The organism is Pseudonocardia ammonioxydans (assembly GCF_900115005.1).
Lineage (GTDB): Bacteria > Actinomycetota > Actinomycetes > Mycobacteriales > Pseudonocardiaceae > Pseudonocardia > Pseudonocardia ammonioxydans.
On the sequence record NZ_FOUY01000048.1, the window covers coordinates 1 to 42,242 of the forward strand.

The 42,242-nt window shown below is 71.5% G+C and carries 40 protein-coding genes, 2 pseudogenes and 1 riboswitch; of the genes and pseudogenes, 13 read left to right on the forward strand and 29 right to left on the reverse strand.

Annotated elements, in window-relative coordinates; genetic code table 11:
- Nucleotides 1–437 precede the first annotated feature (437 nt).
- From BM093_RS29125 to BM093_RS29200, 17 genes are all read right to left on the reverse strand, one after another.
- The gene (locus tag BM093_RS29125; protein ID WP_093353822.1) at nt 438–1,250 is read right to left on the reverse strand and encodes a mycofactocin-coupled SDR family oxidoreductase; all 813 of its coding nucleotides are present in this window, start codon (nt 1,248–1,250) and stop codon (nt 438–440) included.
- Nucleotide 1,251: 1 nt separating this feature from the next.
- Complete coding sequence (locus tag BM093_RS29130; RefSeq protein WP_093353827.1) at nt 1,252–2,343, reverse strand: agarase; 1,092 nt, start codon at nt 2,341–2,343, stop codon at nt 1,252–1,254.
- On the reverse strand, nt 2,340–3,227 hold the full coding sequence (locus BM093_RS29135; RefSeq protein WP_093353961.1) for an alpha/beta fold hydrolase: 888 nt from the start codon (nt 3,225–3,227) through the stop codon (nt 2,340–2,342). Before BM093_RS29135 ends, BM093_RS29130 begins: the two co-directional genes overlap by 4 nt.
- A 17-nt stretch (nt 3,228–3,244) precedes the next feature.
- Nucleotides 3,245–4,057: a mycofactocin-coupled SDR family oxidoreductase gene (locus tag BM093_RS29140; RefSeq protein WP_093353832.1), complete on the reverse strand. Its 813-nt coding sequence runs from the start codon at nt 4,055–4,057 to the stop codon at nt 3,245–3,247.
- Between the two features lie 52 nt (nt 4,058–4,109).
- The gene (locus tag BM093_RS29145; protein ID WP_093353836.1) at nt 4,110–4,967 is read right to left on the reverse strand and encodes a sugar phosphate isomerase/epimerase family protein; all 858 of its coding nucleotides are present in this window, start codon (nt 4,965–4,967) and stop codon (nt 4,110–4,112) included.
- A gap of 25 nt (nt 4,968–4,992) precedes the next feature.
- Entirely contained in the window at nt 4,993–5,883 is an 891-nt protein-coding gene (locus BM093_RS29150) for an alpha/beta fold hydrolase (RefSeq protein ID WP_093353839.1), read from the reverse strand.
- Complete coding sequence (locus BM093_RS36275) at nt 5,883–6,020, reverse strand: hypothetical protein (protein WP_177238771.1); 138 nt, start codon at nt 6,018–6,020, stop codon at nt 5,883–5,885. The genes BM093_RS29150 and BM093_RS36275 overlap by 1 nt, the downstream gene beginning before the upstream one ends.
- Nucleotides 6,017–6,886 carry a sugar phosphate isomerase/epimerase family protein gene (locus tag BM093_RS29155; RefSeq protein WP_093353844.1) on the reverse strand — a complete coding sequence of 290 codons (870 nt, stop codon included), beginning with the start codon at nt 6,884–6,886 and terminating at the stop codon, nt 6,017–6,019. The genes BM093_RS36275 and BM093_RS29155 overlap by 4 nt, the downstream gene beginning before the upstream one ends.
- On the reverse strand, nt 6,883–7,725 hold the full coding sequence (locus BM093_RS29160) for a sugar phosphate isomerase/epimerase family protein (RefSeq protein WP_093353849.1): 843 nt from the start codon (nt 7,723–7,725) through the stop codon (nt 6,883–6,885). Before BM093_RS29160 ends, BM093_RS29155 begins: the two co-directional genes overlap by 4 nt.
- 10 nt (nt 7,726–7,735) lie before the next feature.
- The gene (locus tag BM093_RS29165) at nt 7,736–8,761 is read right to left on the reverse strand and encodes a rhamnose ABC transporter substrate-binding protein (protein ID WP_093353853.1); all 1,026 of its coding nucleotides are present in this window, start codon (nt 8,759–8,761) and stop codon (nt 7,736–7,738) included.
- A gap of 11 nt (nt 8,762–8,772) precedes the next feature.
- Nucleotides 8,773–9,813 carry an ABC transporter permease gene (locus BM093_RS29170; RefSeq protein WP_093353858.1) on the reverse strand — a complete coding sequence of 347 codons (1,041 nt, stop codon included), beginning with the start codon at nt 9,811–9,813 and terminating at the stop codon, nt 8,773–8,775.
- Nucleotides 9,810–10,820 (reverse strand): ABC transporter permease, encoded by a 1,011-nt coding sequence (locus BM093_RS29175; protein WP_093353863.1) that lies wholly within the window; start codon nt 10,818–10,820, stop codon nt 9,810–9,812. The genes BM093_RS29170 and BM093_RS29175 overlap by 4 nt, the downstream gene beginning before the upstream one ends.
- On the reverse strand, nt 10,807–12,315 hold the full coding sequence (locus BM093_RS29180) for a sugar ABC transporter ATP-binding protein (RefSeq protein ID WP_093353868.1): 1,509 nt from the start codon (nt 12,313–12,315) through the stop codon (nt 10,807–10,809). The genes BM093_RS29175 and BM093_RS29180 overlap by 14 nt, the downstream gene beginning before the upstream one ends.
- Nucleotides 12,312–13,889: a GMC family oxidoreductase gene (locus BM093_RS29185; RefSeq protein WP_245773867.1), complete on the reverse strand. Its 1,578-nt coding sequence runs from the start codon at nt 13,887–13,889 to the stop codon at nt 12,312–12,314. The genes BM093_RS29180 and BM093_RS29185 overlap by 4 nt, the downstream gene beginning before the upstream one ends.
- A gap of 142 nt (nt 13,890–14,031) precedes the next feature.
- Nucleotides 14,032–14,952: a sugar phosphate isomerase/epimerase family protein gene (locus tag BM093_RS29190; RefSeq protein ID WP_093353873.1), complete on the reverse strand. Its 921-nt coding sequence runs from the start codon at nt 14,950–14,952 to the stop codon at nt 14,032–14,034.
- A complete protein-coding gene (locus BM093_RS29195) occupies nt 14,949–15,992 on the reverse strand; it encodes a Gfo/Idh/MocA family protein (protein WP_093353876.1) in 1,044 nt (347 codons plus the stop codon). Before BM093_RS29195 ends, BM093_RS29190 begins: the two co-directional genes overlap by 4 nt.
- A 33-nt stretch (nt 15,993–16,025) precedes the next feature.
- The gene (locus BM093_RS29200) at nt 16,026–16,883 is read right to left on the reverse strand and encodes a sugar phosphate isomerase/epimerase family protein (RefSeq protein WP_093353879.1); all 858 of its coding nucleotides are present in this window, start codon (nt 16,881–16,883) and stop codon (nt 16,026–16,028) included.
- Nucleotides 16,884–17,015: 132 nt separating this feature from the next.
- On the opposite strand from BM093_RS29200, the gene BM093_RS29205 reads away from it, so the two are divergent.
- Nucleotides 17,016–18,305, forward strand: coding sequence for an ROK family transcriptional regulator (locus tag BM093_RS29205; protein ID WP_093353882.1), 1,290 nt, complete (start codon nt 17,016–17,018; stop codon nt 18,303–18,305).
- A 189-nt stretch (nt 18,306–18,494) separates the two neighbouring features.
- Here the strand turns inward: BM093_RS29205 and BM093_RS29210 are convergent, their stop codons facing one another.
- The 4 genes and pseudogenes from BM093_RS29210 to BM093_RS29220 all read right to left on the reverse strand — a co-directional run bounded on the left by BM093_RS29210 (nt 18,495) and on the right by BM093_RS29220 (nt 21,828).
- On the reverse strand, nt 18,495–19,085 hold the full coding sequence (locus BM093_RS29210; RefSeq protein ID WP_093353886.1) for an MFS transporter: 591 nt from the start codon (nt 19,083–19,085) through the stop codon (nt 18,495–18,497).
- A 9-nt stretch (nt 19,086–19,094) separates the two neighbouring features.
- Nucleotides 19,095–19,250, reverse strand: coding sequence for a hypothetical protein (locus BM093_RS36280; protein ID WP_177238772.1), 156 nt, complete (start codon nt 19,248–19,250; stop codon nt 19,095–19,097).
- Between the two features lie 131 nt (nt 19,251–19,381).
- A pseudogene (locus BM093_RS29215) lies at nt 19,382–20,637 on the reverse strand (IS256 family transposase).
- Between the two features lie 291 nt (nt 20,638–20,928).
- Nucleotides 20,929–21,828 carry a LysR family transcriptional regulator gene (locus tag BM093_RS29220; protein ID WP_093353889.1) on the reverse strand — a complete coding sequence of 300 codons (900 nt, stop codon included), beginning with the start codon at nt 21,826–21,828 and terminating at the stop codon, nt 20,929–20,931.
- Between the two features lie 126 nt (nt 21,829–21,954).
- Here BM093_RS29220 and BM093_RS29225 point away from each other — a divergent pair, with 126 nt between their 5' ends.
- From BM093_RS29225 to BM093_RS29245, 5 genes are read left to right on the forward strand one after another with little or no spacing between them, the layout of a single operon-like run.
- Nucleotides 21,955–22,881 carry a dihydrodipicolinate synthase family protein gene (locus tag BM093_RS29225; RefSeq protein WP_093353893.1) on the forward strand — a complete coding sequence of 309 codons (927 nt, stop codon included), beginning with the start codon at nt 21,955–21,957 and terminating at the stop codon, nt 22,879–22,881.
- Nucleotides 22,874–24,610 (forward strand): oxidoreductase, encoded by a 1,737-nt coding sequence (locus BM093_RS29230; RefSeq protein WP_093353898.1) that lies wholly within the window; start codon nt 22,874–22,876, stop codon nt 24,608–24,610. Before BM093_RS29225 ends, BM093_RS29230 begins: the two co-directional genes overlap by 8 nt.
- A 37-nt stretch (nt 24,611–24,647) precedes the next feature.
- Entirely contained in the window at nt 24,648–25,958 is a 1,311-nt protein-coding gene (locus BM093_RS29235) for an MFS transporter (protein ID WP_245773868.1), read from the forward strand.
- On the forward strand, nt 25,955–26,728 hold the full coding sequence (locus BM093_RS29240) for an SDR family NAD(P)-dependent oxidoreductase (RefSeq protein ID WP_093353908.1): 774 nt from the start codon (nt 25,955–25,957) through the stop codon (nt 26,726–26,728). Before BM093_RS29235 ends, BM093_RS29240 begins: the two co-directional genes overlap by 4 nt.
- Entirely contained in the window at nt 26,725–27,498 is a 774-nt protein-coding gene (locus BM093_RS29245; protein ID WP_093353912.1) for an SDR family NAD(P)-dependent oxidoreductase, read from the forward strand. The genes BM093_RS29240 and BM093_RS29245 overlap by 4 nt, the downstream gene beginning before the upstream one ends.
- Before the next feature lie 258 nt (nt 27,499–27,756).
- Here the strand turns inward: BM093_RS29245 and BM093_RS29250 are convergent, their stop codons facing one another.
- Nucleotides 27,757–28,071 (reverse strand): hypothetical protein, encoded by a 315-nt coding sequence (locus BM093_RS29250; protein ID WP_245773869.1) that lies wholly within the window; start codon nt 28,069–28,071, stop codon nt 27,757–27,759.
- Between the two features lie 320 nt (nt 28,072–28,391).
- On the opposite strand from BM093_RS29250, the gene BM093_RS29255 reads away from it, so the two are divergent.
- On the forward strand, nt 28,392–29,627 hold the full coding sequence (locus tag BM093_RS29255) for an IS110 family RNA-guided transposase (RefSeq protein ID WP_143105576.1): 1,236 nt from the start codon (nt 28,392–28,394) through the stop codon (nt 29,625–29,627).
- 129 nt (nt 29,628–29,756) lie between these two features.
- Here BM093_RS29255 and BM093_RS29260 read toward each other — a convergent pair whose 3' ends face one another.
- Genes BM093_RS29260 through BM093_RS29285 form a run of 6 tightly spaced genes read right to left on the reverse strand, consistent with a single transcriptional unit; the run spans nt 29,757 to nt 37,912 of the window.
- Entirely contained in the window at nt 29,757–31,067 is a 1,311-nt protein-coding gene (locus tag BM093_RS29260) for a benzoate/H(+) symporter BenE family transporter (protein ID WP_093353917.1), read from the reverse strand.
- A 44-nt stretch (nt 31,068–31,111) separates the two neighbouring features.
- Nucleotides 31,112–32,353 carry a xanthine dehydrogenase family Fe-S subunit gene (locus BM093_RS29265; protein ID WP_093353922.1) on the reverse strand — a complete coding sequence of 414 codons (1,242 nt, stop codon included), beginning with the start codon at nt 32,351–32,353 and terminating at the stop codon, nt 31,112–31,114.
- A complete protein-coding gene (locus tag BM093_RS29270) occupies nt 32,350–33,216 on the reverse strand; it encodes an FAD binding domain-containing protein (RefSeq protein ID WP_093353927.1) in 867 nt (288 codons plus the stop codon). Before BM093_RS29270 ends, BM093_RS29265 begins: the two co-directional genes overlap by 4 nt.
- A complete protein-coding gene (locus tag BM093_RS29275) occupies nt 33,216–33,995 on the reverse strand; it encodes an enoyl-CoA hydratase/isomerase family protein (RefSeq protein ID WP_093353931.1) in 780 nt (259 codons plus the stop codon). The genes BM093_RS29270 and BM093_RS29275 overlap by 1 nt, the downstream gene beginning before the upstream one ends.
- Nucleotide 33,996: 1 nt before the next feature.
- The gene (locus tag BM093_RS29280) at nt 33,997–36,408 is read right to left on the reverse strand and encodes a xanthine dehydrogenase family protein molybdopterin-binding subunit (RefSeq protein WP_093353936.1); all 2,412 of its coding nucleotides are present in this window, start codon (nt 36,406–36,408) and stop codon (nt 33,997–33,999) included.
- Nucleotides 36,401–37,912 (reverse strand): class I adenylate-forming enzyme family protein, encoded by a 1,512-nt coding sequence (locus tag BM093_RS29285; protein ID WP_093353941.1) that lies wholly within the window; start codon nt 37,910–37,912, stop codon nt 36,401–36,403. Before BM093_RS29285 ends, BM093_RS29280 begins: the two co-directional genes overlap by 8 nt.
- Before the next feature lie 415 nt (nt 37,913–38,327).
- Between BM093_RS29285 and BM093_RS29290 the strand changes: the two genes are divergently transcribed.
- Nucleotides 38,328–38,894 carry a PadR family transcriptional regulator gene (locus BM093_RS29290; RefSeq protein WP_093353946.1) on the forward strand — a complete coding sequence of 189 codons (567 nt, stop codon included), beginning with the start codon at nt 38,328–38,330 and terminating at the stop codon, nt 38,892–38,894.
- A gap of 138 nt (nt 38,895–39,032) precedes the next feature.
- Here the strand turns inward: BM093_RS29290 and BM093_RS37625 are convergent, their stop codons facing one another.
- Nucleotides 39,033–39,191 (reverse strand): hypothetical protein, encoded by a 159-nt coding sequence (locus BM093_RS37625; protein WP_245773870.1) that lies wholly within the window; start codon nt 39,189–39,191, stop codon nt 39,033–39,035.
- On the opposite strand from BM093_RS37625, the pseudogene BM093_RS38435 reads away from it, so the two are divergent.
- The 5 genes and pseudogenes from BM093_RS38435 to BM093_RS29315 form a co-directional block, all read left to right on the forward strand.
- Nucleotides 39,157–39,432: pseudogene (locus tag BM093_RS38435) on the forward strand (hypothetical protein); the annotation flags it as partial. The gene BM093_RS37625 and the pseudogene BM093_RS38435 overlap by 35 nt on opposite strands.
- 202 nt (nt 39,433–39,634) lie before the next feature.
- On the forward strand, nt 39,635–40,063 hold the full coding sequence (locus BM093_RS37635; protein ID WP_245773872.1) for a hypothetical protein: 429 nt from the start codon (nt 39,635–39,637) through the stop codon (nt 40,061–40,063).
- 106 nt (nt 40,064–40,169) lie between these two features.
- Nucleotides 40,170–40,271, forward strand: a riboswitch (TPP riboswitch).
- A 59-nt stretch (nt 40,272–40,330) separates the two neighbouring features.
- Nucleotides 40,331–41,146, forward strand: a complete 816-nt coding sequence (locus BM093_RS29305) for a 3-oxoacyl-ACP reductase (RefSeq protein ID WP_093353955.1) — start codon at nt 40,331–40,333, stop codon at nt 41,144–41,146.
- A 15-nt stretch (nt 41,147–41,161) separates the two neighbouring features.
- Nucleotides 41,162–41,473, forward strand: a complete 312-nt coding sequence (locus tag BM093_RS36815) for a hypothetical protein (RefSeq protein ID WP_218162980.1) — start codon at nt 41,162–41,164, stop codon at nt 41,471–41,473.
- Nucleotides 41,470–42,242, forward strand: a 773-nt coding sequence (locus BM093_RS29315) for an IS481 family transposase (protein ID WP_143105577.1), incomplete at its 3' end; no start/stop codon positions are given. The genes BM093_RS36815 and BM093_RS29315, both read left to right, overlap by 4 nt.

The following is a 42,242-nucleotide window of genomic DNA, read 5'->3' on the forward strand; positions in this document are numbered from 1 at the left end:
CGACCGCGCACACCGCGGCCGTGAGCACCACGACCAGCCCATGTCGAACCCCCCGACGCCGGCGCGGGTCAACCACCCCGGCCAGGGCATCGGCCAGTCTCGGAGCCAGCGCGACCGGATCGGGTAGCTCCACCCCGCCCACCTGATCGGCGACGGCAGCGATCGACAATGATGCAGGCGCGGGCACGGCTCTCTTCCGATGATCAAGGCTGGCGTGAGAACCGCCATGATCACCACCAGGGTCGTGCCCGCACCCCTACCTCGACCGCGTGTCGTCGCAGCTCAGCACCCACTCACCGCGACTTTGCCGACCCCCTGGGGTCGCACGAGAGCCACTTGTTGCGAGCTGAGCTGCACACCCGTTGACCTCGAAGCCGCCGGAACGGTGCGCGCATCGTTGTGTCGGTCATTCATCAGATCCCAAGCAGCAAGTCCCCTCACTTGAGCATGAAACCCGCGTCCACCGGGACGGTCGTCCCAGTGATCCACTTTCCGGCGTCGGAGCAGAGGAACGCGATCACCTCGGACACGTCGGCCTCGGCCAGTGCGTCCACCGGCATCGGGTTGAACCGCATGGCGTTGCCCAGCTCCTCGTGCTCGGTCAGCCACTGCGGGAAGAAGTCGTTGTTCGACATCGGCGACGCGACGCCGGTGGGGTGGATGGTGTTCACCCGGATCGACTCCGGCGCGAGCTCCTTGGCCAGCGTGCGCATCAGTCCGACGATGCCGTGCTTGGCCGCCGTGTAGTGCGTACACCCGGCCACCCCGCGCAGGCCCGCGATCGACGACGTGATCACGATCGAGCCGCCGTCGCCGCCCGCCCTGATGTGCGGAACCACCGCCCGGCAGGTTTTGAAGACGCCGGTCAGGTTGATGTCGATCATGTCGTCCCAGGCCTCGTCGGTGAGCTCCCAGGTGTTCTCCGACAGACTCAGGATCCCGGCATTGGCCAGCAGGATGTCGATCCGGCCGAACTCGCTCATCGCCGTGTCGGCCAGTCGGGCCATGTCCGCGGTGCGTCGCACGTCGCCCTCGAGGGCGACGCACCGGCGGCCCAGCTTCTCCACCTGTGCGACGGTCTCGTCCAGGTCGCCGGGGCGCCCCGTGTCGAACGGGACCGAGCCCACCTGCTCGGTGATGTCACAGGTCACGATGTCGACGCCCTCACGGGCGAGGCGGAGCGCGTGCGCGCGTCCCTGCCCGCGGCCGCCGCCGGTGATCACCGCGACCTTGCCGTCCAGCTGGCCCATCTCAGTTCTCCTTTCGGTACGCCGCCGCGCGGCGATTGTGTTCGGTGATCGCGTCGGTGAGAGGCCGGTAGGGCTCGTCCCACGGGTCCTTGAGGCCCCAGCCGCGACCGCCGGTGTTCTCCACGTAACCGCACCAGTGCCAGCCGGCGAACCAGGGCTCGTCGAGCAGCGCCTCCATCGCGGCGCCGTAGTCTGCGCCGCGGGCGGCGTGGTCGGGCAGGCCCTCGCGGTGCGGGTTGAGCTCGGTCGGGGTCCAGTTCCCGACGTCGGCGACGATCACCGGTTTGTCCCCGCACTGAGCGCGCCAGCGGGCCAGGTCGTCGTGCATCCTCCGACGGGACTCGTCGGTGGGTTCGGTGAAGTACTGCACCGACAGCGTGTCGACGTGCGGGGCCATCGCGCGCAGCACCGGTTCCGGGATCCCCTTGTTGCCGTTGAACCGGTCGCCGAGGATCAGATGGTGCGGGTCGTAGCGACGGATCGCCGTCGCGATCGTCTCGTAGTAGCGGCTGGCGACGTCGTAGAGCTTGCGCTCCCGCGCGGCCGTGTCCAGGCCGACGAGCTCGGCGAAGTCCCGCCCGGACGCGTGCGGCAACCAGGCCGGGATGTCGACCAGGAAGTAGCCGAGCAGGTCCGGCGAGTCGGCGTGTTCGGCGGCGATCGCGCGGCCCAGGTGATCGCACCAGTCGGCGAAGTCGTCGTCGAGCGGGCGGAACGCCGGGTGGCCGTTCCAGTCCTCGATCTCGGCCACCCGCACCTGGGCGACGTAGGGCATCCCGGCGCCGCGCAGCTCCGCGGCCGACCACTGCTCGGAGTGCTTGAGGTCGATCGGGTCGCCGAACCAGTCCAGCGCCTCGCCCCAGCCGCCCGCGACGTACTCGCTCGTCCAACCCAGCGTGTTGAAGCCCCACCCGCGCAGGTCCGCGACGACGCCGTCCCGGATCCAGCTCTGCCGCGACCCGTAGCGCTCGCGCCACACGTCGACGCTGCGCGGGAACTTCAGTGCCGTCTCGTCGGTGTGGTTGAGGCCCAGGGACAGGAACGGGTTCCCGTCCGGGTCGACGAGCCGACCGTCGCGGATCGCGTAGGTCACGCCATCTCCCCGGCGAAGAAGCGCAGGTAGTGCCCGGCCAGCTCCTCCGGCGACTCCTCGGCGAGCTGGTGGCCCCACGGCAGGATCACCGCGCGCACGTCGTCGGCGACCTCGCGCATCTGCCGCTCGTTGTCGGCACCGATGAAGTGCTCGCTGCCCACGGCCAGCACCGGCATCGGGAGCCGGGTCTTCGCGGACTCCCTGTTCTGGTCGCCGTCGGTGAGCGTGGCCCGGTAGATCTCGCACATGCACTTGACGCCGCCGGGCGAGGAGTAGCAACGCACGTACTCGTCGAGCGCATCGGGTGTGATCGCCGACGGGTCGTGCGTCTCGTGCTTCATGAAGTAGGAGAAGTACTCCCGCTCGTGACCGTTGATCAGCATCTCGGGGAACTCGGGGACCGAGTAGAAGTTGATGTGCCAGAGCCAGACGTAGCTGCGCACGTTGTCCGGGGTCAGGAACGAGTAGTCCTCCAGCCCGAATCCGGGCAGGATCATCTCCTGGTAGACCAGTTGCTGCACGCGGTCGGGGTGGCGGGCGGCGAGCTGGTAGGCGGCCGCGGCGCCCCAGTCCTCCCCGACCACCCGGAAGCGCTCGTGGCCGAGCTCGGTCATCAGCGCGGCGAAGTCCTCGGCGACGTTCGCCATGTCGTAGCCGCCGTCGGCGTGCTCGGAGTCCCCGAGCCCGCGCATGTCCGGCACCACGACCCGGTAGTGCGGGGTGAGCAGCGGGATCACGTGCCGCCAGTGATAAGAGGTCTTGGGCACCCCGTGCAGCAGCAGGACGGGCTCGCCCTCGCCTGCGGCCAGGTAGTGCAACCGGACGCCGTTGACGCCTGCCCGGCCGTGCCGGACCCGGTCACCATGATGGTCGACGATCTGCATGCGGTTCCGCTCCTCACTCACTTGATCATGAATCCGGCGTCGACCCGGTGCTCGACGCCGGTGACGTAGCGGGCGTCGTCGGAGACCAGGAAGGCGACCATCTTCGAGACGTCCTCGGGCTGGACCACCTCGGCTGGCATCCGGTTGCCGCGCATCGGCTCGGCCAGGTCCTCGTGCTCGCCCAGCCAGCGCACGAACCAGTCGTTGTTGCTCATGTCGGTGTTCACCCCGGTCGGGTGCACGACGTTGACCCGGATGTTGTCCGGCGCCAGCTCCCAGGCCAGGGTCTTCATCAGCGCGATGCAGCCGTACTTGGCCGCGTTGTAGTGGGTGCACCCGGCCACCGCGCGCAGACCGCCGGTGGAGCCGGTGATCGTGATCGCGCCGCCGTTCCCGGCCGCGATCATGTGCGGCACGACGGCCCGGGTGGTCTTCCAGACCGACGTCAGGTTCACGTCGAGCATGTCGGCCCACTGGTCATCGGTCAGCGACCAGGTGTTCTCCGCGGCGCTCATGAACCCGGCGTTGCAGACCAGCGCGTCGATCCGGCCGAACTCGGTCATCGCCGCCTGCGCCATCGCCTCCACGGCGGCGGTGTCACGCAGGTCGGCGCGCACCGCCAACGCCCGCCGGCCGTGCGCCTGCACCAGGCGGACGGTCTCGGCCAGGTCGTCCGCGGAACCCATCGGGTACTGCGCGGTGCCGATCTCGCCCGGCACGTCGACGGCGACGACATCGGCTCCCTCGGCGGCGAGTGTGACCGCGTGCGCGCGGCCCTGCCCACGGGCGGCACCGGTCACCAGGGCGACCTTGCCGGTCATCCGATCCATCGGTGGTATCTCCTCGATCTCGGTCGTGCACGGATACCTCGGCCGCGCGGCGCTATCCGCACACGCGCCGGAGGCATTCGCGGACGTAGGCGTCGGAGCCGCGCAGCTCGCGGGTGATCCGCTCGAGCGGCCAGCCCGCTGTGCCGTGGCACTTCAGGCTGGCGACGCCGGTGTACCCGGCCCGTGCCAGCGCGGCGAAGGGCACGGCGTGGTCGAGCACGCCGTCGGGGCGGGGCAGCTGGCGTTCGCCGGGGCCGAAATTGAGCCCGTCCACCCCGCGCCGGTAGGCGTGGTCGATGTCCCAGACGTAGTAGTAGAAGAGCTTGCCCCGCTCGCTGAGGTAGCCGATCGCCTCGGTGATGGACTCGTTCATCACCCACAGGTGCGGCGGAGCCAGGCAGATGCCCAGGTTCGGGTGGTGCAGGTCGGCGAGGAGTCGCTTGATCTGGGCGAGGCTGTCCACTCCCTCGTCCCAGCGCTGATCCTCGCCCACGCCGGACTCGAAATCGGCGCTGAAGGGCACGGTGAGGTGGTTCTCCACCGCGATCCGCACCCCGAGCCGCTGTGCCTCGTCGAGCAGCGGCGGCAGGAACTGCGACACGAACACCGGGTAGTGCGCCTCGCAGTCGAACACCACGGTGTCGATCTCCAGGTCGTGCGCCAGCCGTAGCCGGTCGCGGATCTCGTCCTGGTTCTTGCCGTAGCAGGTCAGCCCGCACGCGGTGAGCCCGTGCCGGCGCAGCGCCGCGCTGATCGCGGACAGATCGTCGCCCGGATCGATGTGCGCGGCCAGCGGTGGGGCCGAGGACCACAGGTTGACCTCGGTGAAGCCCAGGCCGGACAGCTCGCCGAGCGCGGTGTCCAACGGGACGTCGTGATAGGGCAGGACTTCGGCGGTGTAGCGGAACACGGGGCCTCCTTCCTCGGTGGGGCCGTCACGGCTGGTCGGCGAAGAACTCGCGGAGTATCCGGGCCAGCTCGGCGGGACGTTCCAGGGCGAGGCTGTGCCCGCACTCGGCGATCTCGACGTAGCGCACGTCGGTGGCCGTGCGCTCCATCTGCCGGCGGGACTCCTCGCCGATGAAGTGGCTGCTGCCGATCGTGAGCACCGGCATCGGCAGCGGTGTGCGGGCCCACCCGGTGTCGAGCTCGATGTTGGTGAACGTCGCGCGGTAGACCTCGAAGATGGCGCGAAGGCCACCCGGCGCGGCCGAGCAGCGGGCCCACTCGCGCACGCAGTCCTCGGTGATCGCGGCCGGGTTGTAGGTCTCGTTCTTCATCCAGGTGGACCAGAACTGCTCCTCCCGCCCGGAGATCAGCATCTCGGGGAAGTCCCGGACGTGGAAGAAGCCGACGTGCCAGAGGAAGTGATCGGAGAACACGTTGTCGGCGGTCAGCGCCGACCAGTCCTCGAGGCCGAACCCGGGCAGAAGCATCTCGGCGAACGAGAGCTTCGTGACCCGCTCCGGGTAGGTGGCGGCCACGGCGTAGGCGAACGCGGCGCCCCAGTCCTCACCGGCGATCGCGAACCTCTCGTGACCGAGCTCGGTCATCAGCGCGCCGATGTCGCGGGCGATCGTGCCCATGTCGTAGCCCGTGTCGGGGCGGGCGGAGTCGCCGAAACCGCGCACGTCCGGGGCGACGACGGTGAACCGCTCGGACAGCAGCGGGATGACCCGGTGCCAGTAGTACCAGCTCTTCGGGACGCCGTGCAGCAGCACCAGCGGGGCGCCCGAGCCTGCCGTGACGTAGTGCAGGCGCACACCGTTGACGGTCGCGCGGCCGTGCGTGACCGGGTGGCCTGCGTGGTCGGTGACCTCGCGCATCACTCGTTCCTCTCGTCGTGGGCCGGCGCCGTGCCTGGTCGACGCCGGAAGAACCGGGCCGGCGCCGGGGTCACCACACCGACGACGGTCACCACCGCACCCCGCAGCAGCTCCGTGGTGGACGCCGCGCCCGTCACGACCGGTCCCGGGAATCGTCTACCGAGCGGAGGAACGCGATCGCGTCGCGGGCCAGTGCCTGCGGCGAGTCGGCGACCGGGCGCCACAGCGACACCGCGCGGGCGATCTCGGCCACGGTGGGCAGGAACGACTCGACGACGACCTGGCCGTGGTAGCCGATGTCGTCGAGCGCGCCGAAGAACTCCGCCCACGGCACGTGCCCGCTGCCCGGCGTTCCGCGGTCGTTCTCGGCGACCTGGACGTGGAACACCCGGTCACCGGCCAGTCGCACGGCGTCGGCCAGGTGCTTCTCCTCGATGTTCATGTGGAACGTGTCCAGCAGCAGGCCGACGTTGTCCCGGCCGGTCGCGGCGCACAGTTCCAGGCCTCGCTCGACGGTGTTCACCAGGTCGGTCTCGAACCGGTTCAGCGGCTCGATCGCCAGCGTGACCCCGCACTCCCCCGCATGGTCGGCGGCCTCCCGAATGCTTTCGGCGGCCCACCGGAACTGTTGCGCGCGCTCGTCCGGCCCGAGCATCCGGGCCTTGCCGGTCGTGGCGTACATCGGCCCCGCGACGTGCGGCGACCCGACCGCGGCGGCGAGGTCGATGCAGCCGCGCAGGTAGTCCACCCCCTGCCGGCGCCGCCCTGGATCGTCGTGCGAGAGATCGCGTTCGGGGCCGAACGCGCCGCACACACCCACGGCCAGACCGGTCGCCCGGGCGGCCTCGGTCAGCGCCGGCGCCGAGAGCCGCCCCGGGTCCTCCACACACACCTCGACCAGGTCGTAGCCGAGTGCCGCGACCTGCTCGAACGCCGGGCGCGCGGCGTCGTCGGAGAACGGGGAGGCCAGCAGGAACGTGCTCAGGCCCAACGGGCGGGTCACCGGACCGTCCTCAGGTCGGAGACGATCTTCTTGGTATGGGTGATCGCGGCCTCGGTGTAGGCGTCGCCGAACTCCGGGGCGCCGGCGCCGGAGAGCACTCCCCACACGTCCCCGGCCGCGGGCAGCAGCTCGTAGGAGATCCAGCCGTCGTAACCGACGTCGGTGATCGCGGCGAGGATCGGACGGAAGTCGATGTGCCCGTACCCGGGCGCGGCGCGGTTGGAGTCGGCCAGGTGCACGTGGGTCAGGCGTGCCCCGGCACGGCGGATCGCGGCCGCGATGTCGGGTTCCTCGATGGCCATGTGGAACGTGTCGGCCATGACGCCGACGCTCGGGCGGGCCACCTCGTCGACGAACGCGACAGCCTGGTCCATCCGGTTGATCAGATAGGTCTCGTAGCGGTTCCACGGCTCGACCGCGATGCGTACCCCGCACTCACCTGCGTGGTCGCCGACCTCACGTGCGGCCTCGACCGCCCATTGCCACTCCCGGACCCGCTCGGCACCGGGGACGATCTTCATGCAGGCCGTCGGGGTGAACGTGACGACCTCGGCGCCGAGCGCGGCGGCGTGGTCGACGTTGCCGCGTACGTAGTCGACGGCACGGCGACGCACGGCGGGGTCGGTGCTCACGATGTCGCGTTCCGGCGTGAAGATGCTGATGATCGAGGACGCGACCAGGCCGTGCCGGTGCAGCGCGGCGCGGATCTGCCCGACGTCCTGCTCGGCGGGCTCCCCGACGAGCTCGACGCCGTCGTAGCCGTACCGGGCCAGCCGGGCGATCCCCTCGGCCAGCGGCTCCCGGCCGTACGCCAGGGTGTTGTACGTGTAGCGGAACATGTCTCCTCGTTCAGCCGGTGGTCTCGAAGTCGTGCAGATAGCGATCGACGTTGTCCTGGGTGAACGTGATCGGGTGGCCCATCACGACCTCGCCGCCGGGCCCGATGGTCTTGCGCCCGAGACGCCCGGCGGCGAACGTCTCGCCGGCCCGGCCGGTGATCTCGCCCGCGGTGTAGGCGGCGGCCGCGTAGTAGGTCAGGTAGCCCAGGTCGCGCGGGCTCCACAGCACGTAGGCCGGGACCTGGCCGGTCTTGAGCAGCTCGGCCTGGTTACCCGGGTTGCCCAACCCGGTGACCACCACGCGGTCGGCCACCCCCAGGTCGGTGGCGGCCTTGACGCTGGCCTCCATCGCGATCGGGGTCGGCGCCATGATCCCCCGCAGGTTCGGGTGGGCCCGCAGTAGTGCGACGGCGGCGTCGTAGCTCTTCTTCGCGTCGTCGTCCCCGTAGGACGTCCTGACCAGACGCATCCCGCTGTACTCCGCCTCGTCGAGCTGGGCGATCATCACGTCGATCCAGCCGTTGGTCACCTCGGCCGTGCTCTGCGAGGACACGATGCCGAACTCGCCGGTGTTGCCCATCGCCCGGGCGAGGATCTCGAACTGGGCGCGGCCCAGCTCGTCGGCCGTGGCCATGTTGACGAACAAGCCCCGCGAGCCGTCGGAGACGTCGGCGTCGTAGCTGATGACCCGCGACCCGTCGGCGCGGGCAGCGTCCAATGCCGGCGCGACCGCAGAGGAGTCCACCGCGGAGATGCCGATCACACAGGAACCGCGCTGACGTCCACTCTGGATGCGCTGGATCTGTCCGGTGACGTCGCCGGCCGCGGGGCCGACGAACGACAGGTCACCGCCGAGCTCACGCTGGGCGTCGACCATCCCGGTACGCACCGCGGCGAAGTACGGGTTGTCGGTGTTCTTCGGGATCATCGTCAGGTTGCAGTCCCGGACCGGTCGCGGCGGCGGCGGTCCGGACGGCTCCGCGGCGGCGCAGGCGGTCAGCGCCAGCAGCGCCGCCGTCGCGATGGCGGCTCCCACACCCGGGCGCCTCACCGGACGCTCCCGGCCGAGCGGCGGCGTTCACGCGACATGTGCAGGCGCCGGGAGAGGGCGGGCACGACGACTGCGCCGACCATCAACAGACCGGTCACCATGTACTGCACGGCGGTCTCGGCGTCGCCCAGGGTCATCCAGCTCGTCAAAACCGTGACCAGCAGCAGCGCCAGCAGCACCCCGACGAACGAGCCCTTTCCGCCGTACATGCTGATCCCGCCGATCAACACGATGCCCACCACGATCAGCTCCAGCCCGGTGCCGTTGCTGGCCCGGACGGTACTGATGTATCCGGCGTAGGCGATGCCGGCTATCGCGGCCACGACGCCGGAGAACACGAACAACCCGCGCTTGATCGCGCCCACCCGCAGCCCGGAGAAGCGGGCCACCTGGGCATTGCTGCCGATCGCGAACACGGCCCGGCCCAACGCTCCGCGGTGCAGCAGCACCGCTGCCGCGACGGCCACCACCACGAAGGCGACGAAGCCGTAGGGCACCAGGGTGCCGGGCAGATTCTCCTGGGCGAACGTGGTCAGCCCGGGCGGCAGGTCGCTGATCCCCCGGTTCTCCAACAGCACGTAGGACAGCCCGCGGTAGAGGCCCAGCGTCCCGATCGTGACGATCAGCGACGGCAGCCCGACATCCACCACCAGCAGGCCGTTGACCAGCCCGGCCACCGCCCCGGTCAGCACGCCCAATCCGATCGCCGGCCAGGTGCCCAGCCCGCCGGATACGGCCAGGCCGAACACCGTCGCGGACAGCGCGAACGTCGACGCCACCGAGAGGTCGATCTCCCCGGCGACCATCAGCCAGGCCATCGGGACGACCATCAGGCTCAGCCCGAGCGCGCCGGTCGCCGAGATGGAGAAGTTCTGTCCGGTCGCGAAGTACGGGCTGGTGGCCGAGGCGAGGGCTACCGCCAGAACCACCAGCGCGAGCAGCGTGATCTCCCAGGTGCCGAACCAGCTCGGGAGCCGCCGTCGCACGGCGGCGGGGACGGGTGTGGGCGATTGCCGACCGGTCGTCTGCGCGGTCATGTGGACACTCCTCGGGATTCCAGGCGGCGCCGCAGGACCAGGTCGAAGGTGATCGCCAGAATGATCACCAGTCCCTGGATGGCCTGCAGCCAGAACGGGGAGACGTCGGCGAGGGCCAGGCCGGTGCTGATCACGGACAGGATCGCCGCGCCCAGCACGACCCCGCCGACGGTGCCGACCCCGCCGGTGATGCGGACCCCGCCGACGACGACGGCGGCCAGAACGACGAGTTCGAAGCCGGTCGCGACCGAGGAGTCGACCGTTCCGTAGCGGGCACCCCAGAGCACCCCGGCGAGCCCGCAGAGCAGCCCGGTGACGGTATAGGCCCCGAACACCAGTCGCTTCGAGGCGATGCCGGTCCGTTCGGCCGAGGCCGGGTCGCTGCCCACGGCAAGCATCGCGCGCCCGGTGAAGGTGTGCCGGATGACCAGGTGCGCCAGCCCGGCCACCGCCAGTGCGTAGAGGAACATCAGCGGGATCCCCAGCACCGTCCCGGTGGCGATCGCCGAGTAGGAGTCCGGCAGGTTCTGCGCGGTGATCTGCGAGCTGCCCGCCAACGCGGAGTTGATCCCGCGGAAGATGTAGAGCGTGCCCAGTGTGACCATGATCGAGGGCACCTTGAGCGTCGCGACCAGAGCGCCGTTCACCGCACCCAGGGCGGCTCCGAGTAGGCAGGCGACCAGCACCGTCAGCACCAACGGCAGCCCGGGGACGGCCGCGGTGAGGCTGGCCGCGAGATAGGCGGTGAGCCCGACCGTGGACCCGACCGAGACGTCGATGTTGCGGGTGAACAGCACCAGGGCCTGGCCGACCGCGACGATCAGCACGATGGACAGATCGGTGCCGATCTGGGCGAACGTGTCCCCGGTGGCGAACCGGGGCGTGAGCGTCGCGAACAACGCCACGAGTACGACCAGGACGACGCCGAGGCCTGCCTCCCGGTGGATCCGGCGCCGGGATTCCGGCAGCGCCGGGGCGGGCGCGGTGCGGGTATCAGACGTGGACATCGGACACCTGCCCGGTCATCGCCGCCAGCACCTGTTCCGCGTCGAACGGGCGTCGGTCGAACTCCGGCCCTTGCGCGCCGCGGTAGAACGTGATCACGCGATCGGACACGGCGAGCAGCTCCTCGAGCTCGTTGCTGATCAGGATGATGGTCAGGCCGCGTTCGGCCATCCCGGAGATGAGCTGGTGCACCTCGGCCTTCGCACCGACGTCGATACCCTTGGTCGGGTCGTCCAGGATCAGCACCGACGGGTCGGTGGCCAGCCACTTCGCGATGACGACCTTCTGCTGGTTGCCCCCGGACAGGGCACCGAGCAACTGGTCCGGCCCGCTGGTGCGGATCCGGAGCCGGTCGATGTAGTCGCCTGCCAGCGCCCGGTCGGCCTGCGGGGAGAGCAGACCGAGCCGGGGGCGGCGCTCCAGCAGCGCCAGCGGCAGGTTGAAGCCGATCGAGTGCTCCAGGACCACACCCTCGGAATGCCGGTCCTCGGGCACGTAGGCGACCCCGTGGCGCATCGCCTGCTGCGGCGATCCGATGCTCACCGCAGCGCCGTCCAACACGATCTCGCCGGAGTCGGCCGGCTCCAGCCCGAACAACCCGCGGGCGATCTCCGTGCGGCCCGCGCCGACCAGGCCGGCCAGACCGAGGATCTCGCCGCGGCGCACGGTGAACGACACGTCGGTGTAGGCGCCGCGCCGGCTCAGACCGCGCACCTCGAGGCGTGCCGGCCCGAGCTCGACCTCGGCCTTGGGGAACGCGGTCTCCACCGAGCGGCCGACCATGTGCCCCACCGCCGACTCCGGGGTGAACTCGTGCGCCGGACCGGTCACCACGGTGGCCCCGTCCCGGGAGACGCTCACCCGGTCGGCGAGCGCGAACACCTCGTTGAGCCGGTGGCCGACGAACAGGATCGAGACCCCATCGGCCTTGAGCCGAGCGATGATCTCCATCAGTCGATCCACCTCGCGGGTGGACAGTGCCGCGGTGGGCTCGTCGAGCACCAGCAGCCGGGTGCCCGTGTCGAGCGCCTTGGCGATCTCGAGCAGTTGTTGGTCGGCTGCGGACAGGTGCTTGACCTCGGCCGAGATGTCGAGGTGGACGTCCAGGCGGGCCAGTGCCTCACGGGCGTGCCGGCGGGCCGTGCCCCAGTCCAGCAGCCGGGTGCGCCGGCGTGGCGCCGGACCGGCCAGCATGATGTTCTCGGTGACCGTCAGGTCGGGAAACGTCACCGGATGCTGATGCACCACCGAGATCCCCAGCGCCCGCGAGGTACGCGGGTTCGGGATCGTCACCTCGGCGCCGTCCACGATGATCGCGCCGGCGTCCGGCCGGTGGATGCCCGCCAGCATGTTGACCAGCGTGCTCTTGCCGGCGCCGTTCTCCCCGAGCAGCGCGTGCACCTCACCGGGAAACAGCGCCAGGTCGACGTGGCGGACCGCGACCACGCCGCCGAAGCGCTTCGCGACTCCGGACAGCTCGATCACCGGGGTGCTCACGACGCCTCCGGGAAGGAGCGCCCGCGAGCCGCGGCGGCCAGCCGCTCTGCGGTCATCACGGTGGGCAGCATCGTGTTGGCCGCCGGCTCCACCGGGATCACCGACGCGTCGGCGACCCGCAGCCCGGTCAGTCCGTGCACCCTGCCGTCCTGGTCCACCACACCACCGCGCTCGGCCGGCGCCATGGCACAGGTTCCGGTGAAGTGGTAGCCCGACGCGGTCATGGTCTCGATCGCAGCGTCCAGGGCGGTGTCGTCGGCGACGGTGGCGGCGTCGAGCCCGATCGGCTCGTGCAGCATCCCGGCCAGCGGTTCGCCCGTGATGACGGCCCAGCCGAGCCGCACGATCTCGCGGATCGCGTCCCGATCGACCTGTTCGGTCAGATAGCCCGGTGCGACGCGGGGCAGCACGGTCGCGTCGGTGGAGGTGATCCGGACGGAGCCGACCGAGCGCGGCTTGTTCAGCACGCAGCCCATCCCGGCGAGTTGGCCGAGGCCCGTCCCGCCGGTGCCGGCCAGCCCCCGTGCGCCGGCCTCGGTGGTCGACACGTCGAGGTAGGTGAACATCGTGAGCTGCGCATCCATTGCACCCGGCTGTGCCTCGGTCGACGTGCGCAGCACCGTCTGCAGGCTGAAGTCCTCCGGTGACCATGTGCCCTCGCGCGGCGCGGCCAGCAGGGGCACCGAGAAGTGGTCGCCCAGGTTCTCCCCGACCGGCAGATCGGACAGGACCGGGATGTCCAGCCCGGACAGCAGCGTCGCCGGCCCCACGCCCGAGCGCTGCAACAGTGCCGGGGTCTGGATCGCGCCGGCGGTGAGCACCACCTCGCCGGCGCCGATCACCGTGCCGTCGGTCAGCTCGACGCCGGTCGCGGTGGTGCCGTCGAAGATGACGCGCCGGACGTGCAGGTCACCGCGCACGGTCAGGTCGGGCCGCCCGCGTGCCGGCGCCAGGTGGGTCGTCGCGGTGGACATCCGGGTGGTGCCGACCCGGTTCATCGGGGCAGGCCCGACGCCCTCGGCGTCGGGGGCGTTGAGGTCCGGCTGGTCCTTGGCCCCGAGTGCCCGGCAGGTCTGCACGAACGCGGCCTGGAGCGGGGCGTAGTCGTGTTCGTCGGCGCGCGCGATCGGGAACGCGCCGCCGCGGCCGTGGATGTCCGGGCCGGGTGCCGGGTCGTTCTCCAGCGCGCGGTAGGCGGCCAGCACGTGCGCCCAGTCCCAGTGTGGGTTGCCTCGCTCGGCCCACTCCCGGAAGTCGGCCGTCGCGCCGCGCAGCGCGATCATGCCGTTGATCGCGGACCCGCCGCCGATCAGCCGGCCCTGCGGTACCGAGATCGATGCGCCGCCGGCCCCCTCGGCAGCCAGCCCCCAGTCGTGGCGGGGGTCGACGTCCGCCGCGTGCCCGCGCATCGGCACCACCCGGCCCTCGAGCACGGCGGCCGGTACCGTGGTGGGGTAGTCGGGTCCGGCCTCGATCAGCAGCACCCTGCGGCCGGGGTCCTCGCTGAGCCGGGCCGCCACGATGCACCCGGCCGTCCCGCCGCCGACCACGACGACATCGAAGTTCTCGCTCATCTCCCAAGCTCCTTTGCTGCGGGCAGTGCATGGGTGCGGGGCCGAACCCGGTAGCAGGTCGACCGTCGGCCCGTTGTTGTCGCCAAGGTGCGGGGCGCCCGGCGCAGACCCCCCGGCTGCCAGCCGGTCTCCGCCGACCCGCTCAGGCCACGATCAGCGGCCGCAGGGTGCGGTGAGCGACCTGCAGGCCGGTGCGGACCCGGTCCTCGGTGCCGCCCCAGACCGGGTCCTCGTGCTCGACCGAGAGCACGCCGTCGAAGCCGCCCTCATAGAGGGTGTCGACGACCCGGCGCCAGTCCACGTCGCCGAGGCCGGGCACCCGGTAACGCCACCAGCCGACGTCGAACGGGTCCTCGCGCTCGACGGCCTTGCCTGGCCAGCCGTAGCGGTGGCGCCGCTCCGGGAAGAGCTGGATGTCCTTGGCCTGCGCGTGCGGGATGCGGTCGACGTAGGGCCGTAGCGCCTCGACCGGGTCGATGCCCATCCATATCAGGTGGCTCGGGTCGTAGTTGAGGTAGAGCCCGAGCGAGAACATCCACTCCCACAACTCCGGGGAGTAGGCGAGGTTGCCCGGGTAGCCGTCCGGGTGCCAGCCCTCCATCACGCAGTTCTCGACGATCAGCTTGATCCCGTGTTCGCCGGCCCGCTCCACCAGGGGCGGGAAGATCTCCTCGGCGTCGCGCAGGTTCTCCGCGACCGTTCTTCCCGGGTGTCGCCCGACGAACGTGCCGACGGTCGGACAGCCGAGCAGCGCGGCGGCATCGATGCAGCCGGCGACGTGGTCGTTGACGGCCTTCCGCTCGTCCGGGTCGGGGTGCAGATTGTTGTCGTAGAACGCCAGTGAGCTCAGCGTCAGGCCGTGGCGGTCGAACAGCGCACGTGTGCTGTCGGCCTCCCGCTCGCCGAACGAGCTGACATCGAGGTGGCTGGCGGTGAAGGGGCGGTCGCCGACGGCCGGCCAGGCCGCCACCTCCAATGCCTCGTAGCCCTGTCCGGCAGCCCAAGCCGCGATCTGCTCCAACGGCTGGTCGGGAAGGCAGGCAGTGAGCATTCCGAGCTTCACGAGGGCACCTCCACCCAGGTCGAGGACTCCGACGAGCGGATCACCGCGTCGGTCAGTGCCGCGGCGCGCAGGCCGTCGGCGAACGTGGGCAACCCGTCCGGTGCGCCGCCGTGGACCGCGGAGTAGGTGTCGGCCACGAACGCGTTGAAGCAGTCCTGGTAGCCCTGCGGGTGCCCGGGCGGGAGCATCGAGTAGCGCGCCGCGGCCTCGGAGGACGACGGCGAGCCACGGTGCAGCGTCCGGTCGCCGTCGATGCCACCGATCCGCACCGCCTCCGGGGCCTCCTGGTCGAAGCGGTACGCCGCCCGCTCGCCGTCGAGGGAGATCCGCAGGGCGTTGCGCCGGCCGAGCGCGGTCTGGCTGACCACGACCGATCCGGTGGCACCGGTGTCGGTCTCGAACTGCACGGTGCTGGCGGTACCCCCGCCCGCGGTCGCGGCCTGCAGGCGGGTGATCCGGTGCCCGCTGCTGAACTCGACCAGGTCGCACCAGTGCACTCCGACGTCGGCGAACGCACGGTGTGCGCCGCCCTCGGCGGCGTCGCCACGCCAGCCGGCCGGTGCTCCGGCGGCCTGCCAGTCCTGCAGGTAGGCGCCGTGCAGCAAGTGCAGAGGCCCGGACTCGCCCGCGTGGACCCGGGCCCGGATCTCCCGGGCCGCGGGATAGAAGCGGTAGACGAACGGCACCGTCGCGACCAGCCCGTGGGCCGCGGAGGCCAGTTCCCGCGCGCCGTCCAGCGTCGTCGCGAGGGGTTTCTCGCAGATCACGGACTTGCCCGCGGCCAGCGCCCGGCGGGCCAGAGCGACGTGCGTCGAGTTCGGAGTGCACACGTGCACCACGTCGACGTCGTCGGCATCGATCAGAGCCTCGCCGCTCACGGCCCCGGTGCGGGCACCGAGCCGGACGGCGGCCTCGTGCGACCGGTCGGGGCTCGATGCCGCGACGCGGGTCACCTCGCCGCCGGCCGCCCGGACGGCGTGCGCGTGCACGCCGCCGATGAAGCCGGCGCCGATGATCCCGGCGCGGAGCCTGTCCACCATCGGTTGCTCCTGTCCTCAACTCGTCGTCACGTCTCAACTCGTCGTCACGGTCAGCCCGGCCCGGTCCAGCGCGCCGTCGAGCCAGGCGCGACTGATCCGGGCTGCCTCGGCCGGGTCGCCGTCGTAGGAGTCCAGCTCGACGATCAGCCAGTCGTCGTAGCCGGACTCGGCGACGGCGGCGAGCACGCCGTCCAGGTCGAGCTCGCCGCGGCCCAGCGGGAGGAACGTGGCACCGTCGGCTCCGAGGTCCTTGAGGTGCACGTGCCGGATCCGGTCCGGGTATCGGCGGATCATCGCGGCCGGGTCCCCGCCGCCGGCGGCCAGGTGCGCGGTGTCCGGGCAGAAGCCGATCGAGGACCGGGAGAACACGGCCTCGACCTGCTCCGGCGACTGGCCGATCGTGCCCAGATGGGGGTGGTAGCAGGCGGACAGGCCGTGCTCCGCCGCGATCCCGGCCACCGTGTCGAGGGCCTGGGCGAGCCGGTCGTGGTCGCCGTCTGCGATCCCGTGTGCACGCGGAGCGCCGCCACCGACCACCAGCTGGCCGGCACCGAACCGGGCGGCGTCCTCTGCGGCCCGGCGCACCCGGTGCAGCTCGTCGGGCAGGGTGTCCGGGTAGATGAAGTTCGCTCCGGTGTAGACCCCGACCAGCGACAGCCCGGTCTCGTCGAGCAGCCGGGGAAGCGAGCCGGGGTGACCGTCGGCGAGCTCGGCGAACTCGCGCACGTTCCCGTCGAACATCTCGACACCTCGGTAGCCGGCGGCGGAGATCTCGCGCAGCGCCAGCCGCATGTCGCCGGGCACCCGGTAGACGAGATCCTTGACGCTGGTCACCCCGGCGGCGGCGCCGGTGACTCCGCCCCAGGTGATCGAGTGATAGCCCAGACGCACGGCCCACCTCCTCCGGTGCGGCCGCAGCGCCGCACTTCCGATCGATGCAATGACACTAAAGTTTGATCTGCACAGAAGTCAATGAACTAATCTCGGAAGTCCGGGGCCGAGGCGGAACGAGGAGGGCCACGAGTGGGACTGTCCGTGCAGGGTGTCGCGCCGGACCAGCTGGACACGCTGGTCACCGTGCTCGACCTGGTTCGTTCCGGCGGTGCGCGCACGCGCCCGGAACTGGTCCGTCGCACCGGGCTCGGGCGCACGGTCATATCGCAGCGGCTCGGTCAGCTGGAGGCAGCCGGCCTGGTGACCGAGGGCGACCTCGGCATGTCCACCGGCGGCCGGGCGCCGCGCGAGCTGCGTTTCCAGGTCGATGCGGGGGTGCTGCTGGTGGCCTCGCTCGGGGCGACCGGGTTCGACGCCGGCGTGGCCGACCTGAGCGGGCGCCTGATCGTCCACCGGGGCCACGACTGGGACATCGGTACCGGACCGGAGGCCAGTCTGAGCCGGGTCGAGGGCCTGTTCGACGAGCTTCTGGCCGAACGGGACGCTCCCCCGGTCTGGGGCATCGGTCTCGGGGTGCCCGGGCCGGTCGAGTTCGCCTCGGGCCGTCCGGTGGCGCCACCGATCATGCCGGGCTGGGACGGCTACCCGGTCCGCGATCGGCTGGCCGCCCGTTACGACGCGCCCGCGTTCGTGGACAACGAGGTCAACCTCATGACGCTGGGCGAGTTCCGGGCGGGCCGTGGAGCCGGCTCCCCGGACCTGGTGTTGGTCAAGATCGGTACCGGGATCGGGGCCGGGCTGATCTCCGGTGGACGACTGCACCGCGGTGCGCAGGGTTCGGCGGGCGACATCGGACACGTCGGACTGACCGGATCGGTGCCCGACGCCGAGCAGGTGGTGTGCCGCTGTGGCAACGTCGGCTGCCTGGAGGCGATGGTCGGAGGGACGGCCCTGGCACGGGACGCGACGGCTGCCGCACGCGCGGGTCGGGGCGAGCAGTTGATCGCGCGGCTGGCCCAGGCGGGCGAGATCACCCCGGACGACGTCGTGCGCGCCGCGGAGTTCGGCGACCCGGTCGCGGTGGAACTGCTGTCCCGGGCGGGTCGGCTGGTCGGCGACACGGTGGCCGCGGTAGTCAACTTCTTCAACCCGTCGACGATCCTTCTGGGCGGGCGAGTCGGAGCCTCCGGTGACCTGCTGCTGGCCAGCGTCCGGCAGTCGGTCTATCGGCGGTCGCTGCCGCTGGCCACGCGTGACCTGCAGATCGTGCGGACGTCGCTGGGTGAGCGGGCGGGCCCGACCGGTGCGGGCTTCATGATCGTCGACGAGCTGTTCGGCCGGGACCTGCTCGCCCAGTGGATCCCGCACGGCAGCCCCGCCGGGATGCCGGGCCTGCGCCCGCAGGGCGCCGAGGTCTGACCCGACACCTGAAGCCGGCCTTGCGGCAGGGGCGGGGTGGCCAGAGGAGCCAGCCCTCCGGTCACCGGCGCAGGTCCACAGTTCACGAACCCACAGCGGCATCTCGTGATCGGCCTGCGGCGTTCCCGAGCCGTGCCCTTGCTCGTCCGATGGCTCGTCATGGTCGTTGTGGCGCCCGGCGGCGGATCATCAGGTCTCGGGAACCTGGTACGAGGTCGGTCGCGCCGGCTGTTCGGCGGGCTCGAGCACCGGACGCTCGCGGCGAGTCGTCAGCGCGAGCCCGGCCGCCACAAACAGGAACAGGGCCAGGATCACGATCCCGGCCCGGGAGCTGCCGGTCGCCTGCGTGATGAGACCGATAACTGAGGGCCCGACGAAGCCGCTGAGGTTGCTCAGCGAGTTGACCAGTGCGATGCCGCTCGCCGCGGCCGCGCCGGTGAGCACGGCGGACGGCAGGTTCCAGAACACCGGTACCGCCGCCATCAAGCCGATCATGGCCAGCGCGGTGGCCGCCAGAGCGAGGAAGGGCTGCTCGAAGTAGGTACTGAGGGCGAACCCGTGCGCGGCCACCGCGCACGGCACCGCCAGGTGCCAGCGTCGCTCGCCGGTCCGGTCCGAATGCCGGGCCACGGGCACGATGGCGGTCAACGCGACCAGCCACGGTGCTGCGGACAGCAGGCTGACCTGGAAGTCGCTCGCGCCTGGGAACTCGCCGGCGACGATCTGTGGGAGCCAGAAGCCGATCCCCCACTGGCCGAGGATGATCGCGAAGTAGCGCAGGGAGAAGAATCAGACCCAGCCGTTCGAGAAGGCCGCGCGCACGGTGTGGGAGCCCTCGACCTGCTTGCGGTCGTGTTCCGAGCGCAGGCGGCCGGCGAGTCCCTCCTTCTCCGCCTGGCTGAGCCAGGCGGCGGCTGCGGGCGTGTCGGACAGGTAGTTCCACACGATGAACCCCTATCCGGGCGCGGCCGGTGATGGTTGTGCTCGTGGATCCATGCTGGCCGAGCCGCCGGGCGAGGGGCGGGTCAAGTCCGTTGGCGTGGTGTGTGACGACTACCGCGTGATCTTCTGTTCTGTCAGGCGCTGAGCGCCGGAATGGTGTCGGTTGAGTTCACCTCCACGCTGCTGGATGTGGTGTCGGGGGCGGCGGTGACGCGGGCGCGGGCCAGGACGTCGAGGCCGAGGTAGCGCCGTCCCTCGGTCCATTCGTCGTGCTGTTCGGCCAGAACGGCGCCGACCAGGCGGATCAGGGAGTCGCGGTCCGGGAAGATCCCGACGACGTCGGTGCGGCGGCGGATCTCGCGGTTGAGTCGCTCGCTCGGGTTGTTCGACCAGATCTGGCGCCAGACCTCCTTCGGGAACGAGGTGAAGGCCAGGACGTCGACGCGGGCGGTGTCGAGGTGCTCGGACACCTTCGGCAGTTTGTCGGCCACGCCGTCGAGGACGCGGTCGAACTGGGCGTGAACGCTCGCGGCGTCGGGCTGGTCGTAGACCGAGTGCAGCAGCGCCCGCACCCACGGCCAGCTGGCTTTGGGGGTCGCGGCCATCAGGTTCGCCGCGTAGTGCGTCCTGCACCTCTGCCAGGCAGCGCCGGGCAACGTGGCGCCGATCGCCGACACGAGCCCGGTGTGAGCGTCGCTGGTCACGAGCTTGACCCCGGACAGGCCGCGGGCGACCAGACCGCGCAGGAACGCCAACCAGCCCGCTCCGTCCTCGCTGGAGGCCACATCCAGGCCGAGGATCTCGCGGTGCCCGTCGGCGTTCACCCCGGTCGCGAGCAGCGCGTGCACGTTGACCACCCGCCCGCCCTCGCGCACCTTCAAGACCAGGGCGTCGGCGGCGACGAAGGTGTACGGGCCCTGGTCGAGCGGGCGGGTCCGGAACTGCTCGACCTGGTCGTCGAGATCTCGGGCCATCTCTGAGACTTGCGATTTGGACAGTCTGGTGATGCCCAACGACTCGACGAGCTTCTCCATCCGTCGGGTGGAGACCCCGAGCAGGTAGCAGGTCGCGACCACCGTCGTGAGTGCTCGCTCCGCCCGGCGGCGGCGCTCCAGCAGCCAGTCGGGGAAGTAGGAGCCGCCCCGCAGCTTGGGGATCGCGACGTCGATGGTGCCGGCGCGGGTGTCGAAGTCGCGGTGTCGGTAGCCATTGCGGGTGTTCGTCCGCTGGTCGGAGCGTTCGCCCCAGGCTGCGCCACACACCGAATCCGCGTCCGCGGACATCAGAGTGTTGATGAACGTCGTGAGCATCTGGCGCAGCAGGTCAGACTCGCCTGGGACAGCTGCTCGTGCAGGAACTCGGAGGGGTCAATACTGGAGGGTGCGGCCATCGCGTGGAACTCCTGAAGCACTGTGGAAGGTCTCCAGAAGATCACGCGGTGGCCGCCCTACACGTCTACGCCACGGCCCTGACCAGGACCGGGTCGTACACCACCTTCGTGGACGCCACTGAGGGGCGAGCCGGGCACGCGGCGTGGGAGTGGGTAGCGTGGGCCACGTCGGCATCTTGGGGTGGCGGAGCGGTTACCGGACAGCTCCACTCCACGCCACACCCGGGAGGCCTTCGTTTGTCTACAGATCAGATCGCGTCGTCGCAGGATCTCGACCACCCTGCCCGGGCATCACAGCGAGATGTCGTCAGGATCTCGCCGATGCCGCATCCGCTCGGCACTGGCGACGAAGTCCGCGACCAGCGGATGCGCAGCCAGCCGCGGCCAGGCCAGCGTGATCGGCACCCGCGGCGAGTCGGCGACGAGCCGGTAACGGATCTGCGGGTGGGTGTAGAGCCGTCCGGTCGACGCCGGTGTGAGCCCCACGCCCCGCCCGGCCGCGATCGCCTCCATCCACTCGTCGACGTTGCGCACCCGCACGACGGTGTCCGGGCGCCGGGCCGGCTCCCAGAGGTCGAGCGTGGTCGTCCCGGACACCACGTTGATCACGATTGCCTCTGCTGCGAGGTCGGCCAGCACCACGGTCGCGCCGTCCACCAGCCGGTGGTCCGCCGGCAACGCGACGACGCGGGGCTCGTCGGCGAGCACCAGCGTCCCGAACCGGGGGTCCCCGGGGTCACCCGGCAGGAACCCCACGTGGGTACGCCCGTCGGCCAGCCCGGCCACGGTGTCGTCGTACCGCCGGATCTCCACCGTCACGTCCGGGTGGGCGCGTTCGAAGTCGCGCACGATCGGCGCGGTGTACTCGGCCGTGGAGCCCCAGGTGAATCCGACCCGGAGGGTGGGTGGTGCGCCGGTCGCGGCACCGACCGCCTCGTCGAGCGCCGCCAGCACCCGGTGCACGTGCGGCAGTACCTGCTGACCGGCGGCGGTCAACTGCACCGTCCGGCGGTTCCGTGCCAGGAGAGTGGTGCCGAGGAGCCGTTCCAGCGAGGCGACCGTGCGACTCAGAGCCGGCTGAGTGATCCGGAGATGCTGCGCGGCGCGGGTGAAGTTCCGCTCCCGGGCCACGGCCACGAAGGCGCGGAGATGCCGGAGCTCGACCCCGTGCTCCGCTGGAATCTCTGTCATGCGTCAGAAGCATAAGCGGTGCTGAAACGGCATTTCTTCCCGCGTGGTCGACCGGCTTAGCGTCGGTGTCAGCGCGCTGATCCGACGAGGAGAGGCCGACCCGACGAAGAGAGGACGGGACCGACGATGGTCTCCTTCCACGGGGTGATCCCGGCGCATCTGCTCCCGTTCACCGACGACCTGCGGATCGACGAGCCCAATCTCCGCCGCCACCTGCGTGCGCTGATCGACGTCGAGGGCGTCACGGGCATCACGACCAACGCGCACGCCTCGGAGGTGGCCACGCTGACCGCGGACGAGCAGCGCCGCCTGCTCGACATCGTGCTCGACGAGGTCTCCGGACGGGTCCCGGTGATCTCCGGGGTCTACCAGGACGGCTCCGCCAAGGCCGCACGGATCGCCGCGGACGCCGAAGCAGCGGGGGCAGACGGCCTGCTCGTGTTCCCCACGGTCGTGTTCGACGGCGGCGCACAGCTGCGCCCGGAGATGGCGGTGGGCCACTACGCGGCGATCGCCGACGCCACCTCCCTCCCGCTGATCGCGTTCGTCTATCCGGCGACATCCGGGCTGCGGCTGGGCACCGACTCGCTGGTCCGGATCTGTTCCGAGATCGACAACGTGGTCGCGATCAAGGAGTGGTCGAACGACATCGTCAGCTACGAGCGCAACCTGCGCGCGCTGCGGGCGCTGGACAGGCCGGTCTCGGTGCTGTCCAGCTTCAGTCGCTCGCTGCTCGCCTCGCTCGTGCTGGGCGCGGACGGGATCCTGTCCGGGCACGGCAGCGTCGTCGTGGACCTGCACGTGGCGCTGTTCCGCGCCGTGGAGAAACAGGACCTGACCGAGGCACGCCGGGTCTGGGACCGCATCCAGCCCTTCGCCGAGGCCTGCTACGCGGACCCGTTCCTGGACGGGCACAACCGGATGAAGGAGACGCTGGCCCAGCTGGGGCGGATCGACGCCGCGTACGTCCGCCCGCCCCTGCAGCCGGTGTCCGACACCGAGCGGGCCACGCTGCGGGCCGCCGTCGAGCGGGCGGAGCTGCCCCGTGGCTGAGGTCCCCGGCCTGTTCGACCCCGTCGAGATCGGTGGTGTCCGGCTCCGCAACCGCACGCTGCTGCCCTCGATGACCACCCGCCTCGCCGACGACGCCGGGCACGTCACCGACGCGACGCTGGCCTACTACCGGGCCCGCGCCGAGGGCGGCGTCGGTCTGGTCACCGTCGAGATGGCGTCCCCCGAGATCGCCGGCAAGCACCGCTTCCGCGAGCTGGGCATCTACGACGACATGTTCCTGCCCGGCCTGCGCAGGCTGGTGGACACGCTGCACGAGGCCGGGGCGCGGGCGTCGATCCAGCTCGGCCACGGGGGCAGCCGGGCCCGGTCCGCGGTGTCGGGCACCACGCCCGTGGCGCCGTCGGCGGTGCCCACCCCGGTCTTCGAGATCGACGCCGAACTCGCCGTCCCGGAAGCCATGTCGCACGCCCGGATCCGCGAGACGGTCGACGCCTACGTGGCCGCGGCGGCCCGCGCACAGCGGGCCGGGTTCGACATGGTCGAGCTGCACGGCGCGCACGGCTACCTGATCTCGCAGTTCCTGTCCCCGCTGGAGAACACCCGCTCCGACGTCTACGGCGGGTCGCTGGAGAACCGGGCACGCTTCGGGCTGGAGATCCTGCGCCGCATCAAGTCCGAGGTCCCGGGCCTGCCCGTGATCTTCCGGATCGGGGTGGAGGACTTCTTCCCGGGCGGGCTCACCGCCGACGAGGGCATGCAGGTCGGCCGGTGGGCGGAGCAGGGCGGCGCCGACGCGGTCAGCGTGACCGCCGGGCACTACCGCTCGCTGCCGGCCGCCGAACGGATGATCCCGCCGATGGCCTACCCCGCGGCGACGTTCGTCGAGTACGCGGCCCGGATGAAGCAGCTGGTCGACGTCCCGGTGATCGGGGTCGGACGGCTCGGCGATCCCGACCTGGCCGCCGCCGCCGTGGCCGACGGCAAGCTCGACATCGTCGCGCTGGGCCGCCCGCTGATCGCGGACCCGCACTGGGTGGCCAAGGCGCAGGCCGGGGTCCCCGTCCGGCGATGCCTGGCCTGCAACCACTGCATCACGAACATGCGATCCGGCGCGCAGTTGTCCTGTGTGGTCAACCCGGCGACCGGCCGGGAGGACGTCTACGATGGCGCGAGCGCGCCGGGAGGCCGCCGGATCGTGGTGCTCGGCGCCGGGCCGGCCGGGCTGACCTACGCCTCCCAGGTCGCCGAGGGCAACGACGTCACCGTGATCGACACGGCGGACCGGGCAGGCGGGGCGTTCCGGCTCACCGGGCTCGCCCCCAGGTTCAACGACGTCGCCGCGGCCGAACCGACGTTCACCGCCTACGTGGAGGAGCTCGAACGGACCTGCCGGCTCGGCGGCGTCCGGTTCCGCTACGGCTCCGAAGCCACCGGCGACGACCTGCGCGGCGCCGACGTCGTCGTGGTGGCCACCGGCGCGCACTACCGGTTCGGCCTCGGCGCCGTCGTCCCCCGCCTGCTGCGCACCCGTGCCGCCCGCTGGAAGGCGGCTGCCCGCCTGTTCGCCTCCCCGCGAGTCCGCGACGCGCTCTACTACCGGCTCCGCACCGGACGCGGCGCCGGGCTGGCCGGCCGACTGCCCCTCGACCCGGGGACCACGGTGCTCGTGGTCGGCGACGCCGCCCGGGCCGGTAAGGCCCGTGAGGCCATCACCAGCGCCTTCGACGCCGCCCTGGCGCCCAGCGCTCGATCCGCCCCCACCCCCTGACACCGACAAGAGGTCCCGTGCCATGACAGAGCCGTCAGTGAGCGCAGTACACGCACCACCGGGCAACCGGCGGCAGAGCAGCAAGGTCGCCTTCGCCAGTCTGATCGGCACCACCGTCGAGTGGTACGACTTCTACATCTACGGCACCGCCGCAGCGCTGGTGTTCCCGAAACTGTTCTTCCCCGAGTTCTCGCCGGGTGCGGGCCTGCTCGCCTCGCTGTCCACCTACGCGGTGGGCTTCGCCGCCCGGCCACTCGGCGGCATCGTGTTCGGCCACTACGGAGACCGGGTCGGCCGCAAGAAGATGCTGGTGCTCTCGCTGCTCGCGATGGGCCTCGGCACCCTGGCGATGGGTCTGGTCCCGGGCTTCGCCGAGATCGGCATCCTGGCCCCGGTCCTCATCGTGGCGCTCCGGTTCCTGCAGGGCGTCGCCGTCGGCGGCGAATGGGGCGGTGCCGTGCTGATGGCCGTGGAGCACGCGCCGCCCGGCAGGGCCGGCTGGTACGGATCGTGGCCGCAGGTCGGCAGCCCGCTCGGGCTGGTGCTCTCCACCGCGGCCTTCTCCGCAGTGAGCAGCCTGCCCGACGAGGACTTCCTGTCCTGGGGCTGGCGGCTGCCGTTCCTGGCCAGCGCGCTGCTCATCATCGTCGGGCTCGTCGTGCGGCTGCGGCTGATGGAGTCCCCGGTGTTCGCACAGATGCAGTCCGCCGGCGAGACCGCCCGACTGCCCGTGCGCGACGCACTGACCAAGCACCCGGGCAGCGTGCTCGGCGCCGCCGGCGCGTTCATCGTGATCAACACGGTCTTCTACCTGGTCACCGTGCTCGGCCTGTCCTGGGCCACCTCGCACCTGGGCATTCCGCGCGGCACGTTCCTCGCCGCCGTCCTGGTCGCCGCTGTGGTCATGTGCGGCACCGTGCCGCTGTTCGGCGCGCTTTCGGACCGGGTCGGCCGACGACCGGTGTTCGCGGCCGGGGCGATCCTGGTAGCGGTGTTCGCGTTCCCGCTGTTCTGGCTGATCGAGACGATGTCGACGCCGTTGCTGTTCCTCGGCGTCATCGTGATCATGGGCATCGGGCATCCGCTGATGTACGGACCGCAGGCGGCGCTGTACTCGGAGACGTTCCCGCCCGCGCTGCGCTACTCGGGTGCCTCCCTGGGTTACCAGATCGGCGGCATGCTCGGCGGGCTGGTCCCGCTCGTGGCCAGCGCGCTGCTGGTCGGCTACGACCAGGCGTCCTGGCCGATGGCCGCGCTCCTCGTCGCCACCGCCATGATCAGCCTGGCGTCCCTGCTCACGATGCGAGCCCGGTACGCCGACCACACCACCGGGACGGTCACGTCGTGACCGCACTCGATCTCACCGGTCGCACCGCCGCCGTCACCGGCGCGGCCCGCGGCATCGGCCGGGCCATCGCCACGGCGCTGGCCGACGCCGGAGCGCGGGTAGCAGTGATCGACAAGGACGCCGACGGCGCGCAGCTGGTCGCCGAGAAGATCGGCGGCGTCGGGGTGTCGGCCGACCTCACCCGGGCCGACGACGTCGAGCGGGCGTTCGCCGAGGTCGTCGAGCGGCTCGGGGCACCCGAGGTGTTCGTCAACAACGCCGGCATCCTGCGGGCCGGTGACCTGGTCACCTCCGCCGTCGAGGACTGGGACGCCCAGTTCGCCGTCAACACCCGGGCGGCGTTCCTGTCGGTGCGGGCCGCGGCGGGCCACATGCGCGCCCGTGGCGGGCCCGGCTCCATCGTCGTGGTCACCTCCAACTGCGCGCGGACACCGCGGATGGACCTGGGCGCCTACTGCGCGTCCAAGGCGGCCACCGACATGATGGCCCGCTGCCTGGCTCTCGAGCTCGCCGGCGAGCACATCCGGGTCAACACGCTGTGCCCCGGCTCCTGCGACACCGAGCTGCAACGCGCCCAGTGGCGCGAGCTCGGCGTCGGCCCGGATCGCCAGATCCACGGTGACCCCGCGAAGTACCGCACCGGCATCCCGATGGGACGACTCACCACCCCGCAGGAAGTCGCCGACCTGGCCCTGGTGCTCGCCTCGGACACCAGCCGGTTCGTCACCGGGCAGTCCTGGCACGTCGACGGAGGACAGACCCTGCCATGACCGACACCACCATCGACACCCGCGCGGACTTCGCCGGGCTGACCGCCGTCGTCACCGGCGGGGCCTCCGGCATCGGCGCGGCCACGGCGGCCCTGTTCGCGGCGCGCGGCGCCCGGGTCGCCGTGCTCGACCTCGACCCGGGCGGCGTACCGAGCCCACTGCTCGGGGTACGCGCCGACATCACCGACGACGACTCCGTCACCGCCGCCGTCGACGAGGTCGTGGCGGCCTACGGCGGGATCGACATCCTGGTCAACAACGCCGGCGTCGGCGCGGCCGGCACGGTGGAGGCCAACGACCTCGACGAGTGGCGGCGGGTGCTCGACGTCAACCTGCTCGGGCTGGTGCGCACCACCAGAGCCGCGCTCCCGGCCCTGCGCCGCGCGGGCTCGGCGGCGGTGGTGAACGTCTGCTCCATCGTGGCCACCGCCGGACTGCCCGACCGGGCGCTGTACTCGGCGAGCAAGGGGGCCGTACTGTCCTTGACCCGGGCCATGGCTGCGGACCACGTCCGAGAGGGGATCCGCGTCAACTGCGTGTGCCCCGGCACCGTCGACACCCCGTGGATCGGCCGGCTGCTGGATGCCGCCGCCGACCCCGACACCGAGCTCGCGGCGTTGCGCAGCCGCCAACCGACCGGTGGCCTCGTGGGGATGGACGAGGTCGCCCGGTCCATCCTCCACCTCGCCGACCCGCACCTGCGCTCGCTCACCGGCACCGTCCTGGCCGTCGACGGTGGGATGTCGGGCCTCCAGGTCCCACCGAGATGAACGACCAGCGTGAGGCCGTTGACGGCGACCGGAAGTCCGCGGCGGCGGCGACGGAGCGCACTGTGTGGCCTGGCCGGCTCGGCACCGGTCGACGATGTCGAGGCGTTCCTACGCGATAGGACTGCCCTGAGGACAGGATCGCTACGAGTTCGGATCGCTACGAGTCCGGCAACCGCCACCCGCGCTCACCGGGGAGCCGGAGGGCTCCACCCGGCCCCCACGACCCGCGCGGGTAGCGCCGCAACGGCGGTGGATCGTTCAGCAGCGGATCGAGCACAGCCGCCACAGGAGCTCCACCTGGTCGGAGCTGATGAACGACGTCGGGTCGCCACGCATCACGTCGAGGAGCAGCCGCTCATAAGCCTCGAGCGGCTCCGCCTCCGGGAACGCCTCCGGGAGGGCGAGCCGCATCCGGCCGCGCCCGAGCTCGAAGGTCGGGCCGGGCACCTTGGCCCGGACGTCGGCGAAGATCGTGGGTTGGTCGGTGAGCTCGAGCACCAGTTCGTTGCACGTGTCGTCGACGTCGCCCGGGAAGACCTTGAGCGGGGGCTCCCGGAAGCGGCCCGCCGGCAAGACCGTCGGATCACATGGTCACCCTCGACGGCGCTACAGCAGAGCGGCCGCTTCGCGGACCTCGTGCCGTCTCACACACCGGGGGGCCGCCGCGGCCCCCGTTACCTTCTTGATCAAGCCCGGTGAGGGCTTGCAGGCCACCGGCCACGGCATGACTTGTTGCCCCTGTCCTTGATGATCTGGGGGGTGTTGTCACCGTGGTCGGAAGGCGCCAACGACCGCTGATAGAGACCTGACCCGCTTGCGTGGTCTGCTCGTAACGTGGCTGCCGGCGCGGGTGCTCGAGGTCGGCCTGCCACGACGACGAGGGGAGCCGGCGGGTGTCCGAACCCGGCGAGATCCAGGCGGTCCCGTTTGCGGTGTTCTGCGGACTCGATGTGGGCAAGTCCGAGCACCACGCCTGTGCGCTCGACGCTGCAGGCAAACGGGTGCACGACAAGGCGCTGCCCAACGACGAGACCGCCCTGCGAGCCGTGTTCACCACGCTGGCCGGACACGGCCGAGTGCTGGTGGTGGTCGATCAACCGGCATCGATCGGCGCGCTGGCTGTCGCAGTCGCCCGCAGCATGGCCATCGACGTGGCCTACCTGCCCGGACTGGCGATGCGCCGCATCGCCGACCTGCACCCGGGCCAGGGCAAGACCGATGCCCGCGACGCCCATGTCATCGCCGAGGCAGCACGCAGCATGCCGCACACGCTGCGCCGGGTCGGCACCGACGACGAGACCCTCGCCGAACTGACCGTGCTCGCCGGCTACGACGACGACCTCGCCGGCCAGTCCACGCGGTTGACCAACCGGCTGCGCGACGCGCTGCTGCACATCCACCCAGCACTTGAGCGCCTGCTCGGACCCCGTCTCGACCGCGGCGGGGTCCAAGACTTGCTCGCCGCAGCGCCCACCCCGCAGGCCCTGCGCGAACTCGGTGAAGACGGCATCGCCGAACTCATGAGCCCGCGCTCCCCGCGCCTGGCCCGCACCCTGCCCGCCCAGATCCTGGCCGCGCTCGACACCCAGACACTGGTCGTTGCGGGCACGGCCGCGTTCGCCCGCGTGATCGCCGGCGTCACCGCCCAACTGCGTGACGTTCACACCGAACGCAACGATCTTGCTGTCGAGCTCGAGGCTCGCCTGGAGGCCCACCCTCTTGGGCTGGTCCTGACCTCGATGCCCGGACTCGGGGTCAGGACCGCCATCAAGATCCTCACCATCGTCGGCGACGGATCCGCGTTCCCCACCGCCGGACACCTGGCCGCCTACGCCGGCCTCGCACCCGTGACGCGTCGCTCCGGGACGTCGATCAAGGGCGAGACCCGCTCCCAACGCGGCAACCACGCCCTCAAATCCGCGCTGTTCCTCTCGGCGTTCGCCAGCCTCGCCGACCCCGTCAGCCGCGCCTACTACGACCGCAAACGAGCCCAGGGCAAGCGCCACAACGCTGCCCTGATCTGCCTGGCCCGCCGCCGCACCGACGTCCTGTTCGCCATGCTCCGTGACCGCACGCCCTATAGTCCGCCGACCGTCACTGAGCCAGATCCGGCGCTCGCTGCGGCTTGACAACCACATAGAGACACCCCCCGCCGGCGGCCGACTCTGCCGGGCCACGAAGCGATGCAGGTCGGCGAGCGGATCGAGGACGTCGGCTGCAGCGACTCGTCGGAGCGACGATCCCGGTTCGTCGTATGCTCACCCGGCCTCGACCCGCACCCGGAAATCCGCCGGCTCGAGCACCGCCGAGATCGCGACACCGGCGACGAGCGCCCAGAACGGGCTGGAGATCCCCAGCGGTGCGACCCCGCTCATCGCGACCACCAGGGCCGTCAGCGCACCGGTCCGGAACCGGCCGTCGCCGAACGCGCCGCGGAACGACGACACCAGCACCCCGATCATGGCGAGCCCCGCGACCACCGCCACCAGCTCGGTCGGCAGCGCCGTGACCGCGGTGACCGCGATCCCGGCGAGGGCGCCGAACGCGATGAACAGCACGCCGTTGACCACGCTCGCGGCGTAGCGGGCGTCGGGGTCCGGCCCGGCCTGCGGACCCGAGCAGATCGCGGTCATGGGGCCCGCGACGTTGGCGTTGTGGCCGCCGGTCAGCGGGGCCAGCAGCCCGCCCACGCCGCTCGCGACCGTCATCGCGTTGATCGGGGGCCGGTAGCCCTGACTGAGCAGCACGCCGTAGGCCTGGGCGTTCTCCGCGGCGATCACCAGGACCGCCAGCGGGATCCCGACGGCCAGGATCGCGGCGAGGTCGAACGTCGGCGCCACGAGCACCGGTGCCGTCCAGCCCTCGACGGCGGTGGCCTGCGTGGTGAAGCCGCCCGTGGCCGCGGCCGCGGCCAGCCCGGCGACCAGCGCACCGAGCGCGCCGGGCACCGCCGGTACGAACCGGGACAGCAGCAGGAACCCGGCCACCGCGGCCGCGACGATCCACGGCGCGGACTCGGCCGCGGTCACCACGCCGGTGCCGAAGCGGATCAGCGCCCCGGCGATCATCGCCATCACGATCTGCTGCGGCAGCCACCGGGACACGGTGCCGATCAGGCCGGACAGCCCGAGCACGAGCACGAGCAGTCCCGCGACGAGGAACGCGCCGACGACGGCGGAGAACGGGAACGTCCCCAGCGCCCCCACCACCAGGACGGCCCCCGGGATGGAGAAGGCGCCGACGACCGGCATCCGGTAGCGCAGGGCGAGGAACAGCGAGATCAGGCCGCCGAACACGTAGATCCCGAAGATCCACGACGCGATCACCCGGCTGTCCAGGCCGTTCGCGGCGGCACCGTCGATGACGATCAGCGCCGGCCCGGTGCAGCCGAACACGGCCGCGACCACCCCGGCGCCGACCGTTGCGGGGTTCAGTCGCCGGGGCAGGCCGCGCAGCCCGGACCGGATCCCCGGGCCGGGTTCGATGCGGCGGGTCGGCCGCGGCTCGGCCGGCGGGGTGGGCGGTGCGGCGGCCGGGCCCTCGGCGGGCTCGTCGGTCGATGCGGTCATGGTGTCGCCTCCTTGCGATCACTCACCGAGCAGGGAGCGGGCGGCTACCGGCGCCGCAGTGTGCGGACGCGGGTGAGGCCCCGGCGGACGAGCGCGCCGACGGTGTCCCGGACGGTCCCCAGCACCAGGCGGAGCTGCGCACCGCGGCCGGGCTCGGTGACCGACCCGGTCTCGGCGGCCTCGTCGACGCTCGTCGCGAACTGCTCGAACAGCCGCCGCGAGACGTCACCGGCCAGCGCCCGGCCGAACTGGGCGACGCGGCCGGTGAGGTGGACGTCCGCGTGCGCGGTCAGCACCGTGCCGCCGTCCGGTCCGGCCTCGGCGGCCAGCACGACGTCGGCCTGGGTGGCGCTGCCGCCGGCGTCGGCGCCCTGGGCGTGGAACCGCAGCCGGTGCGCGGCCGGGTCCCGCTCGACGACCTGGGCCAGACCGTCGAAGGACAGCTTCACCGGGCCGAGCGCGACGACGGCCCGGCCGCGGTAGCGGTCGCCGTCGAGCACCTCGGTCAGCCGGGCGCCGGGCAGGCAGCGGGCGAGCAGGTCGAAGTCGTCGAGCACCGCCCAGACCCGCTCGACCGGCTGCCGGAGCGCGCTGGTGACCTCGACGACCGCGGACGGCGGCCCGGAGGGCAGCCGCACCTCCTGCGCGAGCGCCGCCGCCGGCACCTCCTCGGCGGGGGCTCCGGCGCCGCTGCCGCCACCGGTCCCCCGCCCGACCAGGGTCCGCGCGCCGCACGCCCGGGGCCCGGGGACGCCGTCCGGGTGACTCTGCCGCACGTCGTCGACGGCCGCGAGGATCCCGCGGTAGCCGGTACACCGGCAGAGCACGCCGGACATCTGCTCGGGCAGCTCCTCGCTCTCCACCTCCGGGGTGTTGCTGAGCAGGTCGTAGCTGCTCATGAGCATCCCGGGGGTGCAGAACCCGCACTGCAGCGCGTGGTGGGCGGAGAACGCCTGCTGCAGCGGGTGCTGGTCCTCGGGGGTGCCCAGGCCCTCCACGGTCACGATCTCGGCGCCCTCGCACTGCACCGCGAACAGCAGGCAGGCGCGGGCGGCCTCGCCGTCGACGAGCACGGTGCACATGCCGCAGACGCCGTGCTCGCAGCCCAGGTGGGTGCCGGTGAGGCCGAGCTGCTCGCGCAGCACGTCACCGAGGTGGGCGCGGGGCGGCACGGTGACGGTCGTCTCGGTGCCGTTCACCGTCATCGTGATCCCGACGGTCTCGTCGGCGGCGACGCGGTCCCGCGGCTCCGCAGTACCTGTTCGCCTCGGCTCCACCGTGGTCATGAACGCTCCTTCCGGTCCCGGGCGCGGTGCAGCGCACGGGACAGCTCGCGGGCGGCGAGCACCCCGAACAACCGGCGCCGGTAGCCGGTGGATCCGTGGGTGTCCCCGCCGGTGTCGACGACCTCGTCGGCCAGTGCGGCGGTGGCCGGGCGCAGGTCGTCCTCGTGCTCGGTGAGCAGCGGTGTCACGTCGCGGGTCACGGCGCGGTCGGAGATCCCGAACCCGGTCAGCCGGGCCTCGGTCACCGCGCCGTCGTCGCCGACCCGCACCCGGGTGACCACCCCGGCGAGCGCGAAGTCGCCGTGCCGGCGGGCGATCTCGGCGAACCCGAAGCCCTCCCCCGGCCGGGCGTGCGGGAACGTCACCGCGACGACGACGTCCTCCGGCCCGGCCGCGGTGGTCATCGCGCCGGTCACGAACTCCTCGGCGGGCATGCTCCGCCGCCCGGCCGGGCCGGCCAGCTCGACCGTCGCCTGCGCGCAGCAGGCGACGGCGGGCAGCTCGGCGGCCGGGTCGGCGTGGGCGAGGCTGCCGCAGACGGTGCCCCGGCTGCGCAGCTCCCGGTGCCCGACGAAGGGCATGGCCATCCCGATCAGCGGGACCGCGCGGGCGGACCGGTCGTGCTCGACCGCGCGCTGCCGCACCGCCGCGCCGATCCGGTACCCGTCCTGCTCCGGTCCCGCTGCCGTCAGCTCGGGCACGGCGGTGATGTCGACCAGGGTGCCGGGGCGGCCCAGGCGCATCGCGAGGACCGGCACCAGGGACTGGCCGCCGGCCAGCACCTTGCCGTCGCCGCCGGCGAGCTCGCCGAGCACGTCGTCGAGCCGGCCGGGGCGGACGTAGGCGAACGGTGCGGCCTTCATCAGCGGCCCGTGAAGTTCGGGGTGCGCTTCTCCCCGAAGGCCTTCACGCCCTCGGCGAAGTCCTCGGTCGCCCGCAGCATCGAGTAGGCCTTCCGCTCCAGCTCGATGCCGGTGTAGAGCGGGCCGTCGACGCCGCGGTCGAGGACCTCCTTGGCGGTGCGCAGCGCGGCCGGGGAGAACCCGGCCATCTTCAGCGCCAGCGCGTCGACCTCGGCGTAGAGCGCGTCGCGGTCGTCGTACAGGCCGGCCAGGATGCCCCAGTCGAGCGCCTGCTGGGCCTGGATCCGGGTCGCGGTCATGATGTGGAACTTCGCCCGGGACAGGCCGATCAGCCGGGCCAGGCGCTGGGTGCCGCCGGAGCCCGGGATCATGCCGAGGTTCATCTCGGGCAGCGCGAGCTGAGTACGGCCGGTGCCGAGCCGGATGTCGCAGGACAGCGCCATCTCCAGCCCGACGCCGAAGCAGTAGCCGTCGATCGCGGCGATGACCGGCTTGGTGCTGCGGGCCGGGGCGGTGACGTCCTGGCCGAGGTCGGTGAGGTCGATCGGGTCGACCTCCATGAACCCGGCGATGTCGCCGCCGGAGGTGAAGTGCTGGCCGTCGGAGCGGATCACCACGACGCGGACCTGCGGGTCCCGGTCGATCTCGGCGAAGCGCTCGGCGACCAGCCGGCGCATCTCCATCGTGACGACCGTGTACTTGCCGTGGGACAGGGTCAGGTAGGCGACCCGCCCGTCGTGCTCGCGCGTCAGGACGACGTCGCCGCCGGTCAGTGCCATGTCAGGAGTTCTCCTTCTCGGTGAGCAGCTGGTGCAGTACCTCGCCGTGCAGCGGCAGGCGGGTGATGTCGATCCCGCGGGGTGCCAGCGCGTCGGCGACGGCGTTGGCGTAGGCCACGGGAAAGCTCATGGACGACCCTTCGCCGCAGCCCTTGGCGCCGAGCGGGGTCAGCGGTGACGGGGTCACCACGTGGTCGGTGCGCAGGTCGAACCCGGCCTCGGCGCTGGTCGGGCACAGGTAGTCGAGGAACGTCGCCGCCGTCGGCTGACCGGAGTCGGCGTGGGTGAACTCCTCGTAGGCGGCGCCGCCGAGACCGTGCACGAGCGCGCCGTGGACCTGGCCGTCGAGCAGGGTCTGGTCGAGGACGGTCCCGGCGTCGTGCACCGAGGACACCCGGTCGACGGCGATCTCCAAGGTGTCCGGGTCGATCCGCACCGCCACGATCTCGGCGACGAAGCCGTAGCAGAGCGAGGAGTTGATGCGGTCGTCCGCGGTGGCCGCGCGGGTCTCGCGCGGGGAGAACTCGGCCTCGGCGTAGAGGCGGGCGGGCACGCCGTCGGGCAGCGACGCCGGGTCCCAGTGCACGACGCCCGCCGCGTGCCGGAAGGCGACCGAGCGGCCGTCCGGGTGGACGACCTTCCCGTCGAGCAGGGTCAGCTCGCCAGGGTCGGCCCCCTCCAGCAGCGTCGCCCCGGCCGCCTTCACGGTGGCGGCGATGGTGTCCGCGGCCGCGACGACCGCGCTGGTGACGAGCGGTGCGAACCGCGAGGAGTACGACCCGGACGTGACCGTCCACGGGGTCGTCGCGGTGTCCATGTCGACGACCGCCCGCACCTGCTCCAGGGGCAGCCCGAGCCGCTGCGCCGCGACCTTGCGCGCCACCGTGGCATGGCCCTGCCCCTGCGGGACCGACCCGAGCAGCACGGTGACTTTCCCCTGCAGGTCCACCGACATCCGGACGTGCTCGGTGGAGCCGGACTTGTCGCGGCCCGGCTTGCGGTCCTCGGCGGGGGTGGCCAGGCCGACGTAGCCGATGTTGGTGCCCGACGGGTCGACGACCAGTGCGGTACCGATGCCGTAGAAGGCGCCCTCGGCCCGGGCCGCCTCGCGCCGGCGCTCCAGCTCGGCGAGGTCCGCGTTCTTCACCGCCAGGTCCAGCGCCGCGGGGTAGTCGCCGGAGTCGTAGACGCCACCGGTCGCCGTCTCGTGCGGGAACGCCGAGACCAGGTTCCGCCGACGCACCTCGACGACGTCCAGGCCGGTCGCCGAGGCGACCGCGTCCATCAGCCGCTCCAGCCCGAAGTAGAGCTGCTGGCCGCCGAAGCCCCGGTTCAGCCCGGTCGGCATGGTGTTGGTGACCACGGCGCGGGCCCGGATCTCGACCGCGTCGATCCGGTAGGGCCCGGTGATGTTGCCGTAGCAGCGGTAGAGGGTGGAGGGCTCCGGCGGGCGCAGGTAGGCGCCGACGTTGTCGATCAGGTCGGTGCGCAGGGCCGTCACGGTGCCGTCGGCGTCGACGGCGGCGGAGAAGGTCATGGCCCGGTCCGCGCCGGTGGAGCTCGCCATCAGGTGCTCGACGCGGTCCTCGGCCCACCGCACCGGCGTGCCCGCGTGCTTCGAGGCCAGCGCCATCAGCACCACGTAGGGGTAGATGCCCGCCTTGATCCCGAAGCTGCCGCCGATGTCGGCGGGGACGTGCAGCCGCACCCGCGACGTCGGGATCCCGAGCGCACCGGCCATGACCGGGACCATCGAGAACGGTCCGTGGAAGTTCGCCCAGGCCTCGACCGAGGGGCCGTCGTCGCCCTCGTTCCACTGCGCGATGACCGAGTAGCACTCCATCGGCACCGAGGAGTAGCGCGGGAAGTCGTAGCGCCCGGTGACCACGTGCGCGGCGTCGCGGAACCGCTCCTCCACCGGGCCGAAGGAGAAGGTGCGGTCGGTGGCGACGTTGGACCCGGCGTCGTCGTGCAGCAGCGGTGCGTCCGGCTCCAGCGCGGCACGGGCTGCGGTGACGGCGCCCAGCTCGTCGTACTCCACGGCGACCAGCTCCGCCGCGTCCTCGGCGATGTACCGGTCCGAGGCGACGACAACGGCGATCGGTTCACCGACGAAGCGCACCTTGTCCACGCCGGTCGGCAGGTACGGCATGACCGCCCCGGTCGAGAGCGGGAACGGCCGCAGCGCGGCGCGCACCTCCTCCGGGCCGATCACCGCCGCCACCCCCGGGTGGGCACGGGCCCGGGACAGATCGACCGACCGCAGCCGGGCATGCGGGCGGGTGGAGCGCACGACGGCGGCGACCAGCGTGCCGGGGAGCGGGTCGAGATCGTCGAGGAATGCGCCGCGGCCGGTGACCAGCGCGGCGTCCTCGTCCCTGCTGGGGACCCAGTTCTGGGCATCGTCAGGCACGCGCTTCTCCCTTCGGGCTGTACTCACCGGCCAGGAGCGTGCGACGCAGCGTCTTGCCGACCCCGGACCGCGGGACCGAGTCCACGGCGATCACCCGCTTCGGCCGCTTCAGCGAGGGCAGGTGTTGGCGCGCGTAGGCCAGAGCCTGGTCGGCCGTGGCCAGCGGGTCGGCGCCGCGGACGGGGACCACGAACGCGGTCACCGCGTGTCCCCAGCGCTCGTCGGGCAGCCCGACCACGCAGACGTCGTCGATCCCGGGGCAGCGGGCCAGGACGGCCTCGACCTCGTCCGGGTAGATGTTCTCGCCACCAGAGTTGATCATGTCGTCGGTGCGGCCGGAGACCCACAGGTCGCCGTCCTCGTCGGCGATGGCCAGGTCACCGGTGTGGTACCAGCCATCCCGGATGGCCTTGGTGTTCGCGTCCGGCCGCTGCCAGTAACCGCCGAACGCCTCCGGCGAGGCCATCGAGACGATCACCTGACCCTGGGTCCCACGCGCGACCTCCTCGTCGACCGGGGCGCCGACGTCAGGGGCTATCAGCCGTACCCGGGAGAACAGCCCTGCCCGGCCGGCGCAGCCGGGCTTGGCGGCGACGTCGGGCCCGATGGTGAAGGTGTAGATCTCGGTCGAGCCGAAGTGGTTGACGAACGAGGTGGGCGCGACCTGCTCGACCAACTTCTCGGCGAGCGACGGGGTCATGGCGGCACCGGCGTAGGCCAGGTTGTCGAGCGCCCGCGCCTCGCCGAGCCGGCCGGTGCGCAGCAGCGACCAGTAGATCGTCGGCACCAGATACAACGATCCGATGTTCTCGTCGAGGATCAGCTGCATCGACTCGTCGGCGTCGAACGCGGGCTGGCCCACCCACGTGCCGCCGACGACGATGGAGGCGAGCAGGGTGCGCAGGCCCATCGTGTGGAACAGGGGCATCACACCGAGGGTCGCGACGCCCTGCCGCTGCCGGGTCTGCATCACGTGCGCGACGGCAGACTGGTGCTCGGCACGGTGTGTCCGCGGGACACCCTTCGGCTTACCAGTAGTGCCGGACGTGTACAGCATGACGCTGAGGTCCGCGTCGTCCGGGACCACACACGTCGGCTCATCCAGACGGGCTGCGCGCTCGTCGACGGACGCCACGTCGCGCAGCAGTTCGCCCCAGCCGGAAGCGGCGACATGCTCAGCGTGCGCAGGGTCGGCGACCACCAGTCGAACGTCGGCATCACCCAGGCAGTAGCCGAGCTCCTCGATTCCGAAGCGAGTCGACAGCGGCACCGAGACCGCACCGAGCTTCTGTACAGCCAGGTGCAGGCTCGCGAGCTGCTCGCCGCCGTGCATCACCAGGCCGACCCGCGCCCCCGGCTCCACGCCGAGGCTCCGCAGAGCTCCGGCCAGTCGGTCGGTCCTCGCATCCCACTGCCGGTAGGAGAGCCACCTGCCGGTCCCCTTCACCGCTGGTCGGTCGGGGTTGCGCTCGACCGCCCACCGCAGCGTCGTCACCAGGTCCATCGGACCCCCTCATCGTTAGTCTGTTTCAGACCATACGGTTCAGATGATAATATGGGAAGCCCGAGATCTCGCGACCCGAGTACTGAACCGCTAGCTAGGGGTCCCCGGAGGCGAAGCTCCATTACCCTGCGAGGGAAGCGTCCGCGCTGTACATCTGGCCTGCGGGCCGGCATGGCGACGACGGCACAGCCGTTCACCGTCGCCTGGTCGAGGGCGATGCCTCGGCTCGCAACCCGCATTCCTGCGAGCCGCTCCATCGCGTCCACACTGGACGCCGTCTGCCGGTGTTGGGGCGGCGCACGGCAGCCGACACTGGGGTCGTCGACGCACACCCGCTGATCGAGCCGCATCCGCGGCTCAGCGGATCCTCGGGTTTAGAGTCTGCGGTGTACCGACTACCACGAGGGGAGAGCAGATGCGGCTGTCGACGACGTCGTATCTGGTCATGGGCATGATTGCGTTGCGCGGGCCCTCGACGCCGTACGAGCTCAAGCGGGCGGTCAGCCGATCCGTCGGCTACTTCTGGCACTTCCCGCACGCACAGCTGTACTCGGAGCCGGAACGGCTCGCCGATGCCGGATTGCTCGCCCTGGACACAGAAGATCACGGGCGGCGGCGCAAGACGTACTCGCTCACCAGCGAGGGTCGGGCCGCACTCCGCGCCTGGCTGGCAGCACCCACCCCGGAGCACTTCGAGATGCGCGACGTCGCCGAGCTGAAGCTGTTCTTCAACGAGGCAGGCTCCCCGGACGACGTCGAAAAGCTCGCCCGCGAACAGATTCGCCAGCACGAGAGCCGGATCGCCGAGTACGAGGACTTGGTTGCCCGACACGGCCAGGAGCAATGGGCTGAGCCGCGTATGATCACTATCGAGCTGGGGCTTGAGATGGAGCACGCCGCGCTGAGGTTCTGGACCGCGCTGGCTACCGATGACCTCGATCGGCTCCGTCGTGAACGGGCCGAGCGCGACCCGCGCGGCTGACCCGCTCACAGCCGGTGTCACCCGGCCGATGGTGGGGTGATCCAGCTCGGGCAGGTCGGCGACCAGGGCGACCTGACACCAGCAGGCGCAGCGACCAGCGTGTGTAGCCCTGCGGTGGGGCCGAGCAGGCCAGTGCGATCAAGCGGGCTTCGACCTCGCCCTCACGATCGGCGCTACCAGCGGTGTCTCGCGCGGTTTATGGTCGATCGTGGCCAGCACATCGCCGTCGGTCTCGTCGAACCGTTTCGCGATCGATCGGACCGTGTTCTGCGAGACACCGGTCCGTTTCGCGGTCACAGCACGAGCGTCCACCGGGTCGGCGCCCCCAGCTGGTGCTGGGCCGCGGACACCCTGGCCGAGCTCGGCGCGACGGTGGACCTGGCACACCCGTTGGGGGTCACGGCGTTCTCCTACGAGGGTCAAGAACGACGAATGCGACGCCGCGGATCTGGCCGATCTGCTGCGGATGAGTCGCCTGCCGAAGACATGGATCGCGCCGCCTGCCACCCGAGAGCTGTCCGAGCTGGTGCGGCATCGGGCCAAGCTGGTCACGCTGCGCTCGAACCTGAAGAACCAGGTGCACGCGGTGCTCGCCGGCGCCGGCGTCCAGGTGTCGATCAGTGATTTGTTCGGGGTCGCCGGCACCGAACTGCTTGGACGCGTCGAGCTCAAGCCGGCGTGTCGGGCCCGGGTGAACTCCGAGCTGCGGCTGATCAGCAACCTGGGCTGCGAGGTCGAGGGTGTTCACCAAGCTCGCCGCGGGTCGGCTGCGCGCCGGCCCGCGCTATCGGGCCATTCAGGTCATCCCGGGGTCGGGCCGGTGCTCGCGGCGGTGTTCATCGCCGAGATCGGCGACATCACCCGTTCCCCGGGCCCGCGCAGCTGGCCAGCTGGGCCGGCTGACCCCGAAACACCGCGAATCCGACACCACCTTGCACCGGGGCCGGATCACCGAACAGGGTTCCCGGCTGGCGCGTTGGGCCGCTACCGAGGTCGTGCAGCGCGTCCCCGGGCACATCCGCCTGGGCCAGATCCGCGATCACGTCGGCGCCCGACACAACAACCACAACATCGGCGTCCTCGCCGCAGCCCGCCAGCTCACCGAACTGGTCTTCTACGGACTACGCGATCACCACATCCGCTGCCTGCCGCATCCGGCCCCGGCATGAGCAGTCCATACCCTCGGTGGGTGTAGTCCGCTTCTGCTGACGTTCCTTTGTCGTCGGCGTCGGCCCGGCGCTGGTCGCCGAGGCGTGATCGGGGAGCTACGGTGGCCGATGTGACACGGGGTGCTGCCGGTCCGTCCGGTGGCTGAGAAGAAACCCGTCGAACCTGATCCAGGTCGTACTGGCGAAGGGAATGTCACACGGCGCAACGCCGGTCCGTCCGCGTGCACCGTGCGGCATGCCCTTGCCCCCGCACGAGAGGCACGACGCATGACCGACACCGCGCCGCACGAGCCAAGCGCCACCAACCGCGAACCGACCGCGGCCCCACTGGCCGACCAGGTCGTCGTGATCAGCGGCGGTGGCCGCGGGCTCGGCGCCGCCATCAGCCGGGCATTCCTCGATCATGGAGCCCGCGTCGCGATCGGCTATCACTGCAGCCGCGAGGCCGCCGAGGTACTCGCCGCCGAATATCCCGGCCGCGGACTCGCGGTGCCGCTCGACGTCACCGCTCCAGACCAGATACGGCTGGGCGTGGACGCTGCCGCCGAGCACTTCGGTGAGCCCGTCACCACGGTGGTCAACAATGCCCTGGTCAACTTCACCTTCGACGGCGAAGCTCGTCCGAGGGTCCCCGAGCTCGACCCGACCCTGCTCGCCTCCCAGCTCACCGGGTCGGTGTACGGGCCGTTAGCCCTGGTCCAGGCGACGATCCCGGGCATGATCGGGCGCGGGTTCGGGCGTATCATCAACATCGGCAGCAACCTGGTGCAGCACCCGGTCGTGCCCTACCACGACTACACTGCGGCCAAGGCCGCCCTGCTCGCGCTGACCCGCACCTTCGCCCACGACCTGGGGCCACACGGCATCACCGTCAACATGGTCTCCGCCGGCCTGCTGCGCACCACCGATGCCAGCGCGGCCACGCCTGAGACCATATTCGACGCCATCGCCGCCGGCACACCGCTCGGTCGAGTCACGAGCCCCGCCGAACTCGCCGACGCCGTGCTGTTCTTCGCCTCCCCCTGGGCACGGGCAGTGACCGGCCAGAACCTGATCGTCGACGGTGGCTTGGTGAAGGGCTGACAGGTGCCAGAACGCATGGCTCACCTCAACCTGTTCATCCACGGCTGTGGACACCACGGCGCCGCCTGGCGGGCGCCCGGTTCAGCGGTCGAGCGACTCGGCGACTTCAGCTACTATGAGCAGCTGGCCCTCACCGCCGAGCGTGGCCTGCTCGATGCGGTCTTCTTTGCCGACGGGCACTCGATCGTTCTCGCCCTAGTCGTGCTGTCCGGGCACGTTGGTGACAGTCCGGCGCGCCCGTCCGATGATCTTGAGACAGGCGAGGGCCTCCGGGTTCGGTGTGGATCACCACGAAACACGCCGAAGCCCGAGGAGGCCCTCTGGTGATCCACCGTAACGCCCCGCTGACCCCGACCGGCCGGCTGCGCCTGGCCCGGTGTGTCGTCGACGACGGCTGGGACCTGCGCCGCGCCGCCGAGCGCTTCCAGGTCGCCCACACCACCGCCGCCCGCTGGGCCGGGCGCTACCGCCACGGCGGCGAACCCGCCATGAACGACCGCTCCAGCCGACCGCATCACAGTCCTCGCCGCACCAGTCGGGCCGTCGAGGTCGAGGTTTTACGGCAGCGTGATGAGCACAAGATCGGGCCGCTGCGCATCGCCGGCCGAGTGCCGGTCGCCGCCTCGACGGTCCATCAGGTCCTGCGCCGCCACCACAGGCCGCGCCTGTCCGCGTGTGACCGCGCCACCGGCGAACCGGTCCGCCGCTACGAACGAGCCCGCCCCGGCGAGCTCGTCCACGTCGATGTGAAGAAGCTCGGCCGGATCCCCGACGGCGGCGGACACCGCGTCCACGGCCGTGCCGTCGGCCGGGTCAACCAGGCCCGCGCCGGTGGACGTGGCTATCTGTTCCTGCACACCGCCCTCGACGACCACTCCCGGCTGGCCTACACCGAGACCCTGCCCGACGAGAAAGCCGCCACCTGCGCCGAGTTCCTGCGCCGAGCACATGCCTGGTTCGCCGGCCACGGCGTGACCCTCGAGCGAGTGCTCACCGACAACGCCTGGTCCTACCGCAAGACCACCTGGCGCCAGACCTGCCACGACCTGGGCATCGGGCGCCGGTTCACCCGGCCCTGGCGCCCGCAGACGAACGG

Excerpts from the sequence above, each read along its gene's own strand:
- BM093_RS29290 (WP_093353946.1), top strand. The coding sequence starts at position 38,328 with ATGCGGCTGTCGACGACGTCGTATCTGGTCATGGGCATGATTGCGTTG.
- BM093_RS29135 (WP_093353961.1), bottom strand. The coding sequence starts at position 3,227 with ATGCAGATCGTCGACCATCATGGTGACCGGGTCCGGCACGGCCGGGCA.
- BM093_RS29140 (WP_093353832.1), bottom strand. The coding sequence starts at position 4,057 with ATGGATCGGATGACCGGCAAGGTCGCCCTGGTGACCGGTGCCGCCCGT.
- BM093_RS29245 (WP_093353912.1), top strand. The coding sequence starts at position 26,725 with ATGACCGACACCACCATCGACACCCGCGCGGACTTCGCCGGGCTGACC.
- BM093_RS29275 (WP_093353931.1), bottom strand. The coding sequence starts at position 33,995 with ATGGCACTGACCGGCGGCGACGTCGTCCTGACGCGCGAGCACGACGGG.
- BM093_RS29305 (WP_093353955.1), top strand. The coding sequence starts at position 40,331 with ATGACCGACACCGCGCCGCACGAGCCAAGCGCCACCAACCGCGAACCG.
- BM093_RS29125 (WP_093353822.1), bottom strand. The coding sequence starts at position 1,250 with ATGGGCCAGCTGGACGGCAAGGTCGCGGTGATCACCGGCGGCGGCCGC.
- BM093_RS36815 (WP_218162980.1), top strand. The coding sequence starts at position 41,162 with ATGGCTCACCTCAACCTGTTCATCCACGGCTGTGGACACCACGGCGCC.
- BM093_RS29195 (WP_093353876.1), bottom strand. The coding sequence starts at position 15,992 with ATGGTGGACAGGCTCCGCGCCGGGATCATCGGCGCCGGCTTCATCGGC.
- BM093_RS29265 (WP_093353922.1), bottom strand. The coding sequence starts at position 32,353 with ATGACCACGGTGGAGCCGAGGCGAACAGGTACTGCGGAGCCGCGGGAC.
- BM093_RS29150 (WP_093353839.1), bottom strand. The coding sequence starts at position 5,883 with ATGCGCGAGGTCACCGACCACGCAGGCCACCCGGTCACGCACGGCCGC.
- BM093_RS29225 (WP_093353893.1), top strand. The coding sequence starts at position 21,955 with ATGGTCTCCTTCCACGGGGTGATCCCGGCGCATCTGCTCCCGTTCACC.
- BM093_RS29260 (WP_093353917.1), bottom strand. The coding sequence starts at position 31,067 with ATGACCGCATCGACCGACGAGCCCGCCGAGGGCCCGGCCGCCGCACCG.
- BM093_RS29285 (WP_093353941.1), bottom strand. The coding sequence starts at position 37,912 with ATGGACCTGGTGACGACGCTGCGGTGGGCGGTCGAGCGCAACCCCGAC.
- BM093_RS29160 (WP_093353849.1), bottom strand. The coding sequence starts at position 7,725 with ATGTTCCGCTACACGTACAACACCCTGGCGTACGGCCGGGAGCCGCTG.
- BM093_RS29270 (WP_093353927.1), bottom strand. The coding sequence starts at position 33,216 with ATGAAGGCCGCACCGTTCGCCTACGTCCGCCCCGGCCGGCTCGACGAC.
- BM093_RS29175 (WP_093353863.1), bottom strand. The coding sequence starts at position 10,820 with ATGTCCACGTCTGATACCCGCACCGCGCCCGCCCCGGCGCTGCCGGAA.
- BM093_RS29185 (WP_245773867.1), bottom strand. The coding sequence starts at position 13,889 with ATGAGCGAGAACTTCGATGTCGTCGTGGTCGGCGGCGGGACGGCCGGG.
- BM093_RS29220 (WP_093353889.1), bottom strand. The coding sequence starts at position 21,828 with ATGACAGAGATTCCAGCGGAGCACGGGGTCGAGCTCCGGCATCTCCGC.
- BM093_RS29170 (WP_093353858.1), bottom strand. The coding sequence starts at position 9,813 with ATGACCGCGCAGACGACCGGTCGGCAATCGCCCACACCCGTCCCCGCC.